Consider the following 44,597-nt stretch of genomic DNA (forward strand, 5'->3'; position numbering starts at 1 on the left):
CTTCCATGATGACACAAAAGAGCTTCCTTGGCTGTTTTCTTAGCTTGAGGGGTATAGGGGCGCGTCGCGACGCGCCCACCTCACGTACCCCGGTTGTTAACCGCAGAGGACGCAGAGGGACGCAGAGGAAGAAACGGAGGGGCGCGTTGTGACGCGCCCCATACAAATGGGGGGCGCATTGCGATGCGCCCCTACGCACCATGGGTGATGCACACCTTGCCAAAGTGCGCCCCGCTGCCCAGATAGGTCAACGCTTGGGGCAGTTCCTCAAAGGCAAAGACACGATCCACCACCGGGCGCAGTTGATGTTGGCTGATCGCCCGCGCCATCGCCTCGAAGCCATCGCGGCTACCCACGGTGATGCCTTGCAGCCGCACTTGGCGGGTGACGATCAGGCCCAGACGCGCCTCCATGGAGGGGCCGGAGAGCACCCCGATCATACTGATCGTCCCGCCGGGGCGAATGGCGCGCAGGGATTGGGGCAGCGTCTGTTGCCCGCCGACCTCGACAATATGGTCTACGCCATCACCCCCGGCGATGTCGCGCACACTGCGGCCCCACTCCGGCGTCTCGCGGTAGCTCAGGGTGGCATCAGCACCCAGGGCACGGGCGCGCTCCAGCTTCTCGCTACTGCTCGAAGTCACAATCGTGAAGGCACCCAGCATCTTGGCGAACTGGAGCGCAAAGAGCGAGACCCCGCCGGTACCCTGGATCAGCACGCGGTCGCCTGGCTCGATCTGGCCCTCGGTGATCAGGGCGCTCCAGGCGGTGAGCGCGGCGCAGGGCAGCGTTGCTGCCTCGATATCGCTGAGATGGGGCGGGGCGAGGGCGACGCTCTCGGCGTCAATCAGCATCAACTCCTGCATCACCCCATCCAGCGGCCCGCCCAGCGTGGCTCCCAGCCGCGCTGCGGTCGGGCGGCCACCGATCCAGTGGGGGCTGAACATCGGACAGACCCGATCACCAAGTTGCACCCGGCGCACCCCGGCACCGACCGCGACCACCTCACCAACCCCATCAGAGACCGGGACGAGCGGCAGTTGGCCGGTTTGTGAGCCGTAGCCACGCTGGATCACCACCGTATCGCGATAGTTCAGTGAGGCAGCCCGCATACGCAACACGATCTGGCCAGGGCCAGGTTCGGGCATGGGCCGCTCGGCGATGACGAGGTGATCAGCCGACCACCCACCTTCTAGTTGGAAGACGCGCATCGTTGGGATTCCTTCGCTATAGGCAATCATTCTCACCATGCCCATGGGCATTCCGTTTATGGCTGTCGCCCTAAAACCCATGCTTGGGGCTGCGCCCCAGACCTGCTTTTTTCTCGAATGGTGGCGGCGAAGCCGCCACCATTCGAGAAAAAAAGTTCTTCGGGGGAGGCGAAGCCTCCCCCGAACCCCCGCCGGGAGGCTGAACGTAATGTCAATGGGCGGCTACGCTCTTACTAGTATACCCGATCCTGCCAAATTGCCTCTTGACTTTTTGTTATTCATACACTATACTTATTGTCAGATAGATACTAAGTCTGAAAGAAGGGCCAACGCCCATGATTCGCAGCCTGAATGATCTGATGGAGCGCTTACTCCAGACCACTAGCCCCGAAGATCTCTTCGGGGTATTGGCCGGAGATGCGGCGGAGAGCCTACGGAGCAAGTACCGGGCACTGGCGCTGGTGGCGCATCCCGACTACAACCCTGGCCAGTGGGTGGCGGCCAACGAAGCCTTTCGCCAACTTCAGGAGTGGTACGCTATGGCGCAGCAGAAGATCAGCGCGGGGGTGTATGGTCAGCCCGAACGCATCCGGGTGATGAGTGGCAGCAGCACCTACGTGGGCTATCAGGCTCCATGGGTGGGCGATCTGTGCGACCTCTACCCGGCCCATGTGGATGGAGTGGCGGTGTTACTCAAGGTAGCGCGTAGCCCGCGCAGTAGCGATCTGATGCAGGCTGAGGCACGGGTGCTACAGTGGCTCAACCAAGAACTCCACGATCAGCCGGTGCGGGCGCACTTCCCGGTCTACCGCGAGTCGTTCCGCATGCGTGACACAGCGGGGACGCAGCGCACAGTGAATGTGCTGCACCAGGAACCCGGCACCTTCACGCTCGCCGAGGTGCTGCGCTGCTACCCACAGGGTTTACACCCCGCCGATGCGGCTTGGATGTTCAACCGTATGCTGGCGGCACTGGCTACCAGCCATAGCCTGGGCTTGGTGCATGGGGCCATCGTTCCTGAACATATCTTGATCCGGCCTGCGGATCATAATGGCATCCTGATTGACTGGTGCTACAGCGTGCATAGTGGCACCGCAATCAAGGCGATTAGCCCGGCCTATGCCGACGATTACCCGCCAGAAGTGACGGCGCGGCGGGCGGCAACGTCCGCAACCGACATCTACATGGCGGCACGTTTGATGGTACGCTTATTGGGTGGGCAGGCGGGGCAACCCCCGGCCAGCACGCCCAAACCGATCCACGCCCTGCTGCGTGCCTGTCTCATCCCCGCCCCGGCGCGACGCCATCAGGATGCGTGGCAGGTACTTGATGATTTCCGGGCCATCTTGGCAGAACTGTATGGCCCACCGACCTTTCGGCCATTTCGGATGCCCTAAACGGTTCAAATGTCACGCTGAGCATAGCGAAGCGTCCCGGACGGGATTCCTCGCTTCGCTCGGAATGACCAACTAGCTAAACACAGAGGAGGAGTACCATGGGACACTCAGATTGGAGTGATGCCGCATTTTCCGCCCGCCAGACCCATCGCCGAGCAACCAATACCAGTGCCTTCACCTACGACGACTATGTGCGCACTACTGGCGCGGTCAAGGTTCACGACCAGATGAACCCCTACGGGGTCATTCGCGAGAGCCGCGACAGTGCGGCACACCCGGAGTCGTTGGCGATTGCGGTCATCTTCGACGTAACCGGCTCGATGGGCAGTGTGCCACGGGTGATGCAGACCAAGTTGGGGGCGCTGATGCGTGTGCTGATCCAGCGCGGTTACGTGGCGCATCCGCAGATCCTCTTTGGTGGCGTGGGCGATGCGACCTGCGACCAAGTTCCGCTCCAGATCGGCCAGTTTGAGTCGGGTTTGGAGATGGACGAGGATCTGGGCAAGATCTACATTGAGGGCGGCGGTGGCGGGCAGGTCTACGAGAGCTACGAACTGGCGATGTACTTTATGGCGCGCCACACCTCGATTGACTGCTACGAGAAGCGCGGCGTTAAGGGCTACCTCTTCACGATTGGCGATGAGAAGCCGTATGCCAAGATCAAGCACAAGATTGTCCAGGATCTCATGGGTGATCGCATCGAGCGCGATCTGCCACTCCCAGAGGTGATCGCCGAACTACAGGAGCGCTACAACCACTTCCACATTGTCCCCACCAACACCAGCCATGGGCGCGACCCGGCCATTCAGGCGCACTGGCGCGGGTTGCTGGGCGAGCGGGTGCTGATGCTGGATGACGAGAGCGCCGTCTGTGAGACCATCGCGCTCACGATTGGGCTCTGCGAAGGCACCGTGGATGATCTGGCGGTGGGTGCCGGCGACCTGGTGGATGCCGGGTGTGACCCCAATGCGGCCAGCACCGCCGTGCGGGCACTCACCCCCTACGCGGTCAGTCTGCCCCCGGTGGCGCACAGCGCGGTGGGGCTGTTGCCCCCGGCGGGATCATCCGGCGATGCCGGACGGTTATAAGATATTGGCGTGCTGTTGGCGGCTACGCCGCTAACAGCACGCCAAAAGATACAAGGCTACGCTGATGCAGCAAACCTTTCTCACCGTCGATCTCGGCTTTGGCGATGCGGGTAAAGGCTCGGTAGTAGATTTCCTCACCCGCACCTACGATGCACACACAGTCGTGCGCTTTAATGGGGGTGCCCAAGCGGGGCACCGCGTGGTGACACCGGATGGGCTGGAGCATGTCTTCTCGCAGTTTGGGGCGGGTGCGTTGGCGGGGGCGGCCACGCATCTCTCGCGCTTCATGATCATGGAGCCACTGGCCATGCTGGCCGAAGCGGCGCATTTGCAGAACCTGGGGGTTGCCGATCCCTTCGCGCAGACCAGCATAGATGTGGGGGCGCTGGTGATCACCCCGTTTGGGCGGGCGATCAACCGGCTGCGCGAGTTGGCGCGTGGGGCGGGGCGGCACGGGAGCTGCGGGATTGGTGTGGGCGAGACCGTAGCCGATTCACTTGCGCATCCTGATCTGGCGCTGCGGGCGGGCGATCTGGTTGATGCGGATCGACTCTATGCGAAACTCGCCGCGATTCGCGAGCTGAATCTGGCCAAACTGGCCCCGATCCATGCCGATCTGCCCGCGAACCCACAGAGTGCTGCTGAATTAGAACTGCTGCTCGATCCCGACTGGGCCGACTGGTTATTGCCCGCCTATATCGAGTTTACCCAACAGGCGCGGCTGGTGCAAGCCGCGCACCTGCACCACATCCTCAAACGCCCCGGCACGGTAATCTTCGAGGCTGCCCAGGGCGTACTCTTAGACGAGTGGCGCGGCTTCCACCCGCATACCACATGGAGTACCACAACTCTACATAACGCTGAATGTCTTTTAGCTGAAGCGGATTATTGCGGACACGTTGTACGGCTTGGGATCACCCGCGCCTACACCACCCGCCACGGCGCTGGCCCGCTGCCCAGCGAGGACGCCGCACTGAGTCGGGCGCTGCCCGATGCTTGCAATCAGTTGCATCTGTGGCAACAATACTTTCGTAGCGGTTGGCTCGATTTGGTTTTATTGCGCTACGCCAAAGAGATCGTCGGCCACCTCGACGGCGTGGCCGTCACATGCCTGGATCGCCTCGCCGATCTCGACACACTCCAGATCTGCCCGCACTACCAGCTAGGGCCATTACAGGTAGATCGGATTATTTCCGCATCAGACCCGCAAGATCTGAGCTACCAGAGCCAGATTACGGCGGCGCTGAATACCTGCCAGCCCGTATTGGAGCCACTTGATGGCCCAGAGGCGTTGCTCCAACGGATTGCGAACACGCTAGGAATCCCCGTGTGGCTCACATCCTATGGCCCCCGCGCCAGTGATAAAATCTGGCGACTGAAGTGATATTCAACACACGCTTGCGCGTTGTCGTTTCAGCCTTCTGGCTGCGACTGAGTTGCCATGATGGCACTCACGGCATGTTTAAGGGGAGGAATATCGCGATGGATCACGACCCAGATTTGATCCAGATCGATGCCTAGGTAGTTGTGTACCAGCACATTGCGAAAGGCGGCAATCTGACGCCAGGGTATCTGTGGTTGGGTAGCCTTCGTTGCTTCGGAGAGGCGTTGAGTTGCCTCGGATAGCGTCTGCAAGTTGCGCAAGGTAGCGTCCTGTAGTGTATCCGAGGCGAAAAAGGTATCACGGCCATCGGCGACGTGGCGCTCAATTCGGCGAATACATTCTAGAATATGCCACAGATAAACGCTGTCGTTACTCATAGCGGACGGGCTTCCTGGAGCACATGCTCGCGGATGGCCGGGTTCAGTGCCCGCTCAGTGACGATGTCAACCCGTCTCCCAAGGAGATCTTCAAGGTCGAGGATCAGACCCGCAGGGAACCATGCGCTGGTTTCAGGGCCGGTCTCTACCAGCAGATCGATATCGCTATCAGGTGTTGCTTCGCCCCGCACGACTGAGCCAAAGACGCGCACACGGATGACACCATGATGGTCAGCAATTGTGGTAATTGCATCGCGATGTGTTTGTAGAAATTCTTGTTCACCCATAAAAAACACCTCCTACTTCATTATAGCGCAGCCGTGCAATGCGGGTTATCCAGATCCTATCTGCCTCACCTCACATGGCCCCTGCGCTAGTGATAAGATCTGGCAACTGAAGTAATGTTTGACAACTAACTATTGCATGGCGTAGGGGTGATCGTTTATGCTTGGGGCTGGCCCAAATTAACCCAAACAAAATACACATCCAAAGGTAGGCAGGGGCATGCACCAACACCGCATTATCATTGTCGAAGATGATGGGGTTACTCGGCTGATGCTGCAACTTGAACTCCAGCAGGCAGGCTATCTCACCATCGGCGTGCCAGATCCACAGACCGCGCTCGATTTCCTGCGGCAGACCCACTTTGACCTGTTAATTACCGATCTTGATCTTCCGAGTATGAACGGCCTCCAATTCATTAGCGCTGCGCGTGGCCTTGTGCCCCAGATCGCGGTGATCATCCTCACGGCCACCGCCAGCCTCACGACGGCAGTGGCGGCGCTGAACCAACAGGTGCAGCGCTACCTGCTCAAACCGATGGCCACAGATGCAGTGCTTCAGCATGTCAACACGCTCTTTGCCCAACCGGCGCGGATTGCGGAAGCGCGTCAGCCCTATCAGACCCAACACTCCGTGCCATCACACGATGCGATCATCCAGGTTGGCCCTTTACGCATTGACCTTTCGCGCTACCGGGTGACGGTGGCGTGCAATGGGGAACAGATTGCGCTGAGCCATGGGGAATTTGAGTTGCTGCACTATCTTGCGACCCACCGGGGGCGGGTGGTGTCGGCGCAGGCGATTGCCCACGATGTGTTGCACTACCCCTGTTCGACCCAAGAGGCACGCGATCTGAGTAAGAGCCGCATCCATACCCTGCGGCGTAAGTTTGCCGGGCATGCGTGTACCGCAAATCTGATTACGAATGTGCGTGGGGCGGGCTACCGTCTGCTTGATGATGATGAGATTGAGTATTGCTGCTCCTATTGACATCCCTCCGTTCCGCGTGCTACAATTCACACATAACGCGATGCGTTATTGGGCGTCAACACTGGCGTTGGCGTCCGGCACGCGGAACGGAGGAACCACTATGGCACCCGTCTCTCTCCCCTTTAAGAACATGAACCGTCTCCTCGCGCACATGCATCTGCCCGATGTCATGCGCAACCTGAGTGGTGTCACGCCCCACGAGGTTGGTTTGGCCCTCAAGCGTCTTGCGCTCAAGCGCCGCTCGAAGGGTGCGCCACCGATCAATAGTGATTTCTACGATCTCCGCGATCTGCTTAGCCCCGATGATGTGGCTGTGTTGACCAAGATTCGCAGCTATATGGAAGAGCGCGTCAGCCCCGTCATTGCCGACTATTGGGAGCGGGGTGAGTTTCCCCACGAACTGGTACCTAGCTTTGCGCACCTAGTACAGGAGACATGGGCTACCCGTCCGTATGCGATTGATAGCCTCGGCCCGCTGCTCTCTGGCATGGCATGTATGGAAATGGCACGGGTTGATGCTTCGATCTACACCTTCTTTGGCGTGCAGTGGGGCTTGGCGATGGGTTCGATCTCCATGTTCGGTTCCGAAGCCCAAAAGGCCCACTGGCTGCCCCAGATGAGCCGCTTTGAAGCGATTGGCGCGTGGTCACTCACCGAACCCGATGTTGGCTCGGCGACTGCCGCTGGCCTCACCACCACTGCCCGCCGCGAGGGTGACACCTGGGTGATCAACGGGGCCAAGAAGTGGAGTGGTAATGCGCCCTTCGCCGACATCCATGTGGTCTGGGCACGTGATCTGAGCGACCAGCAGGTGAAGGGCTTTTTGATCGAGCGTGGCACGCCCGGCTTGCATGTCGAGAAACTGCCCGGCAAGATCGCGCTGCGGGTGGTGCAGAATGCCGACATCCGCCTCGAAAATTGCCGTGTTCCCGAACGCAACCGCATGCCCAACGCGCACAGCTTCCGCGACGTGGCGCGCCAACTGGCCATGGCACGCGGCGGGGTGGCCTGGGCCATGACCGGCGTGGCGATGGGGGCGTATGAACACGCGCTCGCCTATGCGAACCAGCGCCAGCAGTTTGGCCAGCCGATTGCCGGTTTCCAGATGATCCAGAATAACCTTGTCCAGATGTTGGCTAACGTGACGGCCATGCAGGTGCTCTGCACGCGCATGGCGCAACTGCAAACCCGTGACGGGCGCATCTCGCAGGAGCGTGCCTCGCTGGCCAAGCTGTTCTGTGGCGAAAAGATGCGCGAGACCGTCGCACTGGCGCGTGGCGTCTTGGGCGGCAACGGTATTCTGCTCGAACACCATGTCGCCCGCTTCTTCGCCGATGCCGAGGCGCTCTACTCCTACGAGGGCACCCACGAGATGAATACGCTGATCGTCGGGCGGGCGATCACGGGGATGGGGGCGTTTCTGTAGCCACCTTCTTCTTGACGCAAAGGCGCAAAGACGCAAAGGTTTTATTGAAGGCTCTGCGCCTCTGCGTCTTTGCGTCAAAACCTAGAAGCTAGGTAACTGTTCACACTTGGGGTAAAGGAAGCTTCTTCTTGACGCAAAGGCGCAAAGACGCAAAGGTTTTATTGGAGGCTTTGCGCCTTTGCGTCTTTGCGTCAAAACCTAGAAGCTAGGTAACTGTTCACACTTGGGGTAAAGGAAGCTTCTTCTTGACGCAAAGGCGCAAAGGTTTTATTGAAGGCTTTGCGCCTCTGCGTCTTTGCGTCAAAACCTAGAAGCTAGGAGAAGTGTGAACTGTTACACCAGCGGCAGATCGCGGGCCAGGAGATCCTCCTCGGTTTCACGCCGCTGAATCACCTGCACCTGACCCGCGTTGAGCAAGAGCAGCGCGGGCCGGGGACTCATGTTATACGTGCTGGCCATGCTCAGGGTATAGGCACCCGCCCCAGCCACCGCCAGCACATCGCCCACCTGCGCCGTAGGCAATGGCGCATCACGCAGCAGAATATCGCCCGACTCGCAGTAGCGTCCGGCAACACTCACCGGGGCGGCGGGGGGCGCATCGGCGCGATTGGCGAGCAGCGCGGTGTAGTGCGCCCCGTACAGTGCAGGGCGGATATTATCGGCCATGCCGCCATCCACATGCAGGTAGAGCAGACAGCCATCAGCGGCGAACTTGCGCGCTACCACCCGATAGAGCGCCACCCCCGCCCGCGCAATGATCGAGCGCCCCGGCTCAACCGTGAGCAGGGGGAGGGGGAAGTTGTGGGCCGCGCATGCCTGCTGGGTTGCGGCGGCAAGTGCCTGGGCATAGCCATCAATATCGGTGGCGGGCATCGCATCGGTATAGGGCACTCCCAACCCCCCGCCGGGGCTAAGCTCATCCAACGTGATCCCATACTGAGCGCGGATCTGGGCCAGCGTCGCCACCAACACCTGCACCGTCGTCTGGAGTTGGCCCAGATCGAAGATCTGCGAACCAATATGGGCATGCAGACCGCGTAAGCGCAGCCCCGGCGCGGCCAGAATGCGCTCGACGGCGACAGGCAGCGCTGCCAGCGGCAAACCGAACTTGGCATCGGCTGCGCCGGTAGCAATATGGGCGTGGGTATGGGCAGCAATGTCGGGGGCGACACGCACCAGCACGGGCTGGGGCTGGGCCCGCCCCGCACTCAGGGCGATCAGGCGCTCCAGTTCATCCAGATTATCCACCACCACCGCCCCGACGCCCCAAGCGAGGGCGCGTTGCAATTCAGCATCGCTCTTGGCATTACCGTGCAAGTGGATCATCGCCATATCCACCCCGGCGCGCTGTGCCACCAGCAACTCCGCCGCCGAGACCAGATCCAAGCCCAGGCCCTCCTGCTGGGCCACCTGAGCGATAGCGATGTTGAGCAGCGCCTTACTGGCATAGTGGACACGGCTGGGCGCGGGGTAGTGGCGGGCGAGGGCGGTACGGTAGGCGCGCATGGCCCCGCGCAGCGTCACCATATCGAGGATGTAGAGTGGGGTGGAATAAGCCTCGGCGAGGGCGGGCAGCGCAGCGCCACCCACCCAGAGCTGACCCGCCTCAAGGCGGGCAGTATCGGGCCAGAGATGCGGATTGAGCATAGGATGAACCCCGGTTGCAAAACTGATACGCCTATGCTATTCTAACAGCGGTGAGGGCCGGTAGCTCAGTGGATAGAGCATTAGTCTTCGGAACTAAGTGTCGGGGGTTCGAGTCCCTCCCGGCTCGCCAGCAACCTTCGTGCAATGCACGGAGGTTTTTTATGTTGTGGGGGGTGGCGGGGCGACCACCGGCTCAGCTTTCTTGCCTATCTTCAAACTGATTGGCTAGGCTGCTTTACCGACTACTGCATATTCAAACGTAAACGGTTTCTCCGCACGCTTCGAAGCATCCAGGATCTCGATGCTCACAATCTGCCCGTTCGCGTCGTAGTCAATGATGATCCCTGGCTTCTCTTCGTCGCTCTCATCAACTGGTTCAGAACTGAAGACCAGCCGTAGAACATCTACCTCGGCGTCATAGGTTGCTTTCATGGTTCTCTCCAATACTTCGCAATCTTACTGGTACGATAGACTGTGACAATCACGGGTGGGTCAGCATCTTCCGCAACCAACACGCGGATGAGAAAGAGACGCCCTTCTTCCACGCATTGACGTTCGGTTAAGCGTCGTATTGCGCCCTGGTTGTTGACCGCAGAGGACGCAGAGGAACGCAGAGGAAGAACCAGAGGTAGAGCGTGCTTTGCCCCCACAGGTATCGCAAAACCCATCCCTCTGCGTACCTCCGTGTCCTCTGCGGTTGATAGTAATACACTGTACCACCAAGGAAGGGGCTTCACCAAACAACAAAAATGGGACTTGGGGCGTAGCCCCAAGAACTTTGCACATGCCCTACCCCACCGCCCGCTCGCGCACCCAACGTGCCACAAAGGGGACTTCGCAGCGGTAGCTGCCGTTCACCTGCTCGATGGTGTGGTAGCGTAGCAGCCGCTGGAGCGCCGCCTGTGCTGCCGGGGTCTCAATGGGAGGGAGGGGCTGCTGCTGGGCGACGGCATGCAGAATCGCTCGTCCGGCCTGCACCTCGGCGAGGCTGCTGCCGGTGTACTCATCCCACAGGTTGGTAAAGTAGATCTGTCCGGCGGTCAACGCGGCCTCGAAGGCGGCATCGAGGAGTGGCGGGGTGAGCAGGCGTGTCTGGTGCTGGTTGGCCTGGCGCACCATCGCTTCGCCGATGAGTTGGAGCAGGTAGGGTTGGCAGCGCGTGGCCTCAATGACCCGCTCGACCACCCCCTCGGCGTAGCGTAGCTCGAAGGCCGGATCGGGGTTGGTGAGCAGTTCGTAGGCCGCCTCTGGCTCCAGGTAGGTCATCTCCATCGGGCGCACGCTGATGAAGTAACTGCTCCAGTTTGGCCCTAGCTCGCTGAGCGTCTGCACGCCACAGAAGAGGAACGAGAAGTGGCTGTGCTGGATGAGGTCGCGCAGTTGGTCGAAGATCGTACTCTCCACCTGCCCCTGCGCCACGGCTTTACCAAGATACTCAAACTCGTCGAAGCAGAGCAGCAGCGAACGGTTTGCGAAGCGAGGTGTGGCGGCGTCGAGCCAATCCTCTAGCGCTGTATATGAATTGGCCTGGAAGGTGGCACGTTCAGCTTCGGGAGTGCTGATCCCCTGACTACTCAGATCGCGCCGGATTGACCGCACCAGCCCATAGCAGAAGTCGCCGGTGCTACTGGTGGCGGCGGGGGCTTGCAGGCTATAGTAGACCGGCAGCACACCGCTGGGCAGCAGACGCGGCAGGTTGAGCAGGAAGGAACTCTTTCCACAGCGGCGCGGCCCGTGGAGTACCAGAGTGGGGCGGCTGGTGTCGTAGACTGAGCGCAGCACATCGTTGACAAACAGGGTGCGCCCTTTGAAGAGATCCTTGCGCTCAGGCCGCAGCGGGTTGCCGGTCTGGAAGGGGTTGAGCAACTCACCCTGCGAGAGCGTGCGCTGGGCGGCAATCGCCTGCTCCAGCACCACTTCCCATTGGGCAAAGGCGGGTTTCCAGCGTGCCACCTGCGGGCTACGCAACCCCAATCCGGGGAGTTGGCCTTGGAGGGTGCGCAATTTGGTCAGACATTGCTCCAAGCCACGTTCGGCCAGCGCGGGGTTAGTGGCCTCGATTGCGCGGCTGGCGTCGGTGGCAATCGCTAAGAGGCGCGGGAAGACCAGCGTGGTCTCATCCTGGCCGGGAGCCACCGCCACCCGCTGCCCGCTCTCGTCAGTCTGGTAGAACGCGGGTACCAGCGCGGTGAGCAGTGGATGATCGGGCTGCGCGGTGGCGATGAGTTGGGCCGGTGTCTGCACCTGGGCCAACTGGTCGGCAATGATCTGTGGGAGTGCCTGCTCAATGCTGGGCCGGTAGCCGGGGTAGGGCAGATCGCGCATCTGCTGCACAATGGCCAGTGTGCCGCTGGCATCCTCGCGGAAGGCAGCGGCCAGCACATGACGCTGCCCCAACAGTGGCCACCAGAGCACCTCATCGCCATAGGGCGGCAGGCGGCGCAGGAGTGCCATTGCCGGGGGCAAGACACGGCGCGGGAGGATACGCCAACCCAGACTGAGAAGGTTAAACGGCGTGGTGAGCGACACCAGGCGGTAACTGCCCACCAGGGCAACCAGACCCACCACGAGCGCCATTGGCCCCTGTTGCTGCCAGGTCATCATAACGAACAGCGTAGCAAGCAGCCATTTCCACCAGCGTCTGTGCAGTGGGGCTAGGTGGAATCCGATCAGCCAGGATGCCAGTAGAAGCCATGGGAGGGTGAGGAGTGGTATACCTGCCACACTGATCGCTACGACACCCGCCACGCCGACCGCTACGCCGACCACCACAATACCTGCTACGCCGACCGCTACGCCGACTACCACAATACCTTCTACACCGCCCGCCCTGCCGACTGCCATGCCACCTGCTACGCCAACCGCCACAACACCTGCCACGCCGACCGCTACGCCGCCTGCTCCGACAAATGCTACGCCACCTGCCACGACGCCTGCGATGCCGACCGCCACGCCGAACGCCACGCCAAACACCACGCCGACTGCTATGCCGCCCGCCACGCTGCCCGCCACAACGCTGGCTCTATCTGGATCGTTATGTTCTGGTTCGTTACGTAGAAAAATGAGGAGGAGTATGCTTATTACTCCACCCATGATGAACCAAAACAAGACCTCATCCTGTGTTGCTAGCCAGCCACCAAGCGCCATACTTAATGCTGACCCAACACTCAGCGCAATGCGTCCAGACCAGATTTGCTTGTGTTGCCAGAGCCAGAATACTACCAGTGTACTTAACACTAGCCCAAGTAGTGTACTACCCATACCGAGTATCAACTGAGGCAGCGGAGGCAGCATGGTGAGAGTTGTATCGAGTGTCTGTCGGAGTACTGCAACCTGATTAGCGTAGGCTAGTACTAAGAGCAGATGTAGCAATAGGCCCGCTGGGAGAAACCATATCGCCATACCATACGCACTCAAGATAGCAACCGGCACCAACAGCCAGTCGAGGTTTCTCCCACTGGCAGCAACTAGCATTATGAGTGGTAGTGCATGTACCAAGCTCAGCAGGCCAAACTGCGCCAGGAAGCGGGGATTCATATCCCAAAGTAAGATATGGAAATGACTGGTATAAGCCCGTTGGCCATCTTTTTCTTTGCGTGGTGCCCAGGCATTCATGCGCGCTTGCAGCCGCGAGGGCCGGAAGAGCGCCCAGTACCAGAGTTCCCAGGTTTCGCGCAGGAATTGGAGGATGGGGGGCATTGAGAGTACATCCCTATAATATGCGTCAAGCTCATGATTTGGCGTCGCGAACGGCCCTCACCCCCCTAGCCCCCCTCTCCCGTTCGCTGCGCGAACAGGCGAGGGGGGAATACGCTCTGAATACTTGAGAGCGTACCCCCCTCTCCTGTGGGCGTAGCCCACGGGAGAGGTGTTGGGGGTGAGGGCCATTTCAGCCCCCCTGGTATCTCTCCCGTTCGCTGCGCGAACAGGCGAGGGGGGAAGAGGATCGGAGATCCATCAGGATAGTGCCCCCCTCTCCTGTGGGCGTAGGCCACGGGAGAGGGGTTGGGGGTGAGGGCCATTTCAGTGTACATCCCTACACATCCCGTACCCACGCATCCAACACCGAACTAAAGAGCCGCCCATCGGCGCGGAGGATGCCGTGGCGCTGGAGTTTGGAACGCACGCCGGGGTGGGGCGCGGCGTGGCCGGGTATCCCGGCGGCGTGACGTAGGGCGTGGCGTTCAGCAGCGTTCAGTTTGTCCCAGAGGTTGGAGAAGTGCGGCCCCACCTCACGGGTATATTCAGCACGGGTGCGGGCGTGGTCGTTGTGGCTCCAGAGCAACTGGGCGGCCAGTTGGGTGTAGAAGGGCAACCCACCCGCCAGATCGTCAATCAACTCGATATCGGCGTTGCTCACATGCTCCGCCCCAAAGCCGTCGCGTACCAGTGCCTGCCATTCGCCGCTACTCAGTGCGCCCAACTCGGTGGTGGTAAAGATATTGCCAAAGGGCGAAGTCAGGCCCAGATCGTGATAGATCGTATCAATCGGGTGTACGGTGGCAATCACCAATGCGAAGTAGCCCTGGCTCGCCTTCTCGCGCCAATCACCGCCCCAGCCCTCAAAGGCCGGTAGGCGATCTTCAAGCTGCTCAAACTCATCAATCAGCACGATCAGCCGCCGCCCCCGGTCGCGGAGGTGCTGGAGTCCATCGTCCACCGCCCAGGGATCATCATGCTCCTCGCGCCGCCAAGGGGCAGTGCCGGTCTGCTGCTCGATGCCCCGTCGCAGCCCCTCGGTGATGCCCGCCGGTGTCTGGAAGCGCGAGTCTTGCAGGCTGATGCGCACAACCAGCGGCGATTGTGCGTGGGTGCAGAATTCGCCGATACGCTGGTGGATATAGTTCAGGAGCGAACTCTTCCCGCTCCGCCGGTAGCCAACAATCGAGAGCGACTGCGGCACCACCCCACCGATGCGATCCTTAATCGCCCGGATCTGCTCGTGTCGCCCGCGCAACTGATCGGGTGGTACCGGTGGCCCGGCAATAAACGGGGTCCCCCCCGCACGTTGCGGGCGCAGCGGAGCCGCACCGTTCCACACCCGGCCATCACGCACGCGCATCGTCAGGGTGGGGCGCCACCAATCGGCATGCTCGCGCTGGGCGGCGCGGCGCGCCGCCGCCAGCGCCAAGTCAATCTGTGGCTCGCGGCGTAGCTCGGAGATGAGCGTGGGCAGCAGCGCATGCACCGCAGCGATACTCACCCGCCCCTGCATGGCCACCACCGCCGACACCCCGGCGGCCACCAGCAATGGCCCCAGCGCCGCCAGTGCCTCGTCCCCATGATCCCGCCCCGCGCCCTCACAGGCGGCCAGAATGGCCAGTTGGGGGCGTCGTGTCGCTCCTTCTAACTCGCACCGGAGATCCGACCCTTTTACGCGGTCACTGGTAGCATCGGATTTCTCCAGCCAAAGGATCGGCGTCCCATCCTGGAAACTGCCGTGGGCCACAATGATCAGCAACTCATAGCCATCACGCAGCGCCGCAAGCACATTGGCCATGGTGGGCGGATTGTCGGTTTCACGCGCCAGCAGCGTAGCTTGAATCGGCGCAAGCGCCGTCATGATGCGCTGCTCTTCAGCACCAAGATCGAGTTGCGCCATATCAAAGCGGTGCAGATCAGTGGGACTCGCAATCACCACCAGGGCGCGCAGGTGCTGAACATCGGGCAGTTTCACCGGCTCGCCGTTGCCCCCCAACAAATAGCGCGAGAGCAGCACCCGTTCATTGAGCGCCAAAAACGCACCAGTATCAGGATCTTGGAGCCACTCCCAGCGCACGCCATGCAGCGCCGCATCCTCTGGGTCGAGCGCCAAGCGCAGACGCAGCGGCGCGTTATGGCCGCGTGCCTGGGCGAGCGCCGCGCTAAACCCACGCCGTATCTGGTCGTCGGCGAAGAGCGTGGCGGTGAGCAACTGCCCGTAGGCTTGCGGATCAAGCTGCGTAGCACGCAGATTCTCATAATCAAACCGCACCGGGGCAAGCGACCTAGCCCCAGCGTCCTCTTCGGCGGCACTCGTACTCAAGCGTGAACGGACTCGCACCCGATACCCATCACTATGGGCTTCGCGTTCGAGGCTGATGCTGAGATCGACGAAGGTAGGGGTGGGCATGGAACTTTTATTCTACTTATACACCAGACAGTGCTATAGGACGCCTTCTATTCACCTATTTCACCCGCAGCAATTCGCTCGGTATGGATCAGTGCTGCAAGGGGTGCGCGTACCATTGGCAAATCGTCCGTCACCGTTTGCCAGAGAATGTCCAGATCAACCACATCGTACTGGTGGATCAAGCGGTCACGCATACCAGCCATGAGCCGCCAGGGTATTGCTGGATGACGCATACGAACCGCTTCAGGAATACGCTTTGCAGCTTCGCCCATCACCTCTAGAGCGCGGGTGACAGCATAGACTGTCTTGAGATCAGCCTTGAAACTACGCACATTCATATCTTGGACAAAGTCCATTGCGCTGTCCATGGCTGTAGCAATGTCTTCAAGGTAATCTAGATAGGTTCGTGACTCACTCATATTAAGATCACTTCGCTAAGAATGCGGGTCGCAATGCGTGGGCGTAGCGCACTTTTGACTGCCAAATCCACCTTGATATTGAGCAACGCACTAAGATCGTCTTCAAGTGCCACAAGCTTGAAGAGACCTGGCGTTTCACTGAAACTGACCAAGACATCAAGATCGCTGGCTGGATGTTGCTGGTTACGCACATAGGAGCCAAAGACCCCGATCTCGGCGATCTGGTAGCGGGCGCTGAGATCGGCACGGTGCGTGCGTAAGTGTTCAATATAGTTGTGGATTGGCCAATCGGTCGGTGGTACGCTCTTGGTGATCGCGGTTGCCATGATTGTCCCCTTCCGTTGGCTGGAGCCTCTGCGTTGGTATGTTCAAGTATAACATAGCGGTTTGGGCGGTAGAGATGCACCATGTTGTGCCTCCTATCCCCATCCCTCCCCCAACCATGCTACAATATCCCCAATATCCCCGCATACAAAGGAATACTACTATGCCGCATCGGTTGATCATCACATGGATTGCGATTATCGCCTTGGCCGGTGTTGTCATTCCCCACGTCACATCTGCTCAAACCGATGAGCGTTGTTTCCCTGAAACCAACCAGTGTATTCGTGGCCCAATTCGAGCCTATTGGGAACGCAATGGCGGCTTGCCCGTCTTTGGCTACCCCACCAGCACCCAGAGTGCTGAGACGGTCGAGGGGCGCTATTTGCAGGTGCAGTGGTTCGAGCGGGATCGCCTCGAAATCCAGGTTGATGGCCTCGTTACGGCTGGGCGCTTGGGGGCGCAGCGCCTTGAACAGTTGGGGACACCCTGGCAGTTCCGTTCGGGTGGGCGCGCTGATCCTGGGTGTCGCCTCTTCCCAGAGACGGGCTATCAGATGTGTGGGGCAATTGCGGATTATTGGAATCGCTATGGCGGGCTGGAGCGTTTTGGCTTCCCGCTGACCGATCCGTTCCAGACGGAGCTTGAGGGGCGGATGTATACGGTGCAGTATTTCGAGCGCCGCCGCTTCGAGTTGCATCCTGAGATTGGCCCCAACGCGGTGCTGCTGGGGTTGTTGGGCAATGAGGTGCTGGCCTTCCGTAACGGTGGCTCCCAGCCCACGCCGGTGCCAACCACGCCGCCCTACCCCAACCCGGCACCGTCGTCTGCCCCGACGGCGACCCCAACCCCAACCAGCATCCCCAGTGCAACCCCAACCAGCATCCCCACCGCCACGCCATCGCCGACGCCCGCCAGTACGCCGCTGGCGCTCCCCGATACATGGCTGGAGCGGGTGAATGCCTACCGCGCCCTGGCGGGGGTTGCGGCAGTGAATGCCGATACAACGCTCAACGATAACTGTTACCAGCATGCTCGCTACATGGCCGAGAATAATGATCTGACCCACAACCAGAATGCGCAGTTGCCATGGGCTTCACCCGCCGGGCAGATCTGTGCCGAGAAGGGTAATGCATGGCTGGGGAGTGGTACGGGTTGGCAGCCCCGCGATGCGGTTGATGGCTGGATGTCTTCGGTTGGGCACCGGCTCTGGTTGCTCTACCCCACCACACCGACGTTTGGCTTCGGCTTCTATACTACGGCCAATGGCCAGCGCAGTGCGGCGGGCTTGGATGTGCTCTCGTATGCCAACTTCAATGCCGATAGCGGCTTTACCCAGTGGCCCATCCGTTACCCGGCCTCTGGCCAGATCAGTATCCCCGCCAGCCAGTATGCGATTACGCTGCTCTGGCCCTACTTTAAGGATACGCCCCAGATCCGTAGTACCAGCCTCAGCACTCAGGATGGGACGCCCGTACTGCATAGTGCCAGCAACAACCTGCCCGCTGGTCATAAGGGGATTCTGATCAAGCCCAACGCCAACCTCGCCGATAATACGATCTATCGGGTGCAGGTTGAGGGGACGTATGCGGGGCAGACGTTTAGTTATTCTTGGTTGTTCTCGACGGGGGATACGGCGCTTCCGTAGGGATGTTGTTGCTCACGCGAAGGCGCGAAAGGTTTTGAGAATCTTTGCGTCTTCGTGCCTTTGCGTCAAACCGTGATTTGATCACGCATCCCCACCAAGATCTCCACCGCTCGTGGCCCAGCCTCTAGCGGCACAAAGAGGTGATCGTGGTAGTAGCCCGCAACCACATTGCAACTGATCCCGGCCTGACTCAGCGCATGCGCCACTGCCGCTGTCAGGCCGACGGCATCAAGGGCTGAGTGAATGGTGAGGGTGATCCATGCACTGACGAAGGTGTAGGGCAGCCCGTGCTGCTCGGCGCTCTCGCGGGGTAGAATCAGGGTCAGCCCCGCATCCTCGCGGAAGGTGCCGATCACCGTAGCGGGGATGCTGGGGCTATCCGGGGCGACGCAGCAGAAGACATACGCGCCGGGGTTGAGGTGCGGCTGCATCTCGCGGATTAGGCGGGAGAGATCGGTTTCGCCGGTGGGGGGCATAAAAACTGCGCTTTAGACTGCCATAAGAATGGCCAGAAGTTGTGACGGGTTGAGTACAGGCACAATCCCGGTAAGACGGTTGATATGTTCGTTGTCAAGGCTGATCAATGTGGTCTTTGCCGCCAGTGCTAGTGCTGCATAGACCGAATCGGCACCTCTAAGACGATGTTGGGCATTTTCGGCTTATTTCATGGCCAGATTCGAGAGTGTCCACCCCATTGACCCATACACTGGTGTCTATGGTATACATTAGCGTCGACTTTCGGTGGCTTCGGTGGTAGCACTACGCGCACCAACTAATGTCGGTGACGCCGCGATCATATCCATTGTGCTAAATAATGTTGCCCATGGGTCACTGATCGTGGATGTGGGGTGTATGGTTGCACTGGCCATATCTTGCGCAATCAGGGCAATGAGTCTCGCTCGTTCATGGATTGATAGTTGGCGAGCTAGAGCAAGTGCTTGATCAATGGTGGTTGTAGTCATGGTTCATTCCAGAAGACACAAACGCCGCCCGGTAGAGGCGGCGTGGCTGTGATTATGGCGGGGAGAGAGAGATTCGAACTCTCGAGGGCTTTTTAGACCCTACTCGTTTTCGAGACGAGCACGTTCAACCGCTCCGTCATCTCCCCGCGATTGCAGGCGCTATTATACACAGGTTGCGCCCTTGCTGCAAATCTGAACCTTTGCGTAACTGTTCACACTTGGGGTAAAAGAAATCTCGTATTGACGCAAAGGCGCAAGGACGCAAAGGTTTTGTTGCAGGCTTTGCGCCTTGGCGTCTTTGCGTCAAAACCGGAATGCTAGGAGAAGTGTGAACTCTTACACCTTTGCGCTACCCTCAAACGGTATATCATAGGGGAGTTACGATCTTCCATACCAATACCAATGGGTACGCTATGCTCCATCTCACCGACCAACAACAGCAGATTGTTGCCCACTCCCACGGCCCGGCGCTGGTCTTTGCGGTGGCCGGGGCGGGTAAGACGACCGCGATGGTGCATCGGGTTGAGCGTCTGGTGCGCGAGCGTGTCTTTGCGCCACGCCGGATTCTGGTTAGTTCGTTTAACCGTGCGGCGGTGGATACGATTGGCCACGCGCTGGCGCAGTGGCCGCATTGCGCTACGGTGGCCCGTCATACCCTCCACGCCCTCGGCTTCAAGATTATCCGCCACGCCGCGCAGCATAGCGCGCTGCCCGCCATTCCCGCTGATGGCCTCAAGACCAATGGCGAGGAGCGCACGCTGCTCTGGGCCGCCCGCGATCTCGCCCGCCAGCGCGGGTTGGTCGGTGCTGATGATCTGGATGCCATGGATGACCAGGATCTCCTGACCTATATCGCGGTCTGTAAGAGTAATCTGCGCTACCCCGATCTGGAGGCGGCGCGGCTCCCCGCTGCTGCGCAGCACCTTGCCACCCAAGCCGAACCCCCGCCGGGCTTGCCCTACTACCGCGATCTCTACCGTCTCTATGAGGAGGTGCGCCACGAGCGTGGGTGGATCACCTTTGATGATATGCTCTTGCTTGGTTGGGAGTTGTTGGTGCGCCATGCCGATCTGCGTCAGTATTGGCAGCAATCCTATGATGCAGTGCTGGTGGATGAGTTCCAGGATGTCAGTCTCGCGCAGGCCGAGATGCTCGATCTCTTGGTGGCGCAGCATCGCAATGTGATGGCGATTGGTGATGATGACCAGACGATCTATGGCTTTCGCGGTGCGCAGATGGCTTTCTTTCGCGGTTTTGCCCAGCGCTATAACGCCCAGATCTATGAGATGACCGATAACTTTCGTTGTCGGGTTGGGCATGTGGTGTTGGCCAACCGGGTCATCGCCCAGAACCGCGAGCGCCACCCGAAGACGCTCGTGGCGGCGCGTGGTTGGGGTGGACAAACGGCGCTCCACACTGCGCCCACCGATCTGGCGATGGCGCGTCTTGTGGCCGAACGGGTGGCGGCGGCCCATTCTGCTGGCTATCGCTATGCCCAGATCGCGGTGCTGGTGCGTCTGAATGCGCATACCCCGCTTATCGAGCAAGCCCTGATCTCGGCCCATATCCCCTACCAGATGGCGGGCGATGAGCCGTTCTTCCGGCGGCGTGAGATTGCCGATCTCTTCGCCTATGTTGAACTTGCCGCCTTTGACCAGCGGTTGCGTGCGCAGCAGCCACTGAGTCCAGCGCAGGCTGAACGTCTGACTGCCTGTTGGCGCCGCCTCTATAATCGCCCCAAGCGCTACCTGAACCGCCAGTTATCCCAGGAGTGCCTCACTGCGGCGCTGCATCACCACCACCCCCTGAGTGTTACGCTCCCGACCCTGGCGGATCGGGTGACGGCGCGGGTCGCCAATGGGTTGCGCGATCTGGCTGAGTTGTTGGTCTGGTTGGGGACGGCGCAAGCCACGCTGCCTGCCGCCGATCTGTTGGCGGAACTTGATGAGCGTTTGGGCTACCAGGATTTTTTGCGTACCCAGAGCGGCTTTCCTGAAACCGGCGCGGGCTACGCGGCGAACGTCGAGGCTTGTCTGCTCTATGCGCAGGGCAAAGGAACGATGAGCCAGTTCCGCGCCCATTTGGCCGAACTTGAAACCGAGCGCGCCCAGCTTACGCCGCAGTCCGATGCGGTCGATCTGCGCACGATCCATCGCGCCAAGGGCTTGGAGTGGCCGGTGGTGCTACTCCCCTTTTGCAATGCGGGCCACATGCCCTTCCGTGGATCTGAGGATCTGGAGGAGGAGCGGCGTATCTTCTATGTCGCCTTGACGCGGGCGCGGGAAGAGTTGCACCTCTATGCGGTGGAAGATCGCGAGACTGAACTCTCGCCCTTCTTGTTGGCGGTGGGCGCGAACGCGCTGCTGCGCCAATCTGAGCAGTTTGCGGCGCTGCTGGAGCGTGACCCGCTTACCTGGAGTGCCGCCGAGACCCTCAATGTGGCCACTTTTCCGCGTGAATATGGCCAAGAACGCCTGTTGCGCCACTGGTGGCAGGCTGCCCCGGAGGTGCGTCGCCGGGTCGCCGGACGGGTCGTGGCGCTGATTGAACACCTCGACGCCCAACAAGCGGCGGAGCGTCTCGGCCTTACTCGTGCCGACCCGGAGTTATGGGCGGAGTTGGCCGGGCCAGTTGTGGATCTGCCGCGTGCCCCGTTCACAGGGCTGGAGCACTTGTTAAAGCCGCCCCCGCCGAGTGCGCCCCCTAGCCAGCCCACGCCCTACCGGGTGGGTGAGCGGGTGCAGCATCCCCACTTTGGCCAGGGCACTGTGATTGCGGTCGAGGCGGGTCGCAGTGGACGTTCGGTTGAGTGCTACCTGACGGTGCGCTTCAACGGGCGTGCGCCGGTGAAGTTGCTGGCCGGGATTGCGCCGATCCGGCGGATTGGGGAGTAGGATGTTTTTTTTGACGCCAAGGCGCAAAGACGCAAAGGTTTTACTTAGGGTCTATCTTGAAGGCTTTGCGCCTTGGCGTCTTTGCGTCCATCCCCGGTTATGCTACACCTGCCACAAGCGTACCGTCCCGTCGCTCGATCCACTCACCAGCAGATCTCCGCTGGGGTTGTACGCGAGGTGGCTGACCGCCCCGGCATGGCCGTGGATCTGCTTGATCATGCTCGGTTCGCGGCGGCGCGAGTCGTTCTTGCCGCGACTCTTTCCGGCCATACTCCAAACCTGGATGCGCCCGCTGGCATCTCCGCTGGCGAGGCTGCGGCCATCCGGGCTGAAGGCCAGCCCCACGCTGGCTGGCCCCGGCCCACCGAGCGTGGCGCGGAGGCTGGCATGCTCCACCTGCCAGATCTGCACCTGGCCCGTCTCGCAGCCGGTTGCCAGACTGTTCCCATCGGGGCTAAAGGCGAGGCTGCGTAGCCGCCCGGCAAACCCGACTAGCTCCGTCTGTGGGTGCAGATCCGGTGTGTCGGTATCCAGATGCCAGATCTGGAGTGCGCCATCTTCCACACTGATCGCCAGACGGCGCGCATCGGGGCTAAAGCAGAGCAGCCCTGGCCGCCCGCCTAGCCCGCGCAGTACGCGCCAGAACGTGCCGCCGGTGGGGCCGAGTTGCCAGATCTGCACCGTGCCCTCACCATCACTACTCGCCAACACCTGCCCGCCCGGCGCAAGTTGCGATCCATGGCTCGGCCCATGTGTCTGGAGCAGAATCCGGCACGTCCCGGCAGCAATCTGATAATCGCGCACACTCCGGTCTCGTGCGGCGGTCAGTACGCGGGTGCCATCGCCACTGAAGACCATACTCTCCACTGGCCCGCGATGATCATGGTACTGGCGCTGCGGCGCACTTGCGTGGTAGAGCGGGTAGATACTCACCGCCCCATCGGCACCACTCACCGCCAGATTCTCGCCATCGGGGCTGAAGGCCAACCCAGTGACGCGCCCACTCAACGGGCGCAGGCTGATCACCTCCGCCCCATCCGCGACGTGCCAGAGCAGCAGCCGATCATCAGCCCCCACACTAGCCAGTCGCTCACCTTGTGGGCAGAAACTCACCCCCGCAATCGCGTCGCTATGCCCCCCCAGGCTACGCTGGAGCGCACCGTTGCGCACCTGCCACACCCGCACCGTATGGTCGCTGGCCCCGGTCGCTACCAAATCCCCAGCGGGGCTGAAGGTGAGTGCCTCGACCGCCCCGTCGTGGCCGTCGAGGTTGTGCAGCAAGCGCCAATGTGCTACTCCCCACAGGCGTAACGTGCGCCCGCGTGACCCCGCCGCCAGGATGTCGCCTGTCGGACTGAATGCGAGCGCCTCGACCGCCCCACCGTGGCCGCTGAGCGTCTGCACGAGACTGCGGTCGAGCGTGCGCCAGATGCGCACCGTGCGATCTGCGCCGCCACATGCCAGCAACGTACCGTCGGGGCTGAAGGCCAGACTGACGACCTGATCGGGCTGGGGTGGCAGGCTTGCCAGCAGCGGCGTGGCCAGATCTATCGGATCGTTGCCGGTGCGCCAGAACGCAACCCGCCGATCATCATTCGCACTCACGAGATGACGTTCGTCAGGGCTGAAGGCGAGGGCGTGAGTACTACTTGCAGCGACCTGGATCTGGTTGCGCAGGCTGCCGTCTTGGAGATCCCAGAGCCGGATGCGATCTCCGGCTGCCAGCGCGAGCAGCCGCCCACTCGGGCTGAGCGCAGCATGGCGGGTGGGGCAATCAATCACCCAGAGCGGCTTGGGATCATCCAGCGCGAGCAGCGTAGCACCGCCGCCAGCCAGCAACAGCGCGTGGTTGGGGCTGAGTAGCCGCAGCGTGCGTGCCACTCCGCGCCCCATCCGCCCAAGCTGACCCTCATGGTCGAGGCTGGCCAGCGCATAGCGCCCGCGCAGGTCGAGGGCTGGGTTAGGTGGTGGCGGTGGAGGCGGTTCGGAGAGCGCGGGCGCGGGTACAACCGAGGCGTGTAGTAGATCGAGCAGCCGGGCATAGCCACTATAGCCGAAGAGATCACACACCAGCGCCCCGGTGAGCGCCGCCGGAACCTCACAACTAGCCAGGCGCACCACGATGGGGTGGGCAGGTGGCGGATGCAGCGTGATCAGATCGAGCAGCCGCGCAATATCAGTAGCGGGCTGGCCCGCAGCGTCCAACGAGCGGCGCGAGAGACAAAAGACCACCACCTCCGCCGCTGCGACGGCGGCACGCAGCGGGCGCAAGGTATCCGATTGGCCCGCTAGTTCATCGGCGATCAGCCAGGGGTGCAGACCATCAACCCGCAAACGCTGGGTGAGTGCGCGCACCGCCGCCAGATCTTCTGGTGCGCATGCCAGCACCAACCGAAGGGCGTGTTCTGTGCGCTGGGACATACATTCTCCATAGGGTTTCCGGTGGGGGTTTGGGGGCGGCGAATCCGCCCAACACACAACAAAATTGGGGTTTGGGGCGCAGCCCCAAGGACGTTGCACATGCCTGGGAGCTAGTATACCATGGGGTTATCTGGCGTTACCCATGAAAGGATCACCCCAACCCTATGAAAATCCCGGACATCCCCATCAGTCAGCGGCGTCGCCTAGAGATGACCGTCCTGATGACCCCGGATACCGCGAACTTCTCCGGCAACGTGCATGGTGGCCACGTCCTCAAGTTGCTGGATCAAGTCGCCTATGCTTGCGCCTCGCGCTACTGTGGCGGCTATGTTGTGACGGGATCAGTTGATCAGGTCATCTTCCGCGAAGGCATCCATGTTGGTGAGTTGGTCACCTTTTTGGCTTCGGTCAACTACACTGGCAATAGCTCAATGGAGGTTGGTGTTCGGGTGACCGCCGAGGAAATCACCAGCCACACCGCCCGCCACGTCATCACATGCTACTTTACGATGGTCGCCGTTGATGACGAGGGTAAATCACGGCGAGTCGAGCCATTAGCTATTACCACGGGTGAACAGCGGCGGCGCTGGGCCGCAGCCCAACTGCGCCGCGATCTGCGGCGTGAGATTGAGGAGCGTAGCTTGGAGATCCGCCAGCATCCTGAGGATCTGTTGTTGGAGCGCGATGAATCGTGCTAGAGTAATGTGGGGGTTATGGATGGTGTTGAAAACACCATCCATAACTAACTTTACGTAGAGGGAGAGACTATGAGCGCCTTTCACGACCTCCACCCCGGCCCGGACGGCACGATCAATTTGCGGGTTCCGTTGCGTGGGCATCAGATCCTTGATACGCCGATGCTCAATAAGGGGAGCGCCTTCAGCGAAGAGGAGCGCCGCGATCTGGGCCTGTTGGGCCTGTTGCCGCCCCATGTGGCGACGATGGAGGAGCAACTGGCGCGTACTTATGAGAATTATAGCAAAAAGACATCCGATCTCGAACGCTATCTTTTCCTCACCGGTCTTCAGGATCGCAATGAGGTGCTCTTCTACAGTTTGTTGCATGATCATATCAGCGAGATGCTGCCGATCATCTATACCCCGATTGTCGGCGCAGCCTCGCAGCACTATAGCCACATCTACCGCCGCCCACGTGGTCTCTATATCGCCTACCCCGATGCGGATCATATCGAGCAGATGCTGCGCAACATCCCCTACCCTGAAATCCGCGTGATTGTGGTTACGGATGGTGAGCGTATTCTTGGTCTGGGCGATCTGGGGATTGGAGGCATGGGTATTCCCATCGGCAAGCTGGCGCTCTATACGCTGTGCGCCGGGATTCATCCGGCGACGACGCTGCCGATTACACTGGATGTGGGCACTAACAACCAGAGCCTGCTTGATGATCCGCTCTACCTCGGCTGGCAGCATAAGCGTGTGCGCGGTGCCGAATATGCCGCTTTCATCGAGAAGTTTGTTGAAGCAGTCATGCGCGTCTTCCCCGATGCGATCTTGCAGTGGGAGGATTTTGCCAAGCAGAATGCCGCGACACTGCTTGAGCGCTACCGCGACCGCCTCTGCACCTTTAACGACGACATTCAGGGTACCGGCGCGGTGACGTTGGCGGGTTTGCTGGCCGCCTGTGATGTGGCGGGTGTGCCGCTGCACCAGCAGCGCATTGTGATGTATGGCGCAGGCTCCTCGGTTCACGGCATCTCCGACCAGATCGTGGCCGCGATGGTGGATGAGGGGCTAAGCCCAGCAGTGGCACGCGACGCGATCTGGTTGGTGGATAGCCGGGGTCTCGTCCATGCTGGGCGCACCGATCTGGGTGACGAGCCGTTCAAGGTGGCCTACGCCCACCCCGCCGATTGCACCGCCACCTGGGTGCGTACTGAAAGCACGGACGGAGCCTTCACGCTGGCCGAGATCGTCGCCAATGTACGCCCCAGCATCCTGATTGGCGCCGCCGCTCAGCCCGGTGCCTTCCACGAAGCCCTGGTGCGTGAGATGGCGCGTCATGTCGAGCGCCCGATCATCTTCCCGATCTCCAACCCCACCTCGAAGAGCGAGGCCATCCCCGCCGACCTCCTGGCCTGGACGGACGGGCGCGCCCTGATTGCTACCGGCAGCCCCTATGCGCCCGTCTTCTTCAACAACCGCATGGTGACGATTGGGCAGTGCAATAATGTCTTCATCTTCCCCGGCGTGGGCTTGGGAATCCTCGCCTCCGGTGCCCGCCGCGTCACCGACCGCATGTTTGTGGCGGCAGCCCGCGCCCTCAGTACGCTCTCACCCGCCCGCGACGACCATCATGCCTCGCTCTACCCCGATCAGAATGCGGTGCGCATCGCCTCACGCCATGTGGCGCTCGCCGTTGCTGCTGAGGCCCAACGCGCTGGGGTTGCCGATGTCTGCGATCCCGATGAATTGGCCCGCCGTATTGATGCGTTGATGTGGGAACCTCGCTATGCCCGCTTGCTACCGGCGTAGTAGGGGCGAAGCATTGCCGTCACCTCCGGTGGAGGGGCGGCTTTGCCGCCTCCGCAGATCTTGTTTGGTAGTGTTTGGTGGCGAAGCCGCCAAACACTACCAAATATTAGGGTCTGGGGCGTAGCCCCAATGACTTTGCCCATGCCCTGGCGATACGCCGCCCCTACATAATTTCCTCGTGGAGGCATCACATGACCGAGAATTCATCCAACCCAACCGATGACGTTGTCTATCCTGAGCAGATCAATTCGGAGTTCTTGTTGGCGCTCTTCCAGAATGCCTACTTGAATGTTAGTCGCGATGATGATGGCGACATCTTCATCAAGGAGAATTTCACCACCTGGATCTTTCCACAGGGCAATGGTGAACAGCTTCGCTTTATGGCTCAGTTTAAGGCCAACCTCGATCTGCCTCGCATCGCCAAACTCGAATATGCCAATCTGGTCAATGATCGCATGAAGTTGCTGCGGGCCTATGTTGATGCCGATGATGATATTGGCTTCGACTACCATGTGTTGGTTGAGGGTGGTATCACCAAGCGCAATATTGTCTTTGGGCTACGCACCTTCATCAACTATATTCAGGTGGCCTTGCAACGCGATACCGAGAATGTGATCAATTAGAAGTAGGGGCGAAGCATCGCCCCTACTTGCACACAGTGCCGCGCTGTGCTACAATGCGCGGCGCTGAGGCGACGTAGCAAAGTGGTAATGCAGCGGTCTGCAAAACCGCCATTCGCCGGTTCGATCCCGGCCGTCGCCTCCATACTCGCCCCAGAGGGCGGGGGAAGATCGTAGCTCGTCTGCGACCTTGCCCCGCCTTTTGGCATGCGCCTACTGGCTGAGGTTCACCTTTCTATGCGAATCCTCTGCGCGTTGACCTATTACCGCCCTTACATTAGTGGGCTGACGATCTATGTCGAACGGTTGGCGACCGCTCTGGCGCGGCGTGGCCACTATGTCACGGTTCTCACCTCGCAGTATGATCCCAGCCTGCCACAGCGCGAGGTCATGAATGGGGTTCACGTAGTGCGTGCTCCGGTGGTGGCGCGGGTCTCCAAGGGCGTGATCATGCCCAACATTGGCTGGTTGGCCACTGCCCTCTCGATCAACCACGATGTGATGAACCTACATCTGCCCCAGTTTGATGCACCTGGAATAGGGCTGCGCGGACGCCTGCTGCGCCAGCCGGTCGTACTAACCTATAATAGCGATCTGAAGATGCCCCCCGGCATGCTCAACCGGGTCGCCAACCGCGTAATTGATCTGGCTAATCTGGCTGCTGGCCACCTGGCAACCCGCGTGGTGGCCAGCAGCCACGATTTCGCCGATCACTCCCCCTTCCTTCGCCGCTTCCGCGAGAAGATTGAGGTCATCCCGCCTCCGGTTGAGGTCGAATCGGCTACTCCCGACGATATTCAGGGCTTCCGCCGCCGCTGGAACCTCCAAGGCCCGATCATCGGAATGGCGGCTCGCCTTGCATCCGAAAAGGGTGTCGAGATCCTGCTCAATGCCCTTCCGCGCATCCTCGAAGTCTACCCTAATGCCCGCGTCCTCTTCACTGGCCCCCACGAGGATGTCCTGGGTGAACAGGACTATGCGCGCCGCCTGGCACCGCTCTTTGCCCGCTTCCGCGACCACTGGACTTTCTTGGGCACCCTTGCCCCCTCCGATATGGCTGCCTTCTTCCCTAATCTGGACGTGATCGTGGTGCCCTCGCTCAATTCCACCGAGACCTTCGGTATGGTGCAGGTGGAGGCGATGCTCTCCGGGACGCCCTCGGTGGCGAGTGCGCTCCCCGGTGTGCGCCAGCCCATCCTCCAGACCGGCATGGGCCGGGTGGTGCCTATCGGCGATAGCGCAGCATTGGCGACGGCGCTGCTGGATGTGCTGGCTAACCGCGAACACTATGTGCGCCCGCGTGCCGAGATCGCGGCCAAGTTCAGCACCGAGCGCACCGCTATGGAGTATGAACGGCTGTTTATGAATTTGGCTCGTTCTTGAGGCTTTCCTCGATCAAGGTGCGCCGCAGAACCTTCCCAACCATTGTCTTGGGGAGTTCACTACGAAACTCAATTTCGCGTGGGATCTTGTAGTTGGCAAGTTGCAGCCGACAAAATGAACGGATCTCGTCATTTGTTGGTTGCTCACCCGGCTTGGGTACGATATAGGCTTTGACCGTCTCGTCACCTCGCATGGGGTGCGGAATACCAACCACAACGGCTTCCATAACCTGGGGGTGCATATACAAGACTTCCTCAACTTCTCGTGGCAGTACCTTAAAGCCAGAGCTGTTGATCATGTCCTTCTTGCGATCAAGAACCGAGAAGTAGCCCGCAGAATCGACGGTACAAATGTCACCTGTGTGCAGCCAGCCATCAGCATCAATGGTCATGGCGGTCTCTTCAGGTCGGTTCCAGTAGCCTTGCATCACCTGAGGGCCGCGCACACACAACTCACCCCGCGTCTCGCCATCGAACGGGAGGGGTTGTCCGGTCTCAAGGTCAACGATCTTGGCCTCGGTATCCGGGAAGGGGACGCCAATACTGCCTACTTTGCGGCGGCCCCGCACCGGATTACCATGCGTCAATGGTGAGGCTTCCGAGAGGCCGTACCCCTCTACTAATCGCCCCCCCGTGAGTGCCTCGAAGCGTTCCTGTATCTGGAGTGGCAGTGGTGCCGAACCACACACACAGACACGTATTGAGCGCAGGTTGTAGGTGTTCACATGCTGATGATTGATAATGCTGATATACTGCGCTGGTACGCCAGGGAAGATCGTACACTGCTCGTGATCAATGACTCGCATGACATGCTCGATCAGACGCGGGTTGGGCACCGTCACTAATTCCGCCCCTAACCAGATCCCATACAACATGGCTGTGGTCATGCCATAGACGTGGAAGAAGGGGATCGCGGCAAGCATCTTCTCGATCCCCGGACGACCATCCTGCACCCATGCACTCACTTGGGTTACATTGGCAATCAGATTGCGATGGGTCAGCATTGCCGCCTTGGGGATGCCCGTCGTACCGCCTGTATATTGAAAGATCGCCACATCATCCGCTGCGATGCTCACGTGGGGTAGGTTGGGGGTGTGCCGCAATAGATCAGCGAAGAAGAAGGTATCACTACTCGCGGGGACATCAACCCAATCTTGCTCACGTTGTTGGGCGCGGCGCACAAGCAGGTTGGAGGGGAACGTCAGCGTATCAAAGGCATGCGCAACGATAACTCGTTGTACCTGGGTCTCTGTGCGTATCGCATGTAGGCGTGGCCAGAAGAGGTTGAGCAAGACAATCGTCTCGGCCCCTGCATCGCTGAGTTGGTGCTGTAGCTCCCGACTTGTATACGAGGGATTAATGTTGACGACAATCGCCCCCAGGCGCATTGCCGCAAAGAAGGTGATGATATAGTGGGGCGAGTTTGGCAACATGACCGCGACTCGCGCACCCTTGCCGACACCCAGTTCGGCGAGTGCGGCTGCCATGCGGTTTACCAAATCATTCAAGCGCTGGTAGGTGAGTTTCCCGCCGATAGGTAGCCGCCCACCAACCGCATACTTAAGCACAAAATTGGTGGCGATGTGCTGCGGGTAACGGTGCACCGTCGCATCGAGTAGATCGCCCAGGCTCTGATCAGAGTAACTGAGTTGCGCTGGCACGCCTGGCTCATATGAAGCCAGCCAGGGTTTATCCATGAGAAATCTCCTTTGTCGTCCGTGGGATGCGGCACATTATTGGTGGTGCGCCATACGCTGCAACTGTATCAGATCGGTCAGTGCGATGGCCTCGTCCTCAATATAGATGATCCCCGCCTCACGCAGTTCCCCAATTGCCTTGGTGACCGTCTCGCGGTAGGAGCCGATCATATCGGCGAGCTGCTGATGGGTGTAGCGTACCATGCGTGGTGCAGACGAGGCATGGATCTGGCCAGGGGCTACCCCCGCCAGATTGAGTAGCAGACTGGCGAGGCGCTGTGGCACGCTCTTAAAGGCGATGTCGGCCAGTTTATTCTCCATAATCCGTAGCCGCTGACCCATCAACTCCATCACCGCCAGCGCGACCGCCGGGTGGGATTCGAGAATCTGCTGCATGGTCGCACGCGCCATTACTCCCACCACGCCCTCATGCATCGCCTCGGCGAAGGTATCGTGGAAGTGTTGACCAACCAGGCTCATTTCGCCAAAGATCGTCGGTGCCTCCAACACCAACAGGGTCAAGGCGCGCCCTTCGGGCGAGAGCTTATAGATCCGCACCCGCCCTGAGTGCAGCACAAAAATCTCTTCACCCACCTCATTGGGTGTGTGAAAGACATGGCCTGCCGGGTAGGTTCCAGCGGCGATCAGGCGCTCAAGCTCTTGGCGCTGGTGCGGATCGAGGCTGCGGAAGATCGGATCAGACTCGCGCTGATCGGGGCGCTCCTCGGAGATCATAAGATCGTCGTGCCGCCAGCGGCAAACCCGGCTAGATTGGTGATCCGCACCGAGGCCGCTCCGGCATCGAGCGCATCCAGCGCTGCCCGTACCTTCGGGATCATACCACCACTAATCTCCCCGGAGTCTATCGCTGCCAGCACCGCTGCACGATCCAGGTGTGGCGCAACGCTGCCACCCAGAATCACCCCCGGCACATTACTCACAAAGACCAGTTGGGTCGCCGGGAAGGCTCCCGCCACCCCCTGCGCCACCTGATCGGCATTGATGTTGTAGCTGAGGCCATCCGCTACGCCGCGTGCCACCGGCGCAATGACTGGCAACCAGCCCAGATCGATCATCGCCTGAAGGGCGGCGCGATCCACCTGGGTAATCAGGCCCACCCGCCCCAGATCGACCCCATCGGGGCGCTGCGGGACACAACCGAGCAACCCCAGATCCTGCCCACTCAGCCCCAACGCCCGCACCCCCGCATCCACCAAGCGTGCCACCACCCGCTTATTGATCGTTCCGCAGGCCACCTGCTGCATAATCACCATCGCCTCCGGCGACGTGACGCGCAGCCCACCAATGAAGGTCGTGGGAATACCATAATGGCTGAGCGCGGCGGTAATCTCCTTCCCGCCGCCATGCACCAGCAGCAATGGCCCGCTGAAATCGGCAATCGCCGCACTCAGCCCATCCAAAAACGCTGGATCGTCCAGTTCATTCCCGCCAACTTTAACGACGGTGAGTTGCATTGAGAGCCTCTTTCTATCGTGTGCCAAACATTGTGGCCCTCACCCCCAGCCCCTCTCCCGCACGCGGGAGAGGGGTGATTCCGCAGCGCAATGTGTTCGATTCCCCCTCGCCCACGCAGTGTGCGAGGGGGCTAGGAGGTGAGGGCCGATCATCCCTCGCCCACCACCCCGGCAATCCGTTCCGCCAGATCCGCCCCCTCGCGTTCGACCATGCGGCGCTGGTAGAGTAACGCCATCCAGATCGGCAACGGAGGCAGCGCCAGGGTCAGGGCTAATACGACCACGACCACACTGAGCACTTGGCCAAGCACCGACTCAGACCCGAAGAGAAACAGCAACGGCATTGGGAGCAGCACGCCAACCGCCACTGTCACGCAGAGCGCCAGCGTACCGAAGATCAGGCTGGCACATAGGTAGATCAACAGATTGCTTCCGAGGCGGTAAAACAGCAGATCCATACTGCGCCGTAGCGCCTCCTTCATGCCCAGATCGCCCTGCACAAAGGGCTGAAGGCTGAAGATCAGGCTCCCAACAGTGGCTCCACTCACCACCAATCCCAACCCATACAAGAGCATAAAGAGCAAGGCCATAAAACTCAAGATCAGACTGCCCAGCGCCGCGCCGATGCCGCCACTTATCTCAAGCAGCCTACCGAATAGACTTCCAACAGTGACAATGACGATTGAACTCGGACAGATACACATGGCACTCAGGAATGAAATAACCGTATTGAGGACGATCAGGTAGACTCCACCATACATGCTCATTCCCAACAGCCGTAGCGGGCCAATGCGCAGCACCTCGCGCAGGATGATTGGCTTGCCCTGGATGATCTCGACGGTCGCTCGACTGATTGCGCCCATCAGGTAGATGCCTACCGGCAGGCTCAGCAGGCTGAGGCCAAAAAAGAGGAACAGCCCGCCCAAGCTATTCAACCAAAAAGGCGTCATCACCAGCAGCAACCCCAACACCACCATCGGAACCGTCCCAATTGCGGCGATCATCGCAAAACGCGGGAATTCACGCCGGTAGAGATTGAGGCCATCGTCGAGGAGATTCAGGACGGGTTGCAGCGTGGGGCGCATGTCGGCTCCTAGAATCGGTCGGCTTCGGCAATCAGGCGCAAGAGTTCGCTTTCGCTCACCTCCGGGCGATCCATCCGTGCGAGCAGGCTCCGCAGTGCATTGGGGTCAATCGGGCTTACTCCCGCCAGCGCAGCCACAAACGCCGTGTCGTCTTGGTTGGGGTTGACGCCATAGGGCCGCGCTAAGCGGCGCTTGAGGTTGGTGCGGTAGTGCGCTAGTAGGTAATCGCTCTTGCGCCCGCGCCGCAACAGGCCCGCCATACTCTCCAAATACTCGGCACTACTGCGGCGGGTACGCTCCTCACGCAAGGCTATCGGGCGGCCAAACCGACGCCCACTCAGCACCAGGTATAGCACAACCACTCCCCCCGCATAGAGCATCGCCCACCCCCACGCACTCCCAGTCAGTAGGCTGCCCAACGATGGCTCGCGCACAAAGCCGTGGTGGTACTCATCAAACAGAATCCGCCCGCTCGGCCCAATCCGCCCCACCAGATGCAGCACCAACTCGGCACTGCCCGCTTGGGCCAAGCCGACATTGCTGAAGGGGTAGGTACTACTGCTTAGGTAGACATAACCTTTACCATGCACAAACCCCGCCACCACCGGCTCGCCGTTCATCTCCACCAGCACCGCCGCTGCCGCTGGCAACTGCGCCAACACGCTACTGTTTTGCATCTGAAGTTGGCTGACCGGTGCCACCGGCTGGACGATCCGGGCCTGGGTGTCCATACTATTGGCGGCAGAGCCGAGGCGAGCGGCAAACGCCTGGAAGAGCGGCGCACTCCCACTGAGGTGGCGCTCATCGGCGAGGATGAGCGTGCCCCCCACCTCAACCCACGCCACCACCGCCGCGCTCTCATCCGGCGTGAAGACTTCGGGGGGCTCCAACACCACAAGCAGATCGCTCGTGGCATCGAGCGTAAAATCGCGGTACTCCAACCGCTCCACCTGGTAGCCCAACTCGCCCAGCCAGCGGTAGAGCGCCATGGTGCCCCTGGGGTTACTGGAATGGCTGGTGGCCTGATGTGATCCACCACCCTCATCATTCGGCACAATCAACAAGAAGATCAGCAGGCCCCCAAAGAGTGCGCTGATGATCAAGATTTCGCGGCGGTAGCGCAGGATCATGATGTGCCCCCCCGCTCAGCCGGTAGCTCGCGCAGCGCCGCCACTTGCCCGGCATAGGTGGCAAAGCTGCGCGCATCAAGCCGCACATCCCCGTACCAGACCTGATCAAACGTCTCGACGACCGGGCGCAACCCTTCGCGCAGGTGCGGGCTATTGTTCAGATGCTCCAGATATTCGCGATTCGTCAGCGTGCGATCATAGCGCAGGCGGCCATGCTCATCGAGCCACAGCAAGGCCGAGAGGTAGAGCATGCGCGCAGCGCGGCGGTACTCACCCTGCCGCGCCAACTCCGCAGCCTGTTGGGCTGCCTCATCAGCCCGCAGATGCGCTTCGGGGTCGTCGCTCGGCATGGGGGTAATCGGCACCAGCGTGCGGCGCAACCCGCGCACCCAGATGAAAAGGATCACCGCGACCAGGATCAGGCCGATCAGGACGAAGATCCACGCCAGCGGGTCGCTATAGTCATTCGCCGATTGGGCCACTGGCGGGGCAATCGCACCGAACATATCCGCCAGCCACTCAAAGAAATCCCGCAGCCACTGGGGTGTTTCGGGCGGGTCGGGTTGGGTAAACGGCGGCGCAGCGAGGATCTGGTGCAGCCGCTCAGTTGCGGCGGGATCGGGCGGGCCAGTACTGGCCGTAAGGGCATCAAGCAGCGCCCCGATGCGTGTCGCAATCTGGGGCAAGTCGGGGTTCTGAACTTGCATCGCCTCGGCCAACCAGCGGTTATCTACCGGTGCCATGCGACCATCAGCCAACTGCACCTGCTCCAGTTCCACCAACTGGGACACAACCGCCGCTAAGCCGAGTTGATCGCCCCGCTCAGCGGCAGTATGCGCCTCACGCAACAGCCGCAGGTAGGTCTCGAAGGGCACTGGCGCGGCGTGTGCTGCGGGTGTCCAGAAGAGAGCGAGGGTGAGGATGCAGAGCAACCAGCGCTGGTACATACGGCATGCCTGATGCTACTTCTGACGCTCAATCTCGGCGCGCACCTTGCGAGCCGCCTTGAGTGCCTTCTGCTCACCCAGCAGATCAATACTAAAGACCCGGCGGCGCTGTTTGCCTTCCTCGTACCATGTCACCTGGAAGATCGGCTTACCCGCCTTGGTGGTACGCGAAATACCGACAATCCCGGTATTGGAGTAGGCCACGCCAATCGCCGGACGGTTGGTGCGCGGCTTGCCCACGTCCCGCTCAACTTGGTCGCGCCACTCCACCGCTGCGGCCAACGAACCGAGCCGATCCCCATAGGCGGCATCGGCAAAATATTTGGTGTAGGTCTTTTTGGCCCACGTCACGCGCACCAAGTAGCCAGGGCGATGCTTGGGGCTACTCTCGATGCGGGTCAGATTCTTATACTTGGTAGTGCGCGGCTGGAGGCGGGGGGGCACATAACGCCGAGCACGCCGGGGCGTATCCGCTTCGACATGATTGAGTGGGGGTGTCAGTTCGTCATCCAGGTCGTCAATCGGTAGCGCGGATGGTTCTGCGGGTGAGGGTGGAGTGAGCGGATCATCGAGAAATTCGGCAGGATCTTCGAGTTCAGGCAGTTGCTCCGGTACATCACGCGGTCGCCAGAGCGCCCAGATCGGGCCGCTGCTCCGTGGGCGCATGCCCTCCTCAGTGGGGAGCAGGATGCCGGTGGCTTCCCATTGCACATACCCACCCGGCCAACGTGGCAATAAGCGTCGTAGCTCGTCTGCATCAGGGCTGTATGCCTCTAAGACATACACTTTGCCATCGCGCCGACGTTCAAGCCTCATTGCAGTCCTGTCCTTACTCGGTTAGTGGTATGTTGAAGGTGTCTAACAATCAGGCCATATCATACCACAATCCCTTTTTGTTGGTTGCAAGTGACTGTTCACACTTGGGGTAAAAGAAACCTCTCATTGACGCCAGGGTGTCAAGACGCAAAGGTTTTGTTGAAGGCTTTGCGCCTTGCACCTTGGCGTCAAAACCGGGATGTGGGGAGAGTGGCCTTACACCAGATCCGCTAACACCAGCGTCACGATCACCGTCACCACCACAATCCCAATCATCCAGCGGTTGGCCAACATCTGGCCACGGCCTGGGCGTGGCAGCGCTTCATCACCAGCCAGGGCAAAGTTACCCATCATCACATTGATCGTCATGAAGGCGAAGAGCGCCAGGAACGGGATTTTGATAAAACTGAACGGGCCGGTCAGAATGGGAGTCAGATAATCCACACTGCACGGCACCAACCCGGTACACGGCGATCCGGAGATGATCTTCATGACCTCAAGGTAGTGGTAGGTCGAGACGACACTTCCCGCCAATGAGAGCGGCAACACATACCAGTGCAGTTTGGGGTCGCGCTTGATGATCCCCACCGCAAGGATGACGGCCAGCGGGTACATGAGGATGCGTTGGTACCAACAAAGCTCACAGGGCAGCCACTTCAACACTTCACTAAAGAAGAGGCTGCCACAGGTGGCCAGCATGGCGGCGATGAGGGCAATGTGACGACACGAAATGGTGAGTAGTCCGATGATCCCGCCCGACTCGACCAACTCTTCGTTCTCTTCGCGGGCGTGTGGCTCAATATAGGGCATAGTGGTGGCGAGTCCTGCTTCATGATGCTTCTTCCCCTATGATTGTACGTCACGATCCATCCAGGTGTGTCTCAAGATTCTGCATGGCTGCAACCAATTGATCTTGACGAATAGCGGCGGTCATGTCGCCACGGGTTCGTTCCAGAACTGCCCGCAAGGCGTCGGTGGTGCGCCGTAACCCGCCGGTCACGGCGTCGGGGAAATCAACACTCACCAGTTCGCTGTAGACATCGTCCATGATGCGTAGTAGTGCCTCGCCGCGCTCGGTTTCGCCCCGGCGTAGCCCGTCGAGAATGGCGCGGCGCAGTTCGCTGGCCGCTTCGGCAAGGCCGTTGAGATAGGCGGCTGGTTCAACCCCAATCGCAGCCGCATGGGGCGGCGGGCGGTCGCTGAGGAAGGCCAGCACCAGATGGGCCTCGACGAGCTCTTTGAGCGCATCCTGCGAATATCCGGCATGGCGGATCTCTGGGCATGTGCTGGTGGCCGCACGCAGCTTTTGCGCAAGATTTCCCGCCTCATCTAAGAGTTGTTGCGCGTGCTCAAACTCGGCACGGTGCGCAGCGCGAATACTGTTGGCACAACTGCGAATCAGGCTGCGTGAGATGCCAATCGCTTGCTCACGGGCGGCATGGCTGGCTTCGATCTGCCGGACACACGGGGTGACGAGATCTTCGATGCTCATGGGCTTGTTCCCTATAGGCGGTAGGCTAATCGGCGCTGCTGCTCAAACAGAAGACGTTCTTGAGTGATCTATAAGACCGCTACATATGGGTGCGTTCCATATGCTCTCGTACCTCAAAAGGTTTAAGATTGGCATCATACCATGGGTGCGTTAACATGAACGCCAAGAATGCTATAATCTACCCGCTATGGCTAATCCATCACTCTACGATATGAATCTATCCGATCTGGAGGCGCTGTTACGTGCCTGGGGCCAGCCGGCCTTCCGTACACGCCAGATCTATCGCCAACTCTATCTCAATCTTGCCGCTGATCCCGCTGCGATGACCGATCTGCCCCAGGCGTTGCGCGAGCGCCTCGCCCATGAGTCCACACTGAACCCGCTGCATCTCGTGCGTTCCCAAGTTTCCGCCGATGGCCTCACCCGCAAGGCGCTCTTCGCCCTTCCCGATGGGGTGCAGATCGAGACGGTGCTGATGATCTATGCTGATCGTGCCACAGTCTGTGTCTCGACTCAGGCCGGGTGTGCGATGGGCTGCTCGTTCTGTGCCACCGCCACCTTGGACTTGCGGCGCAACCTGACGGCGGGCGAGATGGTGGCGCAAGTGCTCTGGGCCAGCCGCGAGGTGCGCAACCTTGCATCTCAGCCCGCATCAACTACCAATCCGGGGCGCTCTAGTGCTGAGGACGCAACATGGTGGGGCGAGTCCCATGCGCTCCGGCGGCCTTTGGAGCGGGTCTCCAATCTGGTCTTTATGGGTATGGGCGAGCCATTCGCCAACTATGATCGCTGGTGGGAGGCGGTGCAGCGCCTCCACGACCCCCTCGGCTTCAATATGGGCGCCCGCAGCATGACGGTCTCCACGGTCGGGTTGGTGCCGGGTATCCTGCGCCTCGCCGATGCGGGCCTGCCGATCAATCTGGCCATCTCGCTGCATGCCCCCGATGATGCGCTGCGTAACGAGTTGGTGCCGATCAATACGCGCTATCCGATCAAGGAGATCTTGGCGGCGGCGCATACCTATGTTGAAAAGACCGGGCGGCGGGTCTCGTTTGAGTATGTCTTGATCCAGGGGCGTAACGATCACCCGCACCAAGCGCTGGCGCTGGCCAAGTTGCTGCGTCATGAATCCTTGATCTGCCACGTCAATCTCATCCCCTGGAATCCGCTGCCCGGCTCACCCTTGGCACGTTCGGATCTCCAACGGGTGCGCGCCTTCCAACAGGTGCTCGTGGATTATGGCCTTGCCTGTACCGTGCGTGTCGAGCGCGGGGTAGAGATTGCGGCGGCCTGTGGCCAACTGGCTGGAGGAGGTAACTGTTCACACTTGGGGTAAAAGAAACCTCTGGTTGACGCAAAGGCGCAAAGACGCAAAGGTTTTGATGAGGGCATATCCTTGAAGTCTTTGCGTCAAAACCGGGATGCGAGGTAGCTGTTCACACTTGGGGTAAAGGAAGCTTCTGATTGACGCAAAGGCGCAAAGACGCAAAGGTTTTGTTGCAGGCTTTGCGCCTTGGCGTCTTTGCGTCAAAATCGGAATGCTAGGAGAACTGTGAACAGTTACGATGCGAGGAGAAGGGTGAACAGTTACTGGAGGAGGGGCTTGATGCGTCGGTTATTGCTGGTGTTGTTGATGGGCCTCGTACTGGTTGGCTGTGCTTCCACCCGCCCGGTTCCGCCGGTCTTTGTGCCGATCTCTACCGCAATGCCATTGGGCAATGGCGGAACCCTGATCATGGCCTTGGGGGCGCGTGACCCCAATACGCTCGATCCGGCGCTCACGAGCGATGTTGGGAGCGCCTTTATCATTCGCCAACTCTTTAGTGGCCTCGTGCGCCTTGATGCTACGTTGGATGTACATCCTGATCTGGCCGAAGCCTGGAAGGTTTCGGAAGATGGGCTGCGCTACACCTTCACTCTGCGTGCCGATGCACGTTTTGCCGATGGCCGTCCGATCACTTCGGCGGATGTGATCTTCTCGCTCGAACGGGCGTGTGATCCCCAACTCGGCCCCAGTCTGCCTGCTGCGACCTATCTGACCGATATTGTTGGGGTGCGGGAGAAACTGGACGGGCAGGCGCAGACGATTGCTGGCCTGCGGGCGATTGATGATCGCACCATCGAGATCACGATTGATGCGCCGAAGAGCTACTTCTTGGCCAAACTGACCCATCCGAGCAGCTTTGTGGTGGATGAGCAGGCAGTTGTGGCGGGTGGAGCCGATTGGACGGAGCAACCGAATGGAAGTGGCCCCTTCGAGATCGAAGAGTGGCGTCATGATCAATTGCTGGTGATCAAGCGCAATCTGAACTACTACCGCGATCTACCCTACTTGGATCGGGTGCGTTTCCTGATCGGCGCAGCCGCCAGTAATGCTCAGATGCTCTATGAGCAGGGCGAGATTGATCTTACCGAGGTGCCGAGTTATGCGCTGGCGCGCGTGCAGGACACCAGTAACCCGCTCTCCAAAGAACTGGTGCAGGTACCGCAACTCTCGCTCTACTATATCGGCATGAATGTCAACCTGCCGCCCTTCGATGACCCCAAGGTGCGTCAAGCCTTCAGCCTGCTGCTGGATCGCCAGAAGATGGTCGAGGTCAGCCTGTATGACGCAGTCGAGCAGGCGCATGGGATCTTGCCGCCCGGTATTCCCGGATACAACCCCGATCTGCCCCTGCCCAGCAGCGACATAGATCGGGTACGCGCCCTGATCGCCGAGTCGCGCTATGGCAGCATCGAAAACCTGCCACCGATTGTTGCCTATGGTGGCTGGGCGGGGGTACTGCGCGATGTGGTCGAGCAGGAATTGGGCCTGGAGATTGAGGTGCGTGGCTACGAGGATTTTGGCGATTATCTGGCCGCCCTAGATCGCCAGGAGTTCCAGATCTATGGCACCGGCTGGGTAGCCGACTACCCCGATCCGCAGAATTTCCTCGACGTACTCTTCCGGGGCGGTAGTTCGCAGAACCATTCCGGCTATGACAACCCTGAGGTGAATGCGCTGCTTGACCAAGCCGCCGTAGCACCCGATGAGGCCACGCGGATGCTTCTCTATCGCCAAGTTGAACAGATCATCCTCGCCGATGCGCCGGTCATCCCGATCTATCATGATGTCGCGTATACCCTGGTCAAGCCCTATGTGCGTGGCCTTGAGATCACGCCCATGGGGATACTTGATCTCTCAAGTGTTGAGTTGGTGCGTTAAGTAGGGCGAAGCATCGCCTGGATAAACCACCACTAGATTCGGTTACTTATGGTAGGCGATGCTTCGCCCCTACAAGGTGCGAGAACCTCCCACCAAATGCGGACATAAGCAGGATGGAGTAAGATAACAGTTATGGCCAAGATCCAGAACATTAAAGGCATGCGCGATCACCTGCCCCCGGCGATGATGCTGCGCCAGTACATTACCAGCACCATCACCCAGGTGTGTGAGCGCTACGGCTTTGAACCCCTCCAAACGCCTATCGTAGAATATGCCGAAGCGTTGGAGGGTAAACTGGGCGATGATGAGAGTCTGATCTATCGTTTCGAGGATCACGGTGGGCGGCGCTTGGCCTTGCGCTATGATCAGACCGTGCCACTCGCACGGGTGGTGGCGCAGTACGCCGGGCAGATCACGCTCCCCTGGCGGCGCTACGCACTTGGCCCCAGCTACCGGGGCGAACGTCCGGCACGCGGGCGCTACCGCGAGTTTTATCAGGCCGATGCCGATATTGTGGGCAGTAGCTCGCCGCTCGCCGATGCCGAGATCGTGGCGATGCTGAGCGAGGCGTTGGCCGCCTTGGGCTTCCCCGACTTCGTGACCCTGCTCAACCACCGCCAGATCATCGGCGGGATTGCGCGGGTGAGTGGATTGGATGCGGCGGCGGCGGGTGGGGTCTACCGCGCCATTGACAAGTTCGACAAAATCGGGGCGCAGGGGGTCACGGATGAGTTGCTGCGCAGTGGGGTGAGTGCGGAGGCCGCCGCACACATCCTGGCGCTCGTGCAGATCGAGGGCAGTTCGGCGGAGATCCTGGCCGAACTAGAGGCACGCCTGACCCATGATGCGCGGGCACTGTCCGCCATCGAGAACCTGCGTGCGATCATCCACGGCCTAGAGCAGATGGGTGTCCCCGCCAATCGCTACAAAGTGGCTCCACGCCTAGCGCGTGGCCTCTCCTACTACACCGGCATGGTCTTTGAAGCGATCACCCCGCACTGGCCCGAAGGCTCACTGCTGGGCGGTGGGCGCTACGACGAGCTCGTCGGCCAATTTGCGGGGCGCTCCATCCCCACCGTCGGCCTTGCCTTCGGGATTGACCGCCTCCACGACGTGATGGAAGAACTCAACCTTGGCCCGCGCCCAACCACCACAGCGGTCGCGTATGTCACCTGTTTTAGCCCTGAACTGGCCGCCGAGAGCCTCGCCCTCGCCGCCGAACTTCGTGCTGCCGGGGTCAACACCCTGATCAATCTCGATGGTGGTGGGCTAGGCAAGCAGTTCAAAGAGGCCGACCGCAAGGGCGTGCGCTACGCGCTGGTCATCGGGCCGGACGAGGTGGCACGCGGCGAGGTCGTAGTGAAGGATCTACGCGACGGCACCCAGCGGACTGTCGAGCGCACCACGGTCGCGACGCAATATCTTGCGTCGTCGGTGCGAAAATCAACCGATCCCGGCCATTGACGTGGCGACGCAATATCTTGCGTCGTCGGTGCGAAAATCAACCGATCCCGGCCATTGACGTGGCGACGCAATATCTTGCGTCGTCGGTGCGAAAATCAACCGATCCCGGCCATTGACGTGGCGACGCAATATCTTGCGTCGTCGGTGCAAAAATCAACCGATCCCGGCCATTGACGTGGCGACGCAATATCTTGCGTCGCTACGTCAATTTCACCTTCCCCAACTCCGCCTCTAGGCGGTTCACCACCGTCTGCAAGACCTTCACCCGCCCAAAACGCTTATCCTCCGCCTCCACCACCGTCCAGGGTGCAGTGGGGGTGGAGGTGCGCAGCAGCATCTCATTCACCGCCTCTTCATAGCTAGGCCACTTCTCGCGGTTACGCCAATCCTCATCGGTCAATTTCCAGGCTTTGTAGGGCACATTCTGGCGCTGCTCGAAGCGCCGCAGTTGCTCTTCAGGGCTGAGGTGCATCCAGAACTTACAGATGATCGTCCCAAACTCCACCAACTGGCGCTCAAACTCATTGATCTCAGCATAGGCACGCTGCCACTCATCGGGGCGCGCAAACCCCTCAACCCGTTCCACCAACACCCGACCATACCAGGAACGATCAAAGATCGCAAAGGCCCCACGCGGCGGCAAGCGACGCCAGAAGCGATAGAGATAGTGGCGGTTCTTATCATCACCTTCGGGTGCGGCAATCGCGTGGACTGTATACACACGCGGATCGAGCTTGGCCGTAAGTCGCTGGATCGCGCCTCCCTTCCCAGCGGCGTCCCAACCCTCAAAAACGACCACCACCGGGCGTTGCTGCTGATACACCTCCAACCCCAACAGATAGATCTGGGTCTGGAGGAGCTTCATGCGGCGGCTATACTCGTCATCAGCAATTCGCAGGCCCAAATCAACCCGTTGGAGCATGCCATGTTCAGCGAAGGACGGCGCAGGCGCTGGAGCGACCAGTGGCGTAGTGGTAGGGGCGGAAGACTCGCGGCGAAAGATCGCCCCACTTACATCAGGCCCAACCGAACGAGTCGCGGCACTTGCCGCCACCGCAGATCGCCCTAAACGCGCCTCAAAGGCGCGCAAGATACGCTCGAAGACCGCAATCCGGGCGTAATACTTATCGGTTGCAGGGACGATCTGCCACGGCGCGGCGGCGGTATCGGTACGGGCGATCATATCCTCAGCCGCCGCATAGACCTTGGAATAGTGGCGATGTTGCCACTGATCATCCTCGGTGACCTGCCATGCCGTAAGCGGATCGGCCAATAGCCGCTTAAAGCGCCGGTGTTGCTCTTGTTCGGCGATGTGCAGCCAGAACTTAAGCAACACCGTTCCATCGGCAGCGAGTTGACGCTCAAAGGCGGCCATATCCTCGCAACGGTCGCGCCAGAGTCGAATATCGCCATGGCCGTGCGTGCGTTCCGCAAGCGCCTGGCGATACCAAGAGCGATCAAAGATCGCAATCTGGCCATAGCTAGGAATCTTGAGCCAGAAGCGATAGAGCCAGGGGTATTGGGTCTCATAGGTACGCGGCGCGGTAATCGGATGCACCCGCACCCCACGCGGATCAAGCCGCTGGGTCAGAATACCAATCGTGCGCACCTTCGCAGTTCCCGCCCAACCCTCAAAGATGATCGCAACCGGTGCCTTCATCTCCAAAAGCGCCTGTTCCATATCGTAGAGCCGCGCCTGAAGATCATCGAGACGTTGGCGATAGTCGTTCTTGCTGAGTTTCAGCTCAAGATCGATCTGGTCGAGCATCGTATGGCCTCGCTCTCTCCGTATATTTGGGCAGCGCTGGGATCATTATACCTATCTGGTCTATCCATTGGGGGGCTGGGGGTGTCATGACGCCCCTAAACCCCCGTCACAGGCCGAAATTGCGTCCGATTTGACAAGACTGAAAAGATGCTGTATACTCCCAAACGTTGCGAGGGCGAAACGGTTTCACCGAAAGGTAAACCCTGACAAGCGAACCGAGTGTGAACAATCCATTGTTCCCGTCTCGATACTAGGGCCACGAAGTGGCGCTAGTTTTTTGTTCGCAGACCCCGCGACGAGCACCTTTCCAATCGAGTGTGGTTGTGTGAATGTGGCAGCCCGTACAGTCAAGCAATCGCTTGACATTCCAACAACGCAGAGTTTGATCCTGGCTCAGGATGAACGCTGGCGGCGTGCCTAATGCATGCAAGTCGAACGCAGCAAG

The 44,597-nt window shown here is 60.3% G+C and carries 35 protein-coding genes, 3 tRNA genes and 1 rRNA gene; 17 read left to right on the plus strand and 22 right to left on the minus strand.

Annotation, left to right across the window (positions count from 1 at the left end):
- Positions 1-191: 191 nt before the first annotated feature.
- Positions 192-1,211: a zinc-dependent alcohol dehydrogenase family protein gene (locus EKD03_RS13455; RefSeq protein ID WP_129631705.1), complete on the minus strand. Its 1,020-nt coding sequence runs from the start codon at positions 1,209-1,211 to the stop codon at positions 192-194.
- 335 nt (positions 1,212-1,546) lie between these two features.
- Here EKD03_RS13455 and EKD03_RS13460 point away from each other — a divergent pair, with 335 nt between their 5' ends.
- From EKD03_RS13460 to EKD03_RS13470, 3 genes are all read left to right on the plus strand, one after another.
- Positions 1,547-2,608, plus strand: coding sequence for a molecular chaperone DnaJ (locus EKD03_RS13460; protein WP_129631709.1), 1,062 nt, complete (start codon positions 1,547-1,549; stop codon positions 2,606-2,608).
- A 98-nt stretch (positions 2,609-2,706) separates the two neighbouring features.
- Positions 2,707-3,696, plus strand: a complete 990-nt coding sequence (locus EKD03_RS13465; RefSeq protein ID WP_129631712.1) for a hypothetical protein — start codon at positions 2,707-2,709, stop codon at positions 3,694-3,696.
- Positions 3,697-3,760: 64 nt separating this feature from the next.
- Complete coding sequence (locus EKD03_RS13470) at positions 3,761-5,080, plus strand: adenylosuccinate synthetase (protein WP_129631715.1); 1,320 nt, start codon at positions 3,761-3,763, stop codon at positions 5,078-5,080.
- Between the two features lie 29 nt (positions 5,081-5,109).
- Here EKD03_RS13470 and EKD03_RS13475 read toward each other — a convergent pair whose 3' ends face one another.
- Together EKD03_RS13475 and EKD03_RS13480 are read right to left on the minus strand one after the other, a co-directional pair.
- Complete coding sequence (locus EKD03_RS13475; RefSeq protein ID WP_129631718.1) at positions 5,110-5,457, minus strand: HepT-like ribonuclease domain-containing protein; 348 nt, start codon at positions 5,455-5,457, stop codon at positions 5,110-5,112.
- Positions 5,454-5,744, minus strand: a complete 291-nt coding sequence (locus EKD03_RS13480; RefSeq protein ID WP_129631721.1) for a nucleotidyltransferase family protein — start codon at positions 5,742-5,744, stop codon at positions 5,454-5,456. The genes EKD03_RS13475 and EKD03_RS13480 overlap by 4 nt, the downstream gene beginning before the upstream one ends.
- 217 nt (positions 5,745-5,961) lie before the next feature.
- Between EKD03_RS13480 and EKD03_RS13485 the strand changes: the two genes are divergently transcribed.
- Positions 5,962-6,729, plus strand: a complete 768-nt coding sequence (locus EKD03_RS13485; RefSeq protein ID WP_129631724.1) for a response regulator transcription factor — start codon at positions 5,962-5,964, stop codon at positions 6,727-6,729.
- Between the two features lie 100 nt (positions 6,730-6,829).
- Positions 6,830-8,155 carry an acyl-CoA dehydrogenase family protein gene (locus tag EKD03_RS13490; protein ID WP_174842874.1) on the plus strand — a complete coding sequence of 442 codons (1,326 nt, stop codon included), beginning with the start codon at positions 6,830-6,832 and terminating at the stop codon, positions 8,153-8,155.
- 333 nt (positions 8,156-8,488) lie between these two features.
- Here the strand turns inward: EKD03_RS13490 and lysA are convergent, their stop codons facing one another.
- Positions 8,489-9,802 carry a diaminopimelate decarboxylase gene (gene lysA / locus EKD03_RS13495; protein ID WP_129631727.1) on the minus strand — a complete coding sequence of 438 codons (1,314 nt, stop codon included), beginning with the start codon at positions 9,800-9,802 and terminating at the stop codon, positions 8,489-8,491.
- A gap of 54 nt (positions 9,803-9,856) precedes the next feature.
- On the opposite strand from lysA, the gene EKD03_RS13500 reads away from it, so the two are divergent.
- Positions 9,857-9,932: transfer RNA gene (locus EKD03_RS13500), tRNA-Arg, on the plus strand.
- 95 nt (positions 9,933-10,027) lie between these two features.
- On the opposite strand, the gene EKD03_RS13505 is transcribed toward EKD03_RS13500, so the two are convergent.
- The 5 genes from EKD03_RS13505 to EKD03_RS13530 form a co-directional block, all read right to left on the minus strand.
- Positions 10,028-10,234, minus strand: coding sequence for a DUF2283 domain-containing protein (locus EKD03_RS13505; RefSeq protein ID WP_129631730.1), 207 nt, complete (start codon positions 10,232-10,234; stop codon positions 10,028-10,030).
- 357 nt (positions 10,235-10,591) lie between these two features.
- Positions 10,592-13,501, minus strand: a complete 2,910-nt coding sequence (locus EKD03_RS18845; RefSeq protein WP_238613519.1) for an AAA family ATPase — start codon at positions 13,499-13,501, stop codon at positions 10,592-10,594.
- 337 nt (positions 13,502-13,838) lie between these two features.
- Positions 13,839-15,914: a CHAT domain-containing protein gene (locus tag EKD03_RS13520; RefSeq protein ID WP_129631736.1), complete on the minus strand. Its 2,076-nt coding sequence runs from the start codon at positions 15,912-15,914 to the stop codon at positions 13,839-13,841.
- A 47-nt stretch (positions 15,915-15,961) separates the two neighbouring features.
- Positions 15,962-16,333, minus strand: coding sequence for a HepT-like ribonuclease domain-containing protein (locus EKD03_RS13525; RefSeq protein WP_129631739.1), 372 nt, complete (start codon positions 16,331-16,333; stop codon positions 15,962-15,964).
- A complete protein-coding gene (locus EKD03_RS13530) occupies positions 16,330-16,659 on the minus strand; it encodes a nucleotidyltransferase family protein (protein WP_129631742.1) in 330 nt (109 codons plus the stop codon). The genes EKD03_RS13525 and EKD03_RS13530 overlap by 4 nt, the downstream gene beginning before the upstream one ends.
- Before the next feature lie 161 nt (positions 16,660-16,820).
- Between EKD03_RS13530 and EKD03_RS13535 the strand changes: the two genes are divergently transcribed.
- Positions 16,821-18,302 (plus strand): CAP domain-containing protein, encoded by a 1,482-nt coding sequence (locus EKD03_RS13535; protein WP_238613520.1) that lies wholly within the window; start codon positions 16,821-16,823, stop codon positions 18,300-18,302.
- Positions 18,303-18,367: 65 nt separating this feature from the next.
- Here EKD03_RS13535 and EKD03_RS13540 read toward each other — a convergent pair whose 3' ends face one another.
- The gene (locus EKD03_RS13540; RefSeq protein ID WP_129631745.1) at positions 18,368-18,778 is read right to left on the minus strand and encodes an ACT domain-containing protein; all 411 of its coding nucleotides are present in this window, start codon (positions 18,776-18,778) and stop codon (positions 18,368-18,370) included.
- Between the two features lie 541 nt (positions 18,779-19,319).
- Positions 19,320-19,410, minus strand: a tRNA-Ser gene (locus EKD03_RS13545).
- Between the two features lie 267 nt (positions 19,411-19,677).
- On the opposite strand from EKD03_RS13545, the gene EKD03_RS13550 reads away from it, so the two are divergent.
- A complete protein-coding gene (locus EKD03_RS13550; RefSeq protein WP_129631748.1) occupies positions 19,678-22,158 on the plus strand; it encodes an ATP-dependent helicase in 2,481 nt (826 codons plus the stop codon).
- A gap of 102 nt (positions 22,159-22,260) precedes the next feature.
- On the opposite strand, the gene EKD03_RS13555 is transcribed toward EKD03_RS13550, so the two are convergent.
- Positions 22,261-24,579 (minus strand): WD40 repeat domain-containing protein, encoded by a 2,319-nt coding sequence (locus EKD03_RS13555; RefSeq protein WP_129631751.1) that lies wholly within the window; start codon positions 24,577-24,579, stop codon positions 22,261-22,263.
- A gap of 164 nt (positions 24,580-24,743) precedes the next feature.
- On the opposite strand from EKD03_RS13555, the gene EKD03_RS13560 reads away from it, so the two are divergent.
- The 5 genes from EKD03_RS13560 to EKD03_RS13580 all read left to right on the plus strand — a co-directional run bounded on the left by EKD03_RS13560 (position 24,744) and on the right by EKD03_RS13580 (position 29,074).
- A complete protein-coding gene (locus EKD03_RS13560) occupies positions 24,744-25,277 on the plus strand; it encodes an acyl-CoA thioesterase (RefSeq protein WP_129631755.1) in 534 nt (177 codons plus the stop codon).
- Between the two features lie 69 nt (positions 25,278-25,346).
- Positions 25,347-27,071, plus strand: a complete 1,725-nt coding sequence (locus tag EKD03_RS13565) for an NAD-dependent malic enzyme (RefSeq protein WP_129631758.1) — start codon at positions 25,347-25,349, stop codon at positions 27,069-27,071.
- A 191-nt stretch (positions 27,072-27,262) separates the two neighbouring features.
- Positions 27,263-27,694, plus strand: coding sequence for a YbjN domain-containing protein (locus EKD03_RS13570; RefSeq protein WP_129631761.1), 432 nt, complete (start codon positions 27,263-27,265; stop codon positions 27,692-27,694).
- Positions 27,695-27,761: 67 nt separating this feature from the next.
- Positions 27,762-27,836 (plus strand) — tRNA-Cys (locus EKD03_RS13575).
- A 92-nt stretch (positions 27,837-27,928) separates the two neighbouring features.
- On the plus strand, positions 27,929-29,074 hold the full coding sequence (locus EKD03_RS13580) for a glycosyltransferase family 4 protein (RefSeq protein WP_129631764.1): 1,146 nt from the start codon (positions 27,929-27,931) through the stop codon (positions 29,072-29,074).
- Here EKD03_RS13580 and EKD03_RS13585 read toward each other — a convergent pair.
- From EKD03_RS13585 to EKD03_RS13625, 9 genes are all read right to left on the minus strand, one after another.
- A complete protein-coding gene (locus tag EKD03_RS13585; protein WP_129631767.1) occupies positions 29,052-30,770 on the minus strand; it encodes a long-chain-fatty-acid--CoA ligase in 1,719 nt (572 codons plus the stop codon). The two genes, EKD03_RS13580 and EKD03_RS13585, sit on opposite strands and share 23 nt — an antisense overlap.
- A 36-nt stretch (positions 30,771-30,806) precedes the next feature.
- A complete protein-coding gene (locus tag EKD03_RS13590; RefSeq protein ID WP_129631770.1) occupies positions 30,807-31,505 on the minus strand; it encodes a Crp/Fnr family transcriptional regulator in 699 nt (232 codons plus the stop codon).
- Positions 31,502-32,245: an acetylglutamate kinase gene (argB, locus tag EKD03_RS13595; RefSeq protein ID WP_129631773.1), complete on the minus strand. Its 744-nt coding sequence runs from the start codon at positions 32,243-32,245 to the stop codon at positions 31,502-31,504. Before argB ends, EKD03_RS13590 begins: the two co-directional genes overlap by 4 nt.
- 149 nt (positions 32,246-32,394) lie before the next feature.
- Positions 32,395-33,330 carry a hypothetical protein gene (locus tag EKD03_RS13600; RefSeq protein WP_129631776.1) on the minus strand — a complete coding sequence of 312 codons (936 nt, stop codon included), beginning with the start codon at positions 33,328-33,330 and terminating at the stop codon, positions 32,395-32,397.
- Positions 33,331-33,338: 8 nt separating this feature from the next.
- Positions 33,339-34,460, minus strand: a complete 1,122-nt coding sequence (locus EKD03_RS13605; protein WP_129631779.1) for a DUF4350 domain-containing protein — start codon at positions 34,458-34,460, stop codon at positions 33,339-33,341.
- The gene (locus EKD03_RS13610) at positions 34,457-35,407 is read right to left on the minus strand and encodes a DUF4129 domain-containing protein (protein ID WP_129631782.1); all 951 of its coding nucleotides are present in this window, start codon (positions 35,405-35,407) and stop codon (positions 34,457-34,459) included. The genes EKD03_RS13605 and EKD03_RS13610 overlap by 4 nt, the downstream gene beginning before the upstream one ends.
- A 15-nt stretch (positions 35,408-35,422) precedes the next feature.
- Positions 35,423-36,223, minus strand: a complete 801-nt coding sequence (locus EKD03_RS13615; protein ID WP_129631785.1) for an AP2 domain-containing protein — start codon at positions 36,221-36,223, stop codon at positions 35,423-35,425.
- Between the two features lie 216 nt (positions 36,224-36,439).
- Entirely contained in the window at positions 36,440-37,033 is a 594-nt protein-coding gene (locus EKD03_RS13620) for a disulfide bond formation protein B (RefSeq protein WP_129631788.1), read from the minus strand.
- A gap of 49 nt (positions 37,034-37,082) precedes the next feature.
- Positions 37,083-37,715: a translin family protein gene (locus EKD03_RS13625; protein WP_129631791.1), complete on the minus strand. Its 633-nt coding sequence runs from the start codon at positions 37,713-37,715 to the stop codon at positions 37,083-37,085.
- Positions 37,716-37,902: 187 nt separating this feature from the next.
- Between EKD03_RS13625 and EKD03_RS13630 the strand changes: the two genes are divergently transcribed.
- The 3 genes from EKD03_RS13630 (at position 37,903) to hisS (ending at position 42,384) form a co-directional block, all read left to right on the plus strand.
- A complete protein-coding gene (locus EKD03_RS13630) occupies positions 37,903-39,051 on the plus strand; it encodes a radical SAM protein (protein ID WP_129631794.1) in 1,149 nt (382 codons plus the stop codon).
- Positions 39,052-39,321: 270 nt separating this feature from the next.
- On the plus strand, positions 39,322-40,920 hold the full coding sequence (locus tag EKD03_RS13635; protein WP_129631797.1) for a peptide ABC transporter substrate-binding protein: 1,599 nt from the start codon (positions 39,322-39,324) through the stop codon (positions 40,918-40,920).
- Between the two features lie 132 nt (positions 40,921-41,052).
- Positions 41,053-42,384 (plus strand): histidine--tRNA ligase, encoded by a 1,332-nt coding sequence (gene hisS / locus EKD03_RS13640; RefSeq protein WP_129631800.1) that lies wholly within the window; start codon positions 41,053-41,055, stop codon positions 42,382-42,384.
- A gap of 199 nt (positions 42,385-42,583) precedes the next feature.
- On the opposite strand, the gene EKD03_RS13645 is transcribed toward hisS, so the two are convergent.
- Entirely contained in the window at positions 42,584-44,152 is a 1,569-nt protein-coding gene (locus tag EKD03_RS13645; protein ID WP_129631803.1) for a hypothetical protein, read from the minus strand.
- Between the two features lie 370 nt (positions 44,153-44,522).
- Between EKD03_RS13645 and EKD03_RS13650 the strand changes: the two genes are divergently transcribed.
- Positions 44,523-44,597, plus strand: a 16S ribosomal RNA gene (locus EKD03_RS13650); the annotation flags it as partial.

The organism is Candidatus Oscillochloris fontis, assembly GCF_004138135.1.
In the GTDB taxonomy this organism is placed as follows: Bacteria; Chloroflexota; Chloroflexia; order Chloroflexales; family Chloroflexaceae; genus Oscillochloris; species Oscillochloris fontis.

Excerpts from the sequence above, each read along its gene's own strand:
- lysA (WP_129631727.1), bottom strand. The coding sequence starts at position 9,802 with ATGCTCAATCCGCATCTCTGGCCCGATACTGCCCGCCTTGAGGCGGGT.
- EKD03_RS13605 (WP_129631779.1), bottom strand. The coding sequence starts at position 34,460 with ATGATCCTGCGCTACCGCCGCGAAATCTTGATCATCAGCGCACTCTTT.
- EKD03_RS13570 (WP_129631761.1), top strand. The coding sequence starts at position 27,263 with ATGACCGAGAATTCATCCAACCCAACCGATGACGTTGTCTATCCTGAG.
- EKD03_RS13485 (WP_129631724.1), top strand. The coding sequence starts at position 5,962 with ATGCACCAACACCGCATTATCATTGTCGAAGATGATGGGGTTACTCGG.
- EKD03_RS13585 (WP_129631767.1), bottom strand. The coding sequence starts at position 30,770 with ATGGATAAACCCTGGCTGGCTTCATATGAGCCAGGCGTGCCAGCGCAA.
- EKD03_RS13600 (WP_129631776.1), bottom strand. The coding sequence starts at position 33,330 with ATGCGCCCCACGCTGCAACCCGTCCTGAATCTCCTCGACGATGGCCTC.
- EKD03_RS13490 (WP_174842874.1), top strand. The coding sequence starts at position 6,830 with ATGGCACCCGTCTCTCTCCCCTTTAAGAACATGAACCGTCTCCTCGCG.
- EKD03_RS13580 (WP_129631764.1), top strand. The coding sequence starts at position 27,929 with ATGCGAATCCTCTGCGCGTTGACCTATTACCGCCCTTACATTAGTGGG.
- EKD03_RS13535 (WP_238613520.1), top strand. The coding sequence starts at position 16,821 with ATGCCGCATCGGTTGATCATCACATGGATTGCGATTATCGCCTTGGCC.
- EKD03_RS18845 (WP_238613519.1), bottom strand. The coding sequence starts at position 13,501 with ATGCCCCCCATCCTCCAATTCCTGCGCGAAACCTGGGAACTCTGGTAC.
- EKD03_RS13465 (WP_129631712.1), top strand. The coding sequence starts at position 2,707 with ATGGGACACTCAGATTGGAGTGATGCCGCATTTTCCGCCCGCCAGACC.
- EKD03_RS13610 (WP_129631782.1), bottom strand. The coding sequence starts at position 35,407 with ATGTACCAGCGCTGGTTGCTCTGCATCCTCACCCTCGCTCTCTTCTGG.
- hisS (WP_129631800.1), top strand. The coding sequence starts at position 41,053 with ATGGCCAAGATCCAGAACATTAAAGGCATGCGCGATCACCTGCCCCCG.
- EKD03_RS13455 (WP_129631705.1), bottom strand. The coding sequence starts at position 1,211 with ATGCGCGTCTTCCAACTAGAAGGTGGGTGGTCGGCTGATCACCTCGTC.
- EKD03_RS13520 (WP_129631736.1), bottom strand. The coding sequence starts at position 15,914 with ATGCCCACCCCTACCTTCGTCGATCTCAGCATCAGCCTCGAACGCGAA.
- EKD03_RS13630 (WP_129631794.1), top strand. The coding sequence starts at position 37,903 with ATGGCTAATCCATCACTCTACGATATGAATCTATCCGATCTGGAGGCG.
- argB (WP_129631773.1), bottom strand. The coding sequence starts at position 32,245 with ATGCAACTCACCGTCGTTAAAGTTGGCGGGAATGAACTGGACGATCCA.
- EKD03_RS13475 (WP_129631718.1), bottom strand. The coding sequence starts at position 5,457 with ATGAGTAACGACAGCGTTTATCTGTGGCATATTCTAGAATGTATTCGC.
- EKD03_RS13480 (WP_129631721.1), bottom strand. The coding sequence starts at position 5,744 with ATGGGTGAACAAGAATTTCTACAAACACATCGCGATGCAATTACCACA.
- EKD03_RS13565 (WP_129631758.1), top strand. The coding sequence starts at position 25,347 with ATGAGCGCCTTTCACGACCTCCACCCCGGCCCGGACGGCACGATCAAT.
- EKD03_RS13560 (WP_129631755.1), top strand. The coding sequence starts at position 24,744 with ATGAAAATCCCGGACATCCCCATCAGTCAGCGGCGTCGCCTAGAGATG.
- EKD03_RS13645 (WP_129631803.1), bottom strand. The coding sequence starts at position 44,152 with ATGCTCGACCAGATCGATCTTGAGCTGAAACTCAGCAAGAACGACTAT.
- EKD03_RS13555 (WP_129631751.1), bottom strand. The coding sequence starts at position 24,579 with ATGTCCCAGCGCACAGAACACGCCCTTCGGTTGGTGCTGGCATGCGCA.
- EKD03_RS13635 (WP_129631797.1), top strand. The coding sequence starts at position 39,322 with ATGCGTCGGTTATTGCTGGTGTTGTTGATGGGCCTCGTACTGGTTGGC.
- EKD03_RS13540 (WP_129631745.1), bottom strand. The coding sequence starts at position 18,778 with ATGCCCCCCACCGGCGAAACCGATCTCTCCCGCCTAATCCGCGAGATG.
- EKD03_RS13620 (WP_129631788.1), bottom strand. The coding sequence starts at position 37,033 with ATGCCCTATATTGAGCCACACGCCCGCGAAGAGAACGAAGAGTTGGTC.
- EKD03_RS13550 (WP_129631748.1), top strand. The coding sequence starts at position 19,678 with ATGCTCCATCTCACCGACCAACAACAGCAGATTGTTGCCCACTCCCAC.
- EKD03_RS13505 (WP_129631730.1), bottom strand. The coding sequence starts at position 10,234 with ATGAAAGCAACCTATGACGCCGAGGTAGATGTTCTACGGCTGGTCTTC.
- EKD03_RS13470 (WP_129631715.1), top strand. The coding sequence starts at position 3,761 with ATGCAGCAAACCTTTCTCACCGTCGATCTCGGCTTTGGCGATGCGGGT.
- EKD03_RS13530 (WP_129631742.1), bottom strand. The coding sequence starts at position 16,659 with ATGGCAACCGCGATCACCAAGAGCGTACCACCGACCGATTGGCCAATC.
- EKD03_RS13625 (WP_129631791.1), bottom strand. The coding sequence starts at position 37,715 with ATGAGCATCGAAGATCTCGTCACCCCGTGTGTCCGGCAGATCGAAGCC.
- EKD03_RS13460 (WP_129631709.1), top strand. The coding sequence starts at position 1,547 with ATGATTCGCAGCCTGAATGATCTGATGGAGCGCTTACTCCAGACCACT.
- EKD03_RS13525 (WP_129631739.1), bottom strand. The coding sequence starts at position 16,333 with ATGAGTGAGTCACGAACCTATCTAGATTACCTTGAAGACATTGCTACA.
- EKD03_RS13615 (WP_129631785.1), bottom strand. The coding sequence starts at position 36,223 with ATGAGGCTTGAACGTCGGCGCGATGGCAAAGTGTATGTCTTAGAGGCA.
- EKD03_RS13590 (WP_129631770.1), bottom strand. The coding sequence starts at position 31,505 with ATGATCTCCGAGGAGCGCCCCGATCAGCGCGAGTCTGATCCGATCTTC.